Origin of the sequence: Rhizobium lusitanum (assembly GCF_014189535.1) — a bacterium.
In the GTDB taxonomy this organism is placed as follows: domain Bacteria; phylum Pseudomonadota; class Alphaproteobacteria; order Rhizobiales; family Rhizobiaceae; genus Rhizobium; species Rhizobium lusitanum_C.
Genome location: NZ_CP050308.1, coordinates 1,480,042 through 1,536,278, shown reverse-complemented (window position 1 = coordinate 1,536,278; position 56,237 = coordinate 1,480,042). Strand labels below are relative to the sequence as shown.

The 56,237-nt window shown below is 60.1% G+C and carries 55 protein-coding genes, 1 tRNA gene, 1 other RNA gene and 2 pseudogenes (2 of these 59 only partly in view); 44 read left to right on the top strand and 15 right to left on the bottom strand.

All coding sequences use genetic code 11. From position 1 onward, the window contains the following. Positions 1–195, top strand: the 3' portion of a protein-coding gene (locus HB780_RS21175) for a cell division protein ZapA (RefSeq protein ID WP_183696120.1). Its footprint begins 183 nt before the window's first position; the window shows 195 of its 378 coding nt (coding positions 184–378); the start codon falls outside the window, past its left edge; its stop codon occupies positions 193–195. Between the two features lie 72 nt (positions 196–267). After that, a non-coding RNA gene (gene ssrS, locus HB780_RS21170) (6S RNA) lies at positions 268–426 on the top strand. Between the two features lie 78 nt (positions 427–504). Here the strand turns inward: ssrS and HB780_RS21165 are convergent. After that, entirely contained in the window at positions 505–2,304 is a 1,800-nt protein-coding gene (locus HB780_RS21165; protein WP_183696117.1) for a chloride channel protein, read from the bottom strand. 204 nt (positions 2,305–2,508) lie between these two features. Here HB780_RS21165 and HB780_RS21160 point away from each other — a divergent pair, with 204 nt between their 5' ends. Then, a complete protein-coding gene (locus HB780_RS21160) occupies positions 2,509–2,865 on the top strand; it encodes a MarR family winged helix-turn-helix transcriptional regulator (protein ID WP_286203179.1) in 357 nt (118 codons plus the stop codon). A 42-nt stretch (positions 2,866–2,907) separates the two neighbouring features. Here the strand turns inward: HB780_RS21160 and HB780_RS21155 are convergent, their stop codons facing one another. Both HB780_RS21155 and HB780_RS21150 read right to left on the bottom strand, forming a co-directional pair. Continuing rightward, positions 2,908–3,624, bottom strand: a complete 717-nt coding sequence (locus tag HB780_RS21155) for an SDR family oxidoreductase (protein ID WP_183696114.1) — start codon at positions 3,622–3,624, stop codon at positions 2,908–2,910. Between the two features lie 48 nt (positions 3,625–3,672). Next, the gene (locus HB780_RS21150) at positions 3,673–4,491 is read right to left on the bottom strand and encodes an SDR family NAD(P)-dependent oxidoreductase (RefSeq protein ID WP_183696111.1); all 819 of its coding nucleotides are present in this window, start codon (positions 4,489–4,491) and stop codon (positions 3,673–3,675) included. A 101-nt stretch (positions 4,492–4,592) separates the two neighbouring features. Here HB780_RS21150 and HB780_RS21145 point away from each other — a divergent pair, with 101 nt between their 5' ends. The 8 genes from HB780_RS21145 (at position 4,593) to HB780_RS21110 (ending at position 14,043) form a co-directional block, all read left to right on the top strand. After that, a complete protein-coding gene (locus HB780_RS21145; protein WP_183696108.1) occupies positions 4,593–5,462 on the top strand; it encodes a helix-turn-helix transcriptional regulator in 870 nt (289 codons plus the stop codon). Positions 5,463–5,782: 320 nt separating this feature from the next. Continuing rightward, the gene (mprF, locus tag HB780_RS21140; protein WP_183696105.1) at positions 5,783–8,392 is read left to right on the top strand and encodes a bifunctional lysylphosphatidylglycerol flippase/synthetase MprF; all 2,610 of its coding nucleotides are present in this window, start codon (positions 5,783–5,785) and stop codon (positions 8,390–8,392) included. Further along, positions 8,389–9,786 carry a virulence factor gene (locus HB780_RS21135; protein WP_183696102.1) on the top strand — a complete coding sequence of 466 codons (1,398 nt, stop codon included), beginning with the start codon at positions 8,389–8,391 and terminating at the stop codon, positions 9,784–9,786. The genes mprF and HB780_RS21135 overlap by 4 nt, the downstream gene beginning before the upstream one ends. A 257-nt stretch (positions 9,787–10,043) precedes the next feature. Next, the gene (locus HB780_RS21130) at positions 10,044–10,664 is read left to right on the top strand and encodes an HAD-IA family hydrolase (RefSeq protein WP_183697327.1); all 621 of its coding nucleotides are present in this window, start codon (positions 10,044–10,046) and stop codon (positions 10,662–10,664) included. A gap of 103 nt (positions 10,665–10,767) precedes the next feature. Further along, positions 10,768–11,355: a 5-formyltetrahydrofolate cyclo-ligase gene (locus tag HB780_RS21125; RefSeq protein ID WP_183696099.1), complete on the top strand. Its 588-nt coding sequence runs from the start codon at positions 10,768–10,770 to the stop codon at positions 11,353–11,355. A 2-nt stretch (positions 11,356–11,357) separates the two neighbouring features. Further along, a complete protein-coding gene (locus HB780_RS21120) occupies positions 11,358–12,182 on the top strand; it encodes a TIGR00282 family metallophosphoesterase (RefSeq protein WP_183696096.1) in 825 nt (274 codons plus the stop codon). Between the two features lie 127 nt (positions 12,183–12,309). Further along, complete coding sequence (locus HB780_RS21115; RefSeq protein WP_183696093.1) at positions 12,310–13,152, top strand: MBL fold metallo-hydrolase; 843 nt, start codon at positions 12,310–12,312, stop codon at positions 13,150–13,152. Positions 13,153–13,296: 144 nt separating this feature from the next. After that, on the top strand, positions 13,297–14,043 hold the full coding sequence (locus HB780_RS21110; RefSeq protein WP_183696090.1) for a YebC/PmpR family DNA-binding transcriptional regulator: 747 nt from the start codon (positions 13,297–13,299) through the stop codon (positions 14,041–14,043). 125 nt (positions 14,044–14,168) lie between these two features. Here the strand turns inward: HB780_RS21110 and HB780_RS21105 are convergent. Further along, a pseudogene (locus tag HB780_RS21105) lies at positions 14,169–15,166 on the bottom strand (LLM class flavin-dependent oxidoreductase). A gap of 193 nt (positions 15,167–15,359) precedes the next feature. Between HB780_RS21105 and ruvC the strand changes: the two are divergent. The 8 genes and pseudogenes from ruvC to HB780_RS21065 all read left to right on the top strand — a co-directional run bounded on the left by ruvC (position 15,360) and on the right by HB780_RS21065 (position 20,426). Further along, positions 15,360–15,872 (top strand): crossover junction endodeoxyribonuclease RuvC, encoded by a 513-nt coding sequence (ruvC, locus tag HB780_RS21100; protein ID WP_183696085.1) that lies wholly within the window; start codon positions 15,360–15,362, stop codon positions 15,870–15,872. Positions 15,873–15,933: 61 nt separating this feature from the next. Then, positions 15,934–16,185, top strand: a complete 252-nt coding sequence (locus HB780_RS21095; RefSeq protein ID WP_183696083.1) for an AbrB/MazE/SpoVT family DNA-binding domain-containing protein — start codon at positions 15,934–15,936, stop codon at positions 16,183–16,185. Between the two features lie 2 nt (positions 16,186–16,187). Next, positions 16,188–16,600, top strand: a pseudogene (locus HB780_RS21090) (type II toxin-antitoxin system VapC family toxin). Positions 16,601–16,612: 12 nt separating this feature from the next. Continuing rightward, positions 16,613–17,227, top strand: coding sequence for a Holliday junction branch migration protein RuvA (gene ruvA, locus HB780_RS21085; protein ID WP_183696080.1), 615 nt, complete (start codon positions 16,613–16,615; stop codon positions 17,225–17,227). Positions 17,228–17,391: 164 nt separating this feature from the next. Beyond that, positions 17,392–18,435 (top strand): Holliday junction branch migration DNA helicase RuvB, encoded by a 1,044-nt coding sequence (gene ruvB, locus HB780_RS21080; protein WP_183696077.1) that lies wholly within the window; start codon positions 17,392–17,394, stop codon positions 18,433–18,435. After that, positions 18,432–19,352, top strand: a complete 921-nt coding sequence (locus tag HB780_RS21075; RefSeq protein ID WP_183696074.1) for a metallophosphoesterase — start codon at positions 18,432–18,434, stop codon at positions 19,350–19,352. Before ruvB ends, HB780_RS21075 begins: the two co-directional genes overlap by 4 nt. Beyond that, the gene (locus HB780_RS21070) at positions 19,339–19,848 is read left to right on the top strand and encodes an NUDIX hydrolase (RefSeq protein ID WP_183696071.1); all 510 of its coding nucleotides are present in this window, start codon (positions 19,339–19,341) and stop codon (positions 19,846–19,848) included. The genes HB780_RS21075 and HB780_RS21070 overlap by 14 nt, the downstream gene beginning before the upstream one ends. Positions 19,849–19,862: 14 nt before the next feature. Next, complete coding sequence (locus HB780_RS21065; RefSeq protein WP_183696068.1) at positions 19,863–20,426, top strand: DinB family protein; 564 nt, start codon at positions 19,863–19,865, stop codon at positions 20,424–20,426. 46 nt (positions 20,427–20,472) lie between these two features. Here the strand turns inward: HB780_RS21065 and bioB are convergent, their stop codons facing one another. The 5 genes from bioB to HB780_RS21040 form a co-directional block, all read right to left on the bottom strand. Next, entirely contained in the window at positions 20,473–21,459 is a 987-nt protein-coding gene (gene bioB / locus HB780_RS21060; protein WP_183696066.1) for a biotin synthase BioB, read from the bottom strand. Then, positions 21,456–22,031: a biotin transporter BioY gene (locus HB780_RS21055; protein ID WP_183696064.1), complete on the bottom strand. Its 576-nt coding sequence runs from the start codon at positions 22,029–22,031 to the stop codon at positions 21,456–21,458. The genes bioB and HB780_RS21055 overlap by 4 nt, the downstream gene beginning before the upstream one ends. A 343-nt stretch (positions 22,032–22,374) precedes the next feature. Then, positions 22,375–23,295, bottom strand: a complete 921-nt coding sequence (locus tag HB780_RS21050) for an NAD-dependent epimerase/dehydratase family protein (protein ID WP_183696061.1) — start codon at positions 23,293–23,295, stop codon at positions 22,375–22,377. Next, positions 23,292–24,155: a glycosyltransferase gene (locus tag HB780_RS21045; protein ID WP_183697324.1), complete on the bottom strand. Its 864-nt coding sequence runs from the start codon at positions 24,153–24,155 to the stop codon at positions 23,292–23,294. Before HB780_RS21045 ends, HB780_RS21050 begins: the two co-directional genes overlap by 4 nt. After that, complete coding sequence (locus HB780_RS21040) at positions 24,155–25,375, bottom strand: NAD-dependent epimerase/dehydratase family protein (RefSeq protein WP_183696058.1); 1,221 nt, start codon at positions 25,373–25,375, stop codon at positions 24,155–24,157. Before HB780_RS21040 ends, HB780_RS21045 begins: the two co-directional genes overlap by 1 nt. Positions 25,376–25,511: 136 nt before the next feature. Between HB780_RS21040 and ybgC the strand changes: the two genes are divergently transcribed. The 11 genes from ybgC to glmM all read left to right on the top strand — a co-directional run bounded on the left by ybgC (position 25,512) and on the right by glmM (position 37,515). Then, the gene (gene ybgC / locus HB780_RS21035) at positions 25,512–25,961 is read left to right on the top strand and encodes a tol-pal system-associated acyl-CoA thioesterase (RefSeq protein ID WP_183696055.1); all 450 of its coding nucleotides are present in this window, start codon (positions 25,512–25,514) and stop codon (positions 25,959–25,961) included. 417 nt (positions 25,962–26,378) lie between these two features. Then, complete coding sequence (gene tolQ, locus HB780_RS21030; RefSeq protein WP_183696052.1) at positions 26,379–27,101, top strand: protein TolQ; 723 nt, start codon at positions 26,379–26,381, stop codon at positions 27,099–27,101. A 27-nt stretch (positions 27,102–27,128) separates the two neighbouring features. After that, complete coding sequence (tolR, locus tag HB780_RS21025) at positions 27,129–27,587, top strand: protein TolR (protein WP_183696049.1); 459 nt, start codon at positions 27,129–27,131, stop codon at positions 27,585–27,587. A 9-nt stretch (positions 27,588–27,596) separates the two neighbouring features. Continuing rightward, a complete protein-coding gene (locus HB780_RS21020; RefSeq protein ID WP_183696047.1) occupies positions 27,597–28,847 on the top strand; it encodes a hypothetical protein in 1,251 nt (416 codons plus the stop codon). Positions 28,848–28,918: 71 nt separating this feature from the next. Continuing rightward, complete coding sequence (locus HB780_RS21015) at positions 28,919–29,290, top strand: TonB C-terminal domain-containing protein (protein ID WP_183696045.1); 372 nt, start codon at positions 28,919–28,921, stop codon at positions 29,288–29,290. Between the two features lie 20 nt (positions 29,291–29,310). Beyond that, positions 29,311–30,615 (top strand): Tol-Pal system beta propeller repeat protein TolB, encoded by a 1,305-nt coding sequence (gene tolB, locus HB780_RS21010; RefSeq protein WP_183696042.1) that lies wholly within the window; start codon positions 29,311–29,313, stop codon positions 30,613–30,615. A 155-nt stretch (positions 30,616–30,770) separates the two neighbouring features. Continuing rightward, complete coding sequence (gene pal, locus HB780_RS21005; RefSeq protein ID WP_183696039.1) at positions 30,771–31,304, top strand: peptidoglycan-associated lipoprotein Pal; 534 nt, start codon at positions 30,771–30,773, stop codon at positions 31,302–31,304. A 159-nt stretch (positions 31,305–31,463) separates the two neighbouring features. Next, positions 31,464–32,525 carry a tol-pal system protein YbgF gene (gene ybgF / locus HB780_RS21000; protein ID WP_183696036.1) on the top strand — a complete coding sequence of 354 codons (1,062 nt, stop codon included), beginning with the start codon at positions 31,464–31,466 and terminating at the stop codon, positions 32,523–32,525. A gap of 5 nt (positions 32,526–32,530) precedes the next feature. Then, complete coding sequence (gene tilS / locus HB780_RS20995) at positions 32,531–33,853, top strand: tRNA lysidine(34) synthetase TilS (RefSeq protein WP_183696033.1); 1,323 nt, start codon at positions 32,531–32,533, stop codon at positions 33,851–33,853. Between the two features lie 125 nt (positions 33,854–33,978). Further along, positions 33,979–35,922 (top strand): ATP-dependent zinc metalloprotease FtsH, encoded by a 1,944-nt coding sequence (gene ftsH, locus HB780_RS20990; protein WP_183696021.1) that lies wholly within the window; start codon positions 33,979–33,981, stop codon positions 35,920–35,922. Positions 35,923–36,162: 240 nt separating this feature from the next. Beyond that, on the top strand, positions 36,163–37,515 hold the full coding sequence (gene glmM / locus HB780_RS20985) for a phosphoglucosamine mutase (RefSeq protein WP_183696018.1): 1,353 nt from the start codon (positions 36,163–36,165) through the stop codon (positions 37,513–37,515). Between the two features lie 93 nt (positions 37,516–37,608). Here the strand turns inward: glmM and HB780_RS20980 are convergent, their stop codons facing one another. After that, complete coding sequence (locus HB780_RS20980) at positions 37,609–38,199, bottom strand: SH3 domain-containing protein (RefSeq protein ID WP_286203155.1); 591 nt, start codon at positions 38,197–38,199, stop codon at positions 37,609–37,611. A 283-nt stretch (positions 38,200–38,482) separates the two neighbouring features. Here HB780_RS20980 and HB780_RS20975 point away from each other — a divergent pair, with 283 nt between their 5' ends. Then, entirely contained in the window at positions 38,483–39,331 is an 849-nt protein-coding gene (locus tag HB780_RS20975) for an outer membrane protein (RefSeq protein WP_183696016.1), read from the top strand. A gap of 252 nt (positions 39,332–39,583) precedes the next feature. Continuing rightward, positions 39,584–40,411: an outer membrane protein gene (locus tag HB780_RS20970; RefSeq protein WP_183696013.1), complete on the top strand. Its 828-nt coding sequence runs from the start codon at positions 39,584–39,586 to the stop codon at positions 40,409–40,411. An 8-nt stretch (positions 40,412–40,419) separates the two neighbouring features. Here HB780_RS20970 and HB780_RS20965 read toward each other — a convergent pair whose 3' ends face one another. Beyond that, positions 40,420–41,172, bottom strand: coding sequence for a glycosyltransferase family 25 protein (locus tag HB780_RS20965; protein WP_183696010.1), 753 nt, complete (start codon positions 41,170–41,172; stop codon positions 40,420–40,422). A 280-nt stretch (positions 41,173–41,452) separates the two neighbouring features. On the opposite strand from HB780_RS20965, the gene HB780_RS20960 reads away from it, so the two are divergent. The 9 genes from HB780_RS20960 to HB780_RS20920 all read left to right on the top strand — a co-directional run bounded on the left by HB780_RS20960 (position 41,453) and on the right by HB780_RS20920 (position 49,284). After that, positions 41,453–42,631, top strand: a complete 1,179-nt coding sequence (locus HB780_RS20960) for a phosphoserine transaminase (RefSeq protein ID WP_183696007.1) — start codon at positions 41,453–41,455, stop codon at positions 42,629–42,631. 145 nt (positions 42,632–42,776) lie between these two features. Then, entirely contained in the window at positions 42,777–44,372 is a 1,596-nt protein-coding gene (gene serA, locus HB780_RS20955; protein ID WP_183696003.1) for a phosphoglycerate dehydrogenase, read from the top strand. A 171-nt stretch (positions 44,373–44,543) separates the two neighbouring features. Next, positions 44,544–45,197 (top strand): lysophospholipid acyltransferase family protein, encoded by a 654-nt coding sequence (locus HB780_RS20950; protein WP_183696000.1) that lies wholly within the window; start codon positions 44,544–44,546, stop codon positions 45,195–45,197. Continuing rightward, positions 45,194–46,144: a phosphatidate cytidylyltransferase gene (locus tag HB780_RS20945; RefSeq protein ID WP_183695997.1), complete on the top strand. Its 951-nt coding sequence runs from the start codon at positions 45,194–45,196 to the stop codon at positions 46,142–46,144. The genes HB780_RS20950 and HB780_RS20945 overlap by 4 nt, the downstream gene beginning before the upstream one ends. Continuing rightward, the gene (locus HB780_RS20940) at positions 46,141–46,527 is read left to right on the top strand and encodes a hypothetical protein (protein WP_183695994.1); all 387 of its coding nucleotides are present in this window, start codon (positions 46,141–46,143) and stop codon (positions 46,525–46,527) included. The genes HB780_RS20945 and HB780_RS20940 overlap by 4 nt, the downstream gene beginning before the upstream one ends. A gap of 4 nt (positions 46,528–46,531) precedes the next feature. Next, entirely contained in the window at positions 46,532–47,182 is a 651-nt protein-coding gene (locus HB780_RS20935; protein WP_183695991.1) for a CDP-alcohol phosphatidyltransferase family protein, read from the top strand. Positions 47,183–47,372: 190 nt separating this feature from the next. Then, complete coding sequence (gene mnmA, locus HB780_RS20930) at positions 47,373–48,572, top strand: tRNA 2-thiouridine(34) synthase MnmA (protein WP_183695988.1); 1,200 nt, start codon at positions 47,373–47,375, stop codon at positions 48,570–48,572. 164 nt (positions 48,573–48,736) lie between these two features. Beyond that, positions 48,737–48,813 (top strand) — tRNA-Met (locus tag HB780_RS20925). A gap of 291 nt (positions 48,814–49,104) precedes the next feature. Beyond that, positions 49,105–49,284 carry a hypothetical protein gene (locus tag HB780_RS20920; RefSeq protein WP_183695985.1) on the top strand — a complete coding sequence of 60 codons (180 nt, stop codon included), beginning with the start codon at positions 49,105–49,107 and terminating at the stop codon, positions 49,282–49,284. A gap of 138 nt (positions 49,285–49,422) precedes the next feature. On the opposite strand, the gene HB780_RS20915 is transcribed toward HB780_RS20920, so the two are convergent. Beyond that, the gene (locus HB780_RS20915) at positions 49,423–49,848 is read right to left on the bottom strand and encodes a hypothetical protein (RefSeq protein WP_183695982.1); all 426 of its coding nucleotides are present in this window, start codon (positions 49,846–49,848) and stop codon (positions 49,423–49,425) included. Positions 49,849–49,965: 117 nt separating this feature from the next. On the opposite strand from HB780_RS20915, the gene HB780_RS20910 reads away from it, so the two are divergent. The 3 genes from HB780_RS20910 (at position 49,966) to HB780_RS20900 (ending at position 52,840) form a co-directional block, all read left to right on the top strand. Next, the gene (locus tag HB780_RS20910) at positions 49,966–50,265 is read left to right on the top strand and encodes a helix-turn-helix domain-containing protein (RefSeq protein WP_353622964.1); all 300 of its coding nucleotides are present in this window, start codon (positions 49,966–49,968) and stop codon (positions 50,263–50,265) included. A gap of 35 nt (positions 50,266–50,300) precedes the next feature. Further along, positions 50,301–50,447, top strand: a complete 147-nt coding sequence (locus tag HB780_RS20905) for a hypothetical protein (protein ID WP_183695980.1) — start codon at positions 50,301–50,303, stop codon at positions 50,445–50,447. A 1,403-nt stretch (positions 50,448–51,850) separates the two neighbouring features. Beyond that, positions 51,851–52,840, top strand: coding sequence for a GSCFA domain-containing protein (locus tag HB780_RS20900; protein WP_183695977.1), 990 nt, complete (start codon positions 51,851–51,853; stop codon positions 52,838–52,840). On the opposite strand, the gene HB780_RS20895 is transcribed toward HB780_RS20900, so the two are convergent. The 3 genes from HB780_RS20895 to HB780_RS20885 all read right to left on the bottom strand — a co-directional run. Further along, positions 52,833–53,033 (bottom strand): hypothetical protein, encoded by a 201-nt coding sequence (locus HB780_RS20895; RefSeq protein ID WP_183695974.1) that lies wholly within the window; start codon positions 53,031–53,033, stop codon positions 52,833–52,835. The genes HB780_RS20900 and HB780_RS20895 overlap by 8 nt on opposite strands. A gap of 18 nt (positions 53,034–53,051) precedes the next feature. Then, entirely contained in the window at positions 53,052–55,778 is a 2,727-nt protein-coding gene (locus tag HB780_RS20890) for a hypothetical protein (protein WP_183695971.1), read from the bottom strand. 91 nt (positions 55,779–55,869) lie between these two features. Beyond that, on the bottom strand, positions 55,870–56,237 hold the end of the coding sequence (locus HB780_RS20885) for a terminase large subunit (RefSeq protein ID WP_286203154.1). 1,255 nt of this gene lie beyond the right edge of the window; only the last 368 of its 1,623 coding nucleotides appear in the window; the start codon falls outside the window, past its right edge; it ends in the stop codon at positions 55,870–55,872.

Sequence of the window (56,237 nt, the reverse complement as noted above, 5' to 3'; positions counted from 1 at the left end):
GAAGTCTCGGAGCTGACGCGGCGGATCACGGCGCTCGAAGCCGAACTCGAGACCCTGCGCAGCAACCGTGACACCGTGGTTGCGGCCAATACCCGCAACGAGGAGACGCTTGCGACCGTGATCGACGAGGTTGCGACCCGCATTCGCGGCATCACCGAAAAGCTCACGGCCCGTCCGGGCGCCGAGCCGACCTGAGATTTTCGTTTATTTCTCGGACTGGGCACCGCAGCCACTGGTACAAGGTGAGAATTCTCTTTATATAGAGGGTGCGGTCTGCGCTTCCCGACAGGAACAACAATCCCTGGGGCCATACTCGATCCAAAGGGAGCTGTCCCTGGCCAGGCCCGTGGGCTTGGACATATGGCGCCCACCTACGTTTGTAGGCACCCAGGATCGTAAAAATCCATCGGTCGTCGTGGATCGCTCTTTTTTCTCTCCCGACTGAGTAAAGAAAAACAGCGTCGCGGATTTCTTGTTGCCCCGCTGACGCCGCTCCTCCTCCCCTTAACGTTTTGCTCCGAGATATGCGTCGCGCTCGAATTCCGAGCGGTTGGCGGCGCTGCGCAGGCGCAGCAGGTCCTTGCGGGCTATGAGCCCAATCAGGATACCGGTTCGTTCGTCGATTACGGGAACGCGGCCGGTATCGGCCTGGATCATGATGTCGGCGACGCGGCCAACCGTGTCTTCGGGATGGGCAACCGGAATGGAGGTATCCGAGATCAGGTCGTAGAGCGTCTGGCTGGAGAGGTCAGGTTCGTTCTGCCAGCGCAGCGCGTCCGCCCGAGAAATCATGCCTACCAAACGACCGTCGGTCTCGACAACGGGATAGAAACGATGGGCGTCCGTCTTTTCGGTCAATTGCGCCAATGCCTCTGCGGCCGGCATGGCGGCGGGCAGGGTGTCCACCTTGGTGATCATGATATCGGCAACGCGGGTCAGTTCGAACGGGTCGATGCCATATTCGCGGGTGATGTGCTGGCCGCGGCGGGCGATCTTTTCGGTGAGGATCGAACGCTTCAACAGCAACACGGTGACGGCATAGGCTGCAACGGTGGCGGCAAGCAGCGGCACCAGCGCCTGCATGTCGCCGGTGAGTTCGATCGCGAAGAAGGTGCCGGTCAGCGGCGCGCGCATCGTGCCGCCCATCATCGCGGCCATGCCGAGCAGCGCCCAGAAACCGGGATCGCCAGGCAGGGCGAGACCGACAAGCCAGCCGAGCGCACCGCCAAGGATGAGCAGCGGGGCAAGGACGCCGCCCGACGTTCCCGATGACAAGGCCACGAGCCAGATGCCGGCCTTGACCAGGAGGATGGAGAGCACGGTGCCTGCCACGATATGGTCGCTCAGCAGGTCGGAGATGATGTCGTAGCCGACGCCGAGTGCGCGTGGCTCGATCAGCCCGCCGAGACCGACGACGAGGCCGCCAAGCGCCGGCCACCACATCCAATGAATGGGCAGTTTCTCGAAGGCGTCCTCTATGCGGTAGAGCAGCGTTGTCAGCAGGCCGGATTGCAGGCCGGATATGATGCCGAGGCCGGCGGCGAGCGGGATGCCCCACCAGCCCATCTGCATATCGAAATGGGCCGGGAAGAGCGGACCGCTGCCGATCAGGAGGGGTCGCCAGGCGATGGAGACGCAGGACGCGATCACCACCGGAATGAAGCTGCGCGGTTTCCATTCGAACAGCAGCAATTCGACCGCAAGCATGACGGCGGCGATGGGAGAGCCGAAAATCGCGGTCATGCCGGCGGCGGCACCCGCGACCAACAGGGTTTTACGCTCGGCGGCGCTCAGGTGAAAGAATTGCGCGAAGAGGGACCCGATGGCGCCACCGGTCATGATGATCGGCCCTTCGGCGCCGAACGGGCCGCCAGTGCCGATCGAGATGGCGGAAGAGAGCGGTTTTAGGACCGCCACCTTGGGCGACATGCGGCTGCCGCCGATCAGGATCGCCTCGATCGCTTCGGGAATGCCATGGCCACGGATTTTTTCGGAGCCAAAGCGGGCCATCAGGCCAATGACGATGCCGCCGATGATGGGGGCGGCCACCATCCAGGGCGAGCGTGCGACGGTGCCCAATGACAGCGGTTCGACGCTGATCTTGAATAGCCAGACGGCATTGGTGACGAGCGCGATGAGGTTGATCAGCACCCAGGCGGACAAGGCGCCGCCGGTGCCGACGACCAGCGCCATGGCTGCAAGAACCAGGACGCGCTTGTCCGTTGTGAAGTCCCCATTGTCTTTGCGAGAGGCCCCACCCGAAAAATCATGGGTCGGCCGATGATGTGCTTTGATATCCTGCATGGAATGCTTTCTGTGCTAAAGCGCGGCGGCAAGGCGGCTGAAATTGCGTTGCAATGGCAATTATATCGTAATGCGATATAAATCAACGACAGAAAGCAAACTGTGTTTATGGGGACGATGAGCGTGACGGAGAATTTTGGGGAGACGCTGTCGCAGGCGGATTATGAAGCGCTGGCGACACTGCGCTATACGCTCCGGAAATTCATGGATTTCAGCACTTCTGCCGCCCATCAGGAGGGGTTACCGCCCCAACAACATCAGGCGCTGTTGGCGATCAAGGGTAACCCGCATGGCGAGGCAATGACCATCGGCATGCTGGCGGAACGCCTGCTAATCGCGCCGCATACGGCGACAGAGCTGGTCGGTCGGCTGATCGACGCCGGCTATGTCACCCGTCACCCAGATCCAACCGACAAGCGCCGCCAGACGCTGCAACTGACGGAAAAATCCGAGGATGTCCTGCACAGACTTAGTGCCATTCACCTCCAGGAAATCCGGGATATGGCGCCGGAGTTGATCGATATCCTGGCGCATTTGCAGGCGGGTGTCGCAGACAAATGAAGAGGCCATTGCCGATGATGATCGGCAATGGCGTGTTACGGATTATTGGCCGAGGCGGATACCGCCGTCGCAGATCAGGGTGTGGCCGCTGGTGAAACCATTGCCAACCAGGAAGCCAATGGCGTCCGCGATCTCTTCCGGGCGGCCGACGCGCCCGACCGGCGTGCGTCCGGCAAAGCCCGCAAAGGCCGGTGCTTTCTGATCTTCGCCGAGGAAATCCCACCAGGGCGTGTCCACAACGCCGGGCGAGATGCAATTGACCCGTATCGGCTTGAGTTCGGCCGCAAGAACCGGAGCGAGAGCAGCTATCGCTGCGTTGACGGCGGCCAGCCCCGCCGTTCCCGGCATGGCCGCCTGCGCCGAGACGGCGGAGACGAAGGTGATGCTGCCGTCTTTCGAAAGATAGGGGAGGCTAGCCTGAGCGCAGGCGAAATGCGCCATCGTCTTTTGCTCGAAGCCCTTCCTGAGATCGGCTAGATCGACGGTAGCGAAGGGACCACCACCGTTGCCGCCGCCGAGCGCCAGAACCAGATGATCGAGCGGGCCGATCGTTTCGAAGCATCCGGCAAGGCTGGTGAAATCGGCCGCATCCATGGTGATGGTGGCGACATCGCCGTCGAGGCTTTCCGCCGCCGCGCGCAGTTTTGCTGCGTCGCGGCCGGTGATGGTGACCCGATAGCCCTTTTCGAGAAGGTGGGCGGCGGTCGCAAGGCCAATGCCGGACGAGCCGCCGATGATGACGGCGTGTTGGGATGACATGATCTGTCTCCTTGTTGGGTTGATAGCGATGGGATTGTCGGCGTGGGTTCAGCTCAGGCCGATAAGGTCCTGACTGAGCAGGCGCAGGCGTTGACGCGCGGTCTTGTCATAGGCCTGCGCATTGGCGCGGGAAGGGCGCTGTCCGTCGTAGTAAAGGCCGCTGCGTCCTTCGAGATCGGTACTGACGGCCAGATTGAGGATGGCGTCGGCACCCTGGTCGACCGTGCTCATCGGCGCGACGCCGGCCTGGCGAACCATGGTGGTGTTCATGTAGGTCGCGGGATGCAGGCAGTTGGCGGTAACGCCCGAGTTCGCGAGTTCTTCGGCGAGATCGAAGGTGAACATGATCTGCGCCAGCTTGCTCTGGCAATATGCCCGCACGCCGCTATAGCCGCGCGTCAGCATGACATCTGAGAAGTCGATAGGCTGCTGGCCGACCGAGGAAACGTTGACGATGCGGGCGGGACTGCTCGCCTTCAATAGCGGCAACAGGCGGCGCGTCAGTAGGAAACCGGCAAGGTAATTCACCGCGAAGCGCAGTTCATGTCCGTCGCGACTCACCTCGCGCCCCGCGTCGCCGCCGCTCGTGCCGATGCCGGCATTGTTGATCAGAATGTCTAGGCGACCGTAATCGCGTTCGATCGTGTCGGCGAGCGCGCGAACCTCATCCAGCGATGAAAAATCGGCGGGGTAGAAGGCGGCCTTCCCACCCGCCTCATGAATGCCGGCGAGCAGGCTCTCGGCGCGCGCCCGGTCGCGGCCGTGCACCAGTACCTTGCCACCCGCTGCCGCGAGCCTCTCGGCAACCCGGCGGCCGACACCGTCGGTCGAGCCGGTGATCAGGATCGTCTTGTTGCTCATGTCCATCGCAATCGCCTCTATCTCGTCTCTGGAGTGATATTTGGCAGTTTGCGGAAGCGGCAAACAGTTCTGACTTTATCCTAGTATTCATCCTGCTATGATGAGCCATGACCATCGGCCAGAACCAAACCATTCTAGATGCCCGGCGCCGTGAATTCGGGGCTTTCCTGCGCTCCCGCCGGGAGAAGCTGACGCCGGCAGGCGTCGGGCTTCCGGACGGATTTCGCCGGCGAACACCGGGGCTGCGGCGTGAAGAAGTGGCGCTTCTCGCCGGTGTCGGCACCACATGGTACACATGGCTGGAGCAGGGGCGGGACGTCCGCGCCTCAGTGGAGGTGCTGTCGGCGCTGGCCGATGCCCTGCTGCTTGATCCGGCCGAGCGACGGCATCTCTTTACCTTGAGCGACCGGCCATCGACGGAAATCCCGATAGATGGACCGGAGGATGTGCCGGCCGCGCTACGGCGCATGCTGGCCAGCCTCACCGGCCAGCCGGCCTATGTTCTCGGCCGGCGCTGGGATGTGCTTGCCTGGAATTCGGCGGCTGTGGCCCTTTTCGGCGATTACGGCCTGCTTGAGGGCGATGCGCGCAACACAGTCCATCGCGTCTTCACCGATCCCGCTCATCGCCAGCTCCTGGTCGATTGGGAGATCGTGGCGGCGAACTCGCTCGCCATGTTCCGCGCCGATAGCGCTCGCTATGCAGGCAATCCCGATTTCGAGCGGCTGATCGCTACATTGACGCAGGCAAGCCCGGAATTTCGCGCCTGGTGGCCGAGGCAGGATGTATTGCGGCCGTTGGCCGGCCATAAGCGCTTGCGCCATCCCTTGGGCGGGCTGATGAATTTCGAATATACGGCACTTGCCGTCATCGACCGCCCCGACATGAAGCTGGTGGTCTACACGCCGCTCGACGAGGACGGAACCAGCGACAAGCTCAGGGAGTTGCTTGAGCGAGAGACCAGCGCCGGCGCTTAGCCTTAGCCATTTGTCGAGGGGATATAACCCCGTCGTAATGTCCTGATAGTGGACTGTGCTGCTTGTGGGCGCCGCAATTCACTTTTCGGTGTGGATAAGCCCAAATTCCGGGTGAATGACAAATTCCTTTTAATAATAACAGATTCCTTGCTAGAGGAACGCGGCCTGCGCCAAAATTGCCCGAATTCAGAAACATGGGAGCTCTCGAGAAAAAGAGCCCCGTCGACAGAAGTGTAGGCGACAACATAAAGATGAAATATTAGCGTTACTGCACATCCGAGCAAACGGGACCGGCGAAAGCCAATTCAAACAGGTAGAGCATGTCGACCCCAATCGATCTGGAAAAAGCCGATGAGGAACTGAAGGAACGCGGCGGTATAAGCGGGTTCCTGAACAGTAACCGCACGCTGATCGTCGCCATCCTCACCGTTGCCGTCTTCGGCATCGCCGCCTATGCGATCTTCGATCTGACGAACGAAGTCCGCTATGATGATGTCGTGCACGCGCTGGAGACGACCAAAGTCTCGTCCATCCTGCTTGCCCTGCTCTTCACCGGCCTCAGCTTCGCCTCGCTGATCTTCTACGACCAGAATGCGCTGGATTATATCGGCAAACGCCTGCCGTTTCCGCATGTGGCGCTGACGTCCTTCAGCGCCTATGCGGTCGGCAACACGGCAGGTTTCGGTGCGCTGAGCGCCGGCGCCATCCGCTATCGCGCCTATTCGAGGATGGGGTTGTCGCCTGACGACATCACCCGCGTCATCGCCTTCGTCACGCTCGCCTTCGGCCTCGGTCTTGCCGCCGTCGGCGCCATCGCGTTGCTGGTCATTGCCGATGAGATCGGCCCGCTGATCAATGTCAACGGCCTGTGGCTACGACTGATCGCCGGCGCCATTCTCGCAGCGCTCGCCGTCGTGATCTTCATCGGCCGCAATGGCCGCGAGGTGCAGATCGGCCCGATCGCCGTTCGCTTGCCGGATTCGCGTACCTGGTCGCGACAGTTCCTAGTGACCGCCTTCGATATCGCCGCCTCGGCCTCGGTGCTCTATGTGCTGCTGCCGGATACGGCCATCGGCTGGCCGGGCTTCCTCGCCATTTATGCCATCGCCGTCGGTCTCGGCGTACTGAGCCACGTTCCGGCCGGCTTCGGCGTGTTCGAGACGATCATCATCGCCTGGCTCGGCAGCTCGGTGAATGCCGACGCGGTTCTCGGTTCGCTGGTTCTCTATCGCGTCATCTACAACGTCATTCCGCTGGCGATTGCGATCCTGGCTGTGTCCGTGGCCGAACTGCGTCGCTTCGTCGATCATCCCGCTGCCTCCAGCATGCGGCGTATCGGCGGCCGGCTGATGCCGCAGCTGCTGTCGACCTTCGCGCTGTTGCTCGGCATGATGCTGGTGTTTTCGAGCGTGACGCCGACGCCGGACCAAAATCTCGAATTTCTCCGTGATTACCTGGCATTGCCGATCGTCGAGGGAGCGCATTTCCTGTCCAGCCTTCTCGGGCTGGCGATGATCGTTGCCGCCCGCGGTCTTGGTCAGCGTCTCGACGGTGCCTGGTGGGTCTCGATCTTTTCGGCGGTCCTTGCGCTGCTGCTGTCGCTGCTGAAGGCCATCGCCATCGTCGAGGCCGGGTTGCTCGGCTTCCTCATCTTTGGCCTCGTCGTCAGCCGTCAGCTCTTTACCCGGCCGGCATCGTTGATGAAGCAGGCGCTGACGGGGGGCTGGCTGACGGCGATCGCGGTGATCTGCATCGGCGCCATCGTTATCCTGTTTTTCGTTTATCGCGATGTCGAGTACAGCAATCAGCTCTGGTGGGAGTTCGAATTCACCGGCGAGGCGCCGCGCGGGCTTCGTGCCGTGCTGGGTATATCCATCGTCTCGTCGGCGATCGCGATCTTCAGCCTGTTGAGGCCGGCGACGCCGCGACTGGATCCGGTTTCGGAAGATTCCGTTGAGCGCGCTGTCGAGATCGTCCGCAGCCAAGGCATCGCCGACGCCAATCTGGTCCGCATGGGCGACAAGAGCATCATGTTCTCCGAGAAGGGCGATGCCTTCATCATGTACGGCAAGCAGGGCCGCTCGTGGATCGCGCTGTTCGATCCGATCGGCCCCAAGCACGCCCTGCCGGAACTCGTCTGGCGCTTCGTCGAAACCGCCCGTGCGGCGGGCTGCCGCTCGGTGTTCTATCAGATATCGCCGGCGCTTCTGTCCTATTGTGCGGATGCCGGTTTGCGCGCTTTCAAGCTCGGTGAACTGGCGGTGGTCAACCTCACCAATTTCGAGCTGAAGGGCGGCAAATGGGCCAACCTTCGCCAGACCGCGAGCCGGGCTGTGCGCGACGGACTAGAATTTGCCGTTATCGAGCCGCAGCATGTGCCTGAGATCATGGATCAGCTTGCCGAGGTTTCGGAATCATGGCTTGCCGATCATAACGCCAAGGAAAAAGGTTTCTCGCTGGGGGCCTTCGATCCTGACTATGTTGCGTCGCAACCGGTTGGCGTGCTGAAAAAGGATGATAAAATCGTCGCTTTCGCTAATATCCTGATGACGGAGACCAGGGAGGAGGGCTCTGTCGACCTGATGCGCTTTTCGCCCGATGCCCCGAAGGGATCGATGGATTTTCTGTTCGTGCAGATCCTTGAGCATCTGAAGGAGCAGGGTTTCCAGCGCTTCAACCTTGGCATGGCGCCGCTATCGGGCATGTCGAGACGGGAATCCGCGCCGGTTTGGGACAGGGTCGGGGGAACCGTGTTCGAGCACGGCGAGCGCTATTACAATTTCAAAGGGCTTCGTGCCTTCAAATCCAAGTTTCATCCCGACTGGCAGCCACGCTATCTGGCTGTTTCGGGAGGTGTCAGTCCAATGATCGCGTTGATGGATGCCACATTCCTCATCGGGGGCGGACTTAAGGGGGTCGTGAGGAAATGATCTTGAAATACGCAACATCCTTGGCTTCCGCATTGCTGCTGACAGCGGGTCTACTGGCATCCGGCGCGGCAAGGGCGGACGAGGACGCTACCAAATACGATCTCGGCATGATCTCCCCGCCGCATATCCTTCGCCCGCAGGGCAAGGTGACGAGCGAGGTCGTTCTGATCTCCGACGTCGCCGGCTGGGGCGACAAGGAAAAGGGCGTCGCCGACAAGCTCGTCGCCAACGGGACGCTGGTCATCGGCATCGATTATCCGTCCTTCCTGGCGTCGCTCAACAAATACGATGTCAGCCAGAATGACGGCTGCATCTACATGGTCTCGGATCTGGAATCGCTGAGCCAGCAGGTGCAGCGCTCTCTTGCCGACAGCACCTATCAGCTGCCGATCATCGCCGGTGTCGGCGCGGGCGGCGCCATGGCGTTGACGATTGCCGCGCAGACCCCGGATGCCACCGTCGCCGGTACGCTTGCGGTCGATCCGACCTCGGGCATTGCGCTGAAGCAGGAGCTTTGCACGCCCGCCGAAAAGAAGAGCGATGGCGATATGGTGTCCTTCGGTCTGCAGGAAGGCGCGCTGCCGAACCCGATCGTCGCGACATTCACCTCGAATGCTCCCAAGGACGGACGCGACCATGTCGAGGAGATCCAGAAGGATCACCCCGATGTTCAGGTCACCGATTCCGACGATGATGACGCCTATGCCACGCTCAGCACCGGGCTGGCGGATCTGATGAAAACGATCGACAGCGAGAAATCCCCGCTCGGTCTGCCTGTCGACGTCATGGACACCAAGCCCACGGAAGATACGCTGGCGATCGTCTATTCCGGCGATGGCGGCTGGCGCGATATCGACAAGGAAGTCGGCAGCTATCTGCAGGACCAGGGCATACCCGTCGTCGGCGTCGACACGCTGCACTATTTCTGGACGGAGCGTGACCCGCAGCAGACCGCCGACGATCTTGGGCGGATGATCCAATACTACACCAAGCGCTTCAAGGTGAAGCATGTGGTGCTGGTCGGCTATTCCTTCGGCGCCGACGTGCTGCCGGCGAGCTATAACCGTCTGAAGCAGGCCGACAAGGACAAGATCGTGCAGATCTCGCTGCTGTCGCTGTCGCGCAAGGTCGACTACGTGATCTCGGTCATGGGCTGGCTTGGCGCTTCAAGCGAAGGCAAGGGCGGCGATCCCACCAACGACCTCAAGTCGATCAATCCGAAGATGGTGCAGTGCATCTACGGCAAGGACGATGACGAAGATGTCGCCTGCCCGGTCTTGACTGGTACGGGCGCCGAGGTCATTGCCATGGATGGCGGCCACCATTTCGACGACGATTACCAGGCTCTGGCCAACCACATCATCAACGGCCTGAAGAGCAGGCTCGGCGAGTGATGCAACGATTGCGTGGTGGCTTGCTCCGCCGCGCATACTCCACCGGCTATCCAGCCATAGGCGACGCAGCGGCGTTTTCCGCGTCCGCTCGCCAGCATTGATTTGCTTCTTGGCGCCGCTACCGGTAGTTGGAAGAAAGACATCGTGAGCCGATCCCGGCTCGCCCTGACCGATCCCGCCAAACCGAGAGGGACTGCATTTTGTCCGCCGCACCGTCTTCCGTCTTCGATAAAAGCTATTCCGGTTTCCTGTTCGACATGGATGGCACGATCATCAACTCGATCGTGGCCGCCGAACGTGTCTGGGGCGATTGGGCGCGCAGCAAGGGGCTGGATGTAGAGAAATTCATGCCGACCATGCATGGTGCGCGTGGTGTCGACACGATCGGCAAGCTGAATCTCCCCGGCGTCGATCCGATCGCGGAGTCGGCGTTGATCATGGAGGCGGAAATCGCCGATCTGGAGGGTGTGGTGCCGTTGCCTGGCGCCATCGAATTCCTGGCTTCGCTGCCGCCTGACCGCTGGGCAATCGTCACCTCTTCGCCGCTCCGGCTTGCGCATGCCCGGCTTGCCGTCGCCGGTATTCCGGTTCCGCGCTTCATCGTGACTGCCGAAGACGTCAAGGTCGGCAAGCCCGATCCGCAGTGCTACATCCTCGGCGCCGAGCGCCTTGGCCTTCGCACATCCGATTGCCTGGTCTTCGAAGACGTCATGGCCGGCATCAAGGCCGGTGAAGCCGCCGGTGCCGATGTTGTGGTGATTACGGCGACGCATTCGCATCCTGTCGAGACACCACACCCGACGCTGCCGAACTATGAGAATGTTCGGGCGCATATCGAGGGGAACGGCCGGATGTCTGTGGTGCGCAAGGCTTCTTGACGCCTGTCGACCATCATACGATCCATCGTGTCGCTTTCGTGCATTGCATTGGGCCGCCGGCTCATTATGTTTTGCCGACATTGTCCCAATCCGCGAAAGCCTGATGACCCCAAAAGAGCTGAAAGCCCGATATCGCAACGAGCGCCTGGCGGCGCGCGATGCGATTCCGCCGGACGAACGTATCGAAAAGGAGCTGGCGATGCTCGCCCATGCTGGCGACGCGATTGAGGTCGAGCCGGGGACGATCGTGTCCGGCTTCCTGCCGATCCGGTCGGAGGCGGACATAAGGCCGCTGATGGCGCGGTTGCGGGAACGAGGCGCGCGGCTCTGCGTGCCGGTCATCCTCGACAAGCTCACCATTGTCTTTCGCGAACTCGTGCCCGGTGCGCCGCTGATCTCCAGTGGTTTCGGTACGGCGGGGCCGGGGCCTGAGGCTGCGGTTCTGGACCCTGAGGTGATGCTGGTGCCGCTCTCGGCTTTCGATAGCACCGGCCATCGCATCGGCTACGGCGCCGGCCACTACGACCGCGCCATCGACCGTTTGCATCAAAAAGGGTTGAATCCGCACCTGATCGGCATTGCATTCGACTGCCAGGAAGTGGCATCAGTACCGGCTGAGCCGCATGATGTCCGCCTAGGCGCGATTTTGACCGAGAGCGGACTCAATTTTGTTTCCGTGGAGATTGAATAGGAATGCGGCTGCTTTTTTTGGGTGACATGGTCGGAAAGACCGGACGCGTTGCGGTATGGGATCGCCTGCCGGGTCTGGTTTCTGATCTGAAGCTCGACTTCGTCATCGTCAATGGCGAGAACGCCGCCGGCGGCTTCGGCATCACCGAGGATATCTTCCTGGAAACGATCAATGCCGGCGCCGATGTGGTGACCACAGGCAATCACGTCTGGGATCAGAAGGAAGCGGTGGTTTTCTGCGACCGCCATGACCAGTTCCTGCGCCCGGCCAATTATCCAGCCGGCACGCCTGGTCGCGGTTCGAGCATCTATTATGCCCGCAACGGCGCCCGCGTGCTCGTCGCCAACATCATGGGCCGTGTCTTCATGCATCCCGAGCTGGACGATCCCTTCAAGTCGGCGGAAGCTATCCTTGCTGCCTGCCCGTTGAAGGAACAGGCGGATGCGATCATCTTCGATTTTCACGCCGAGGCGACCAGCGAGAAGCAGTGTTTCGGCCATTTCGTCGATGGCCGCGCCAGCTTCGTCGTCGGCACGCATACGCATGTGCCGACCGCCGACGCGCAGATCCTGAACGGCGGCACCGCTTATATGTCGGATGCCGGCATGTGCGGCGATTACGATTCGTCGCTGGGCATGGAGAAGGAAGAGCCACTCAACCGCTTCATCTCGAAAATGCCGAAGGGTCGTTTCGAGGCGGCCTCCGGCCCGGCCACCATCTGCGGTGTCGGCGTGGAGATTTCGGATGCAACGGGGCTTGCTGAAAAGATCGCGCCGCTGAGGCTTGGACCGCGTCTGGCCGAGACCATTCCGGAGTTCTGGCGCTAACGGCTGCCCAATCATTCATCGTCCGGCAGCAATGACGCGATTGTGAGCAATCCTCATCGGATTGCCGCTGGACCTGCCTCAAGCCATGCCGCATCCTCCCCGCTTCCGTGAGGCTTGAGGGGGTGGCATGATCTTGCGATTTCCTGTCTTCGCCGTGGCCTTCCTGCTGACCTTGGCGGGTTGGAGTGTTGCTGACGCCCAGGAAAGACCTTCCCGCCCTCAACCCAGCCAATGCCAGGCGATCGCGCAGTCGCTGCCGAAGGCAACATTCGCTAGTTTTTCCGGTCCCGGTCCGACGCTCGCCAACAATCCCGTCAACGGCGACGTCAGAATCACCTTCCTCGGTCACGCCACCTTCTTCATCGAAACGCCCGGCGGTGTCTCGATCGCGACCGATTTCAGCGGCACCTATCCGCCACCCTACACGCCGACCGCAGTCGCGATGAACAAGGCCCATCCGACGCATTACACGCTGATGCCGGACCCGGCGATCAGGCATGTGCTGCATGGCTGGAGCGATGTGCCCGGCGAGCCGGCAAAGGTCAATGTGACAGTCGGCGACACGCTGATCCGCAACGTGGTGACCGACATCCGCTCATGGTCCGGTGGTATCGAGCCCAACGGCAATTCCATCTTCATCTTCGAAGTGGCCGGCCTTTGCATCGGCCATCTGGGACACCTGCACTTCGAGCTCAACGACAAGCAATATGCCGAGATCGGCCGGCTCGATGTCGTCATGGTGCCGGTCGACGGTGGGCTGACCATGGGCGCGGACAGCATGAGCCGTGTGGTGAAGCGGCTACGCTCCTCGCTTATCCTGCCGATGCATCGCTGGGGGCCGCCGGTCGATCAATTCCTGGCTCTTTTCGGCCCGGAGTTTGACATCGGCTATGCGCCTGGCGCGACGACCACGGTGTCGTTGAAGACCCTGCCGCGCAAGCCGTTGATCTACGTGCTGAAGGGGCTTTGAGCCGATCGGTATAGTGCTTTCACCGGGCATATTTGCGTTCGATCACAGTGGGTGAGCCGTCCTTGCGGGCTTTTTGCTTGAATGAAGGCGGCTTCGCTCTTATAAGGCGGCCCATTCCCAACAAAAGACGTGAACAGGGGTGCCATGGCTGGCCATTCACAGTTTAAAAACATCATGCATCGCAAGGGTCGTCAGGACTCGGTGCGTTCGAAAATGTTCTCCAAGCTGGCGCGTGAAATCACCGTCGCCGCCAAGGGGGGGCTGCCTGATCCTAGCATGAACTCCCGCTTGCGCCTGGCGATCCAGAACGCCAAGGCGCAGTCGCTGCCGAAGGACGTTATCGAGCGCGCCATCAAGAAGGCGTCCGGCAATGACGCGGAAAACTACGAGGAAGTGCGCTACGAAGGCTATGGCCCCGGTGGCACGGCGATCATCGTCGAGGCGCTGACCGACAACCGTAACCGTACGGCCTCCAACGTCCGTTCGACCTTCGCCAAGGCTGGCGGCGCGCTTGGCGAAACCGGCTCCGTCTCCTTCTCCTTCGATCATGTCGGTGAGATCACCTACAAATCCGCAGTCGGCGATGCCGACAAGGTCATGGAAGCAGCGATCGAAGCTGGCGCCGATGATGTCGAGAGCGACGAGGAAGGCCACAGCATCATCTGCGGCTTCGAAGCGATGAACGAAGTTGCCAAGGCACTGGAAGCGACGCTCGGCGAAGCTGAAACCGTCAAAGTGATCTGGCGTGCCCAGAACAATGTGCCGGTCGATGAAGAAAAGGCGCAGTCGCTGATGCGGCTCATCGACAGCCTGGAAGACGACGACGACGTGCAGAACGTCTACTCGAACTTCGAAGTCTCCGAAGAGGTCATGGCCAAGCTTTCGGCTTGATCTACCCTCCCCTTGATGGGGAGGGTCGGACCGAAGGTCCGGGGTGGGGTGATCTTCTGCGGATACCGAGCGTCACCCCCCACCCGTGCGTTCCGCGCGACCTCCCCCAATCAAGGAGGAGGTGGTTACGCTGCCTTCTGGAAGCTCGGCAACGCGGCGAACAGCTCCACCGACTTCAGTCGTGCCTCGATGTCGTGGACTGGCATCGAGATGATGACCTCGTTGGCTTCCGTATCCTTGATGAATTGCGAGAGCTTGGCCTCGGCAGTCGCGGGCGAGCCGACGACGGCGTAGCGCAGCGTGTGCTCGACGTTCAGCTTTTCCATCGGCGTCCAGAAATCGTCCATGTCCTTGCGCGGACGCGGGAAGGGGCGCGGACGTTGCGGCGCAGATTGACGAACTGCTGCTCGGCGGAGGTAAAGTGATATTGCGCTTCCTCGTCCGTATCTGCCATCGAACCCATGACGCCGACCATGACATAGGGTTTGTCGAGGGTTGCCGACGGCGTGAAGCGGTCGCGGTAGATGGCGACAGCGTCGAGCAGCGCTTCCGGAGCGAAATGCGAGGCAAAGGCATAGGGCAGGCCGAGCATGGCAGCGAGATGGGCGCTGTAGTGGCTGGATCCGAGCAGCCAGATCGGGATATTGGCGCCGTTGCCGGGCACGGCGAGGATCGATTGGTTCTCGTCGGCGGGGCTGAAGAGATGTTGCAGCTCGATGATATCGTTCGGGAAGCTCTGGGCGCCGGCGTCGAGATTACGTCGCAGTGCCTGGGCGGTGCGCATATCCGTGCCCGGCGCGCGACCAAGGCCCAGATCGACGCGACCGGGGAACAGGGCTTCCAGCGTACCGAACTGCTCGGCGATCACCAGCGGCGCATGGTTCGGCAGCATGACGCCGCCCGAGCCGATGCGGATGCGCGAGGTCGCGGCTCCGACATGGCCGATTACGACCGCCGTGGCGGCGCTGGCGACACCGGGCATGCCGTGATGCTCGGCCAGCCAGAATCGCGTGTAGCCAAGCTCCTCCGCCTTCTGTGCCATCCTTTTGGAGCCTTCAAAGGATTGGCTGACAGTGCTGCCTTCGGCAACGGGCGAAAGATCGAGGATAGAAAAGGGAACCATGGCAAGAGACCTGCGTGGTGAAAGGGAGGAGTGATGCTTCCCATGTAGGAGTGCGGACGCGTCAATCCAAACCCTATTCGGCATTTTCCTCATCGCGCCTTGAAGACGGTGGAAATGGGCAATCACCAATGGTTTGTTTTTGTTTTGTTCACATTTTGCTGGCACATCTGACCCTCGAAAGATAGGTTGACCCATGCAAAACACGATTCGCATCATCGGCATTGATCCGGGCCTGCGCCGCACGGGCTGGGGCGTCATCGACACGCTTGGCAATTCCTTGCGCTTCGTCGCTTCGGGAACGGTGACCTCGGATGGCGACATGGATCTCGCCTCCCGTCTTTGCCAACTTCACGACGGACTTGCCGATATCGTCCATAGCTACAAGCCGGATGAAGCCGCCGTCGAACAGACCTTCGTCAACAAGGATGCGGTGGCGACGCTGAAGCTCGGCCAGGCGCGCGGCATCGCCATGCTGGTGCCGGCGCGCGCTGGGTTGCCGGTTGCCGAATATGCGCCGAATGCGGTGAAGAAAGCGGTCATCGGTGTCGGCCATGGCGAGAAGCGTCAGATCCACATGATGCTGAAGATCCTGATGCCGAAAGCGGAATTCAAAGGCGATGACGCGGCCGATGCGCTCGCCATCGCTATTTGTCACGCCCATAATCGCGGCGCCAACCGGATGCGACAGGCGGCATTGGCGGGGTAGTTTGTTCTTTACTTGTTCTCATGGTAATGATAATTCTTACCGCGACATCTGGAGAGCAAGAATGCGCGTTACATCCAAAGGGCAGGTGACCATTCCCCGCGATTTGCGCGAGTTGGCCGGCATAGAGATCAACAGCGAAGTCATATTTTCCGTCGAGGACGGAAAGCTGGTTGTTTCGCCCAAGAACGGTAAGCGAGAGATCGAAGATCGGCAGCGGCTCGATCGGTTCATGGCCACTCTCAAACGCCTGGAAGGTACCGGCGATCAGGATATCGATGCCGACGCGTTGATGTCGATGACGCGTGACCGGTAATCATGGTCACGATCGTCGATACGAATGTGCTGGTTGATTTGGCTATACCCGGTTCAGCTTGGCATGGTTGGTCCAGTGGACAGGTTTTTTCTGCTTTCAAGCAGGGGCCGGTCGTTATCAATCCCATCATCTATGCGGAATTCTCGGTGCGTTACAGCAGCATGGATCGCGTGGACGAGCTATTGCCGCAAAGCGAATTTCGCCGGGAGAGCCTGCCCTGGTCGGCAGCATTTGCGCGGCGGCGGCCTTTAGGGTCTACCGTCAGGCTGGTGGCGGGAGAGAGCGCATCCTTCCTGATTTTCTGATTGGCGCGCATGCTGCCGTGCGCGGCTATTCCATACTGACGCGAGATCCTAAGGGTTATCGTTCCTACTTTCCTTTGCTTGACCTCATCACTCCCGAAACCCATCCCTGACGGACATCATTCATGATCGGCAAGCTGAAAGGCACTATCGAAGAGATTGGCGAGGACTACGCGCTCGTGGACGTGCATGGCGTCTGCTACGTCGCCTATTGCTCGGCGCGGACACTGTCGAAGCTCGGCTCGGTCGGCGAGGCCTGTATTCTCTTCATCGAGACCTATGTCCGTGAAGATCAGATCCGGCTTTTCGGCTTCATGGCGGTGCTCGAGCGGGAATGGTTCAACCTTCTGCAGACCGTGCAGGGTGTCGGCGCCAAGGTGGCGTTGGCGCTGCTGTCGACGCTGACGCCGTCGGAACTTGCCAATGCCATTGCGCTGCAGGACCGCATGTCGGTGTCGCGAGCGCCGGGCGTCGGGCCAAAAGTGGCGATGCGGATTGTCACCGAACTGAAAAACAAGGTGCCGGCCTTTGCCGGTGAGGCGACGAATATTGGCCTCAAGCAGGACCTGGGCGAGGGTGTCGCCTCGGCACCCGTATCCGATGCCGTCTCGGCGCTCACCAATCTCGGTTATTCCCGTGAGCAGGCCGCGAATGCCATCGCGGCCGCGATGAAGGTGGCCGGAGACGAGGCCGATAGCGCCAAGCTGATCCGGCTGGGCTTGAGGGAACTGTCGCGGTGATTCTTTGCACCTGTTGCCATTCCTTACTATTGTCTCAAAGTAAGGGGATCGACTCGTGACGCTCTTCCGCAGAACGATGATCACGGAGGGGTAGATCATGGCGCCGTCGTCGTGACCCTCGATACCAAAGCCGCGAAACGCATACCGGGAATGGAACGTCTGACATGAGTGAAGCCGCGCGTCTGATATCGCCGGAAAAGCGGGGCGAAGACCTGGATGTGACGCTCAGGCCGCAATCGCTGGACGAATTCACCGGCCAGGCGGATGCCCGCGCCAATCTCAAGGTCTTCATCGAAGCCGCCAAGGGGCGTGGCGAGGCGCTGGATCATGTGCTGTTCGTCGGCCCACCCGGCCTCGGCAAGACGACGCTGGCGCAGATCATGGCCAAGGAACTCGGCGTCAATTTTCGCTCGACCTCTGGCCCTGTCATTGCCAAGGCCGGCGATCTCGCGGCTCTTCTGACCAACCTTGAAGAGCGCGATGTGCTCTTCATCGATGAAATCCATCGTCTCAGTCCGGCAGTCGAGGAAATCCTCTATCCGGCCATGGAGGATTTCCAGCTCGACCTGATTATCGGCGAAGGCCCGGCCGCGCGCTCAGTCAAGATCGATCTGGCGAAATTCACGCTGGTCGCTGCCACCACCCGTCTCGGCCTGCTGACGACGCCGCTGCGCGATCGTTTCGGTATTCCGGTCCGTTTGAGTTTCTACACGGTCGAGGAGCTGGAGCTGATCGTCAGGCGCGGTGCGCGATTGATGGGGCTTGGTATCACCGAAGAGGGTGCGCGTGAGATTGCCAGGCGCGCTCGCGGCACGCCGCGCATCGCCGGCCGCCTGTTGCGCCGCGTGCGCGATTTTGCCGAGGTCGCCAAGGCCGAGGCGGTGACCCGCGAGATCGCCGATGAGGCGCTGACACGATTACTGGTCGACAATGTCGGCTTCGATCAGCTCGACAAGCGCTATCTCAACATGATCGCCGTCAATTTCGGCGGTGGCCCGGTCGGTATCGAAACCATCGCCGCGGGCCTTTCCGAACCGCGCGACGCGATCGAGGATATTATCGAACCCTATATGATCCAGCAGGGTTTTATCCAGCGCACGCCGCGTGGTCGCGTACTGACGGCGATCGCCTGGAAACATCTTGATATGCAGCCGCCGAAGGACCTGGAAGCGGCGCAGTTCGGGCTGTTCCAGGGAGATGCTGAGTGATCAGCCGTCGCGGTTTCCTGAAGCTTTTCGGCGGGAGCGTCGCCGGGCTGATGGCGCTTGGCGGCTATGCCTTCGGATATGAGCCGGTCGTCCGTCTGAGCGTGACCCGCTATCAGCTGACGCCGCCCGGCTGGACGCCGGGGCTGAAAATGAGGATCGTCGTACTGACCGATTTTCATGCGTGCGAGCCCTGGATGACAGCTGATCGCATCGCTTCCATCTGTACCCATGCCAACGGCCTCGGCGGCGATCTGATCGTCCTGCTCGGAGATTATACGTCGGGAACGGATCTGATCACCGCTCGTGTGGACCATCATATCTGGGCGGCAGAGCTGGCGGGCTTGAACGCGCCGCTCGGGGTGCATGCCATCATCGGCAACCACGACTGGTGGCATGATGCAGCCGCTCAAAAGAGCGGCTACGGCCCGACCTTCAGCCACAAGGCCTTGGCCGATGTTGGAATTCCAGTCTATTCCAATCGCGCGGCTCGCCTGGAAAAAGATGGGCACGGTTTTTGGCTGGCGGGTCTCGAAGACCAGTTAGCTTTGCGCCGGAGCGTCCGCTGGAAGCGCCCGGTGACAAAGGGGCTCGATGATCTCAATGGCACGCTGGCGCAGATCAATGACGACGCGCCTGTCATCCTGCTGGCGCATGAGCCCGATGTTTTCCCGACGGTGCCGTCGCGTGTGTCGTTGACCTTGTCTGGTCATACGCATGGCGGGCAGATCCGGATTCTCGGCTGGTCGCCTTATCTGCCGTCGCGGTATGGCGATAGATATCTGTATGGCCATATCATTGAAGGGCAGCGTCATCTTATCGTCTCCGGCGGCCTCGGCTGTTCCGTAGCGCCGGTTCGTTTTGGCGTGCCGCCGGAAATCGTCGTGATCGATCTGGGTGAGGGCAATGCCGAAACGTAAGCTCATCAGGCTGAACGCCGGTCAATCCCGGTTTCAGATGCGCATTGCTGGCCTTGGCTTTCGCGATGGATATGTGCTCGTCCATCGCGCCGAGCATGAGCCGTTCTGGACCTTTCCGGGTGGCCGTGCCGAGATTGGCGAGACGTCGGAGGAGACGTTGCGGCGGGAGATGGTCGAGGAGCTGGGCGTCGAGGTAACGGTCGGGCGACTGCTCTGGATGGTGGAGAATTTCTTCCATTATGAGCAGCGCGATTGGCACGAACTGGGGCTCTATTATCTGATGGATATCCCGCAAAGTTTCCCGTTCCACCCTGAGGAGATCGTCCACCGCATCGAAGATGGCGGCAACCATCTCGAATTCAAATGGGTGCGGGCGACGAAAGAGGCGCTGGTCGCACTCGATATTCCTCCCTATTTCATTGCAGACGAGATCGAGAACCTGCCGTTGGCGCCGCGTCATCTGGTCTGGCGGGATGGCGATCTGGACAAAGCCTAGAGGGGGAGTGCCGAATGTCCGCTTTCGATCCGACCCGCGTCTTCCGCAAGCTGGCCTATAACAATGCCTTGGCGAACGCCCGGCTGTATCGGGCCTGCGCGGCGCTTCAGCCCGGCGAATTCGAGGCGAAACGTGTCAGTTTCTTTCCCTCGATCAAGGCGACGCTCAATCATATCCTGATCGTCGACTGGTTTTACGTCGATGCGCTGGAAGGCGGCACGCTCGGCATGAAGGCTTTCGAGGTCGACGATCCGTTCGACACGCTCGAAGCTCTGTCGGTCGAGCAGGGTAGCGTCGACCGGCGGCTTGTCACTGTTTGCGAGACACTCGATCCCGATGCGCTGGCAAGGGTGATCGACCTTCATCGCGGCAATCGCATCCAGCGGGAGCGTGCCGAGGACGTGCTCAGCCATCTTTTCCAGCACCGGACCCATCATCGTGGCCAGGTGCATGCCATGCTAGCCGGCAGCAGCGTCGCCCCGCCGCAACTGGATGAATTCATCGTTGCCGATGATGCCAGGTTTCGCGGCGAGGAATTGGCAGAGCTTGGCTGGGACGAAGCGACGCTGATGCGCTAGTCGCCTTGCCGTCGATAAGTTCTTCTTCTTGGTTACTTCCCTTTGCTCACGCCGCGGAAGCGGAAACGTGGCCGCATTCCAGCTCCCCGATTGCGGCGAAGAGTTCGGCGTCTTCGCCAATGCCGGCATTGGGCGTCGTCAGCAGCGTATCGCCATAGAAGACCGAGTTGGCGCCTGCGACAAGACACAGGATCTGTGCTTCGCGATTGAGGTTCGACCGGCCGGCTGAAAGCCGTACCATCGAGGCCGGCATGACGAGGCGGGCCGTGGCTACCATACGCACGAGCTCCAGCGGATCTATCGCCGGCCGCTTTGCCAGAGGCGTGCCCTCGACGGGAACAAGCGCGTTGATCGGCACGCTTTCAGGGTGCGGCTCCATTCTCGCAAGGATATGCAGCATCGAGGCACGGTCGCGGATCGTCTCGCCCATGCCGATAATGCCGCCACAACACAGGTCGATGCCGAAGGAGCGCACCGTTGCCAGCGTATCCAGGCGGTCCTGATAGGTGCGCGTCGTGATGATCTGCCCGTAGAATTCCGGGCTGGTGTCGAGATTGTGGTTGTAGGCGGTGAGGCCGGCGGCGGCGAGCCGTTCGGCCTGGTGGGGTTTCAGCATGCCGAGCGTGACGCAAGCTTCCATGCCGAGTGCGCGGACGCCCTCGACCATCGAGAGGACGGCATCGAACTCGCGGCCGTCGCGGACCTGGCGCCAGGCCGCGCCCATGCAGAAGCGTTCGACTCCTGCCGCCTTGGCGGTCGCCGCCATTGCCACCACGCTTTCAGGATCCATCAGCCTGTCGCGGGTCAGATCGACCTCGCGATGATGCGCCGATTGTGGGCAATAGGCGCAATCTTCCGGGCAGCCGCCGGTCTTGATGGACAGCAGGCTGGCCTTCTGAACCTTGTTTGGGTCGTGATGCATGCGGTGCACGGCATTGGCCCGACCGACCAGCTCCAGCAAAGGCAGATTATGGAGGACGACAATTTCGTCGATACCCCAGTCATGCCGGATCGTCCCGTCCGCCGCCATCATGAGCGTTTACCCCGAAACTGCGTGAACACTGCCGGCAACATCGCTCCACCCGCTGCGACAAGACCGATTTTTGCGAGGTCGCCAAGCAGGAACGGAATGACGCCGACGCTCAGCAGGCGGTCAAGTGGCACGAAGGCTGCGAGCCATGCCGCGCCGAGCGCATAGACGGTCACGAGCCCCGCAAGCATTGCGCCCATGCGTCCGAGGGCGCCTTTGCCAAGCGCCAGCGTGCCGACCAGCCAGGAAGCCACGAGATAACCGGCAAGATAGCCGCCTGTCGGTCCGGCCATATAGGCAAGCCCGATGCCGCGCTCCGGCGAGCCGGAGAAGACGGGCAGCCCTGCGGCTCCGGCTGCGAGATAGGTCAGGAAAATTGCAACGGCGATGCGCGGCCCAAAGGCGACTGCGAAGGCCATGACCGCAAGCGTATGCAGGGTCATGGGCACGGGCCAGAACGGAATCTGTGTCTTGGCGGCAATCGTCATCAGCGCCGCGCCGGCAATGATTGTCAGCGCGGTTCGCACGGGAGATGTAAGTCGGCTTTCGATGGGGCGGGCGGTGGGGTGGGTCATGCTGTCGCTCCTCTGCATAAATTATAGATAATATTGCGATTCTATCGCTAAAATAATCTACAAAATCGAGACGATGGCAATAGCAGGTCAGGAAAAATCTATATTGAGGCGGAAAATGGCAAGTGGCGCACTGAGATTCGAAGGTGCTCTGTTGTTTCGATGGGCCTCTACTCGAGGCGCCCAAACAGCTATTTTGCTCCGAATGTGCTGCAAAATCTCCGAAATCGGGTGAAAATCACGACCAGATGGCAAGAGCGTTTGCCGATCCCCGTGACGTTCAACTGTTATTGCTTTTTTATAGATAACTTTTCCAGAGCTTCACGCTGGCCTTGGCGCGCTGATCTCACAAGCCGGAGGCGCTGAAAGAAGCATGCTGCTGCGGAGCGGTTTTCGCCAGGTTCTCTATGGCTTCTTTCAGCAGAGCTGCGCCGCCGCCGCGCCAGCCGAGTGCACGGATTTTCGATGTGTCCATCTCACTAACGACACCCCGCGGAGCCGGGGCGGGCAGGGCATGCGGACAGCCAGTTGTCCTTTGCAGATGCCCGAGAATCTCATGCGTGTCGGTCAGGACGTCGGAGAGATTGAAAGCCCGGCCATCGACGCGGCTGGTCTCGGTCTCCAGCAGCAGGCGGACGGCGCGGCCGAGATCGCGGCCATGGACTTCGGTTCCGGCGCGGGAGGCAACGGGCTTCCCGGCAAGATAATCGGCGAAGAGCTCATCCCATTTGTTTGGACGGAGGTCGCCATAGACGCCGGTGGCTCTGAGGCTTGCCGTCGCAAAGCCCGGGGCGGCGAGCGAGAAGAGTGCATGCTCGGCATCGCGCTTTACTTCGCCATAAAGCGTGTTCGGCGCCGGTTCGTTTGCCTCCGTCAGCACCTCGCCGGCCGGCCGGTCGCCATAGACGGCGCGTGATGACAGAAAGATGCAGCGGCGGATGCCGGCCTGCTTTGCTGTCTCGAACAGCTTGACGGTGCCGTCCAGATTGAGCCGGCGAAAACCTTCGGCGTCATTACCCTCACCGCCGCGATATTTGCCGGGGACATGGCTGAAAGCCGCATGAACGAAGAAATAGGCGTCGTCGAACGCATCGCTTTGATTTTCAGCTGGATCAAGGCTCAGCGGTACGAAGGTGACGGGCTGTGCAAAGAGACCGGGTTGTGGTGGCTGGCGACCACCGACGGCAACGTGGTATCCGGCGGAAAGCAGTTCTTCGACGATATAGCGGCCGACAAGACCTGTTCCGCCCGATACCAGGACTTTCATGCGGCCACTTCCGGATTGGCAAAGGTGGCGATGTCGGGCACGTCGCGACCGGCATGGAACTCGTGCCACAGATCGATCAGTGGTTTCAGTCTGTCGGCCTTCGGGTGGTTCTCTTCCCAAGGCTTCTCATATTGGTAATGCAGGATCGAAATGCTGCTCCAGTCCCAAAGCGCGGGCATGGTGAACCACACATATTGCAGCATGTTCATGAAGACCGGCAGGCCATGCCAGTCCGGAAAGAAGGTCTCGAGAAAGGTCTGGTCGGTGCGCCGCCAGAAGATATCGGGGCTGTCGAGCAGCGTCAGCATGTCCTTGAAGGTTGCGAGCGAAGGCTTGGCGACGAAGACGCCGGAGTTCATCCGGTGAAAATCGGCCAGACTCTCATAGACATTCGGCGCGGCGGAGAATTCCGGATAGTCGAAGAGCTTGTCGACATTCTTCAGCACCAGCGCATCCGCGTCGATGAAGACGCAGGTGTCGTAGTCGATGAGCTGCCAGAGCCGAAGCTTGCAGAAATTATCGAGCGGCGAGTGGAAGGACGGCTTGCGACCCTTGGTGAAGGGCGCATTGGCGTGGAGATTGCCGCGTGCGTGGCGCTCGTTGAATTCGTCGGAAAGAGGTAGATGGTCCGCCTCCACCAGCCGGCACCCGAGTTCTTCCAGCGGCACCAGGTCGCTTTCACCGACGCCGGCTGTGTGCAGTATGACTATGTCCGCCCTGGTGCCGGTGCGCGTAATCGAGCGCGCCAGTGCCAGCGCACCCATGGCGTAATCGGCGTTGGTGACGAGCGTGACGAAGGCTTGCCGCGACCGTGATCTGGCGCGCGGCCGCACCCCCTGCAGCTGTTCGCTTCCGAACATCATGAGACGGACTTCAATCGCTTGCCTTCGGGATCGTGATTGACCGTCGTCGCGAGGTCCTTGGTCCAGGCGGAAACGGCCGGGACGCGCGAGCGGTCGACGCGATAGGCGTATTTCCGGGCGACATCGACGATCTCGCTGAGCAGTCCCGCCTGCAAGGTGGTCGGCGCCAGGCCGAGATCGAGGAACTTGTCGTTCTTGACGATCAGGTCGTTTTCCGGCGCTTCCTTGCGCGGGTTGGGCAGGCGGACGATCTCCGCGCCGCTCATCTTGGCGATCATCTCGGCGAGATCGCGGACGCGATGCGTCTCCGTCATCTGGTTGAAGATTTCGACGCGGGCATTGCGCGGCGGCGGGTTCTTCAGCGCCAGCTCGATGCAGCGCACCGAATCCTGGATATGGATGAAGGCGCGGGTCTGGCCGCCGGTGCCGTGCACCGTCAGCGGATAGCCGATCGCAGCCTGGATGAGGAAGCGGTTCAGTACGGTGCCGTAGTCACCGTCATAGTCGAAGCGGTTGATCAATTGTTCGTGACGGCGTGTCTGTTCCGTATGCGTGCCCCAGACGATGCCCTGATGCAGGTCGGTGATCCGAAGCCCGTCGTTCTTGGCGTAGAACTGGAAGAGAAGCTGATCCAGGCACTTGGTCATATGGTAGATCGAGCCCGGATTGGCTGGATAGAGGATTTCCTGGCTGACGGAGCGGCCATCAGCCGTTTCGATGCCGACCGGCAGGTAGCCTTCCGGAATGGCGGCGCCGACGGTCGAATAGCCGTAAACGCCCATGGTGCCCAAATGGACGAGATGGGCGTCGAGGTTGAGCTCGACCAGCGCATTCAGCAGATTGTGCGTGGCGCTGACATTGTTGTTGACCGTATAATTCTTGTGACGGTCGCTCTTCATCGAATAGGGGGCGGCGCGCTGCTCGGCGAAGTGCACGATGGCATCCGGGCGATGTTCGGCCAGCCACTTCTTCAAAAGTTCATAGTCCTTGGCAAGGTCGATGAGGTTGAAGTGGATGCGGCGGCCGGTCTCGGCGTGCCAGATGCGGGTGCGCTCCTGGATCGAATCCATCGGGGTCAGTGATTGCACGCCAAGCTCGGTGTCGATCCAGCGGCGGGAGAGGTTGTCGAGAATATGGACCTCATGACCGGCATCGGAGAGATGCAGCGAGGTGGGCCAACCAATAAAACCGTCGCCGCCCATTACCGCTATTTTCATGAGATCGTTCCTTCTGCATCGTTCGCTATCCGGCACCATCCCGGATAGTCAGAATCTGTGACAATTGTTCAAAGCTTGCTTGATGGCAGAACTTCGGCCAAAGAGAGCCCGATAATTTTTTGGAGAAGCGGCAACGATGAACAGCCCCTTTCTGATTGCCGGGGAACTGGAAGCCGGTAGCCACCGGCTGGTGCAGCGAGTCTATTACGAGGATACGGATTTTTCCGGCCTCGTCTATCACGCGCGCTATCTACATTTCCTCGAACGCGGCCGCACGGACTATCTGCGCTGCCTCGGCGTGGAGCAGCGCGAGCTTCTCAATGCCGACGAAGAAGGGCTTGTTTTCGTCGTCCATCGCATGGAGATCGACTTCAAGGGGCCGGCGCGGATGGACGATATTCTGACGATCCACACCACGGCCGAGAAGGCTGGCGGCGCCAAGATGGTGCTTTCGCAGGAAATTCGGCGCGATGATACGCTGCTGATCGTCGCCAAGGTCATCATTGCCGTGATCAATGCCAAGGGGCGGCCGCGACGGCTACCGGAGACGTTGGCAGCGCAGATGCTGGTGGCGGCTGCGGTCTAGTGTCGCATTAGCGTTTGCTTGCGGATTTTTGAGGCGTTATGCGGGTCAATGTTGCGGTGCCCAAAAGCCTTCTTGCTTAAACATGAGTTTTGTGTGAAGGAATTGCCGCGCGCAAGATCTGTTTGCGTCTGCCGCCGGCATCGCCCGGTCAGTTCTTTCCAGGAGCTAGAATAGCCTTCACTGTTAAATCTTTCATGTTTCGACGCTAACATTCTTTTAACCATAATAGTGTCTTACTGATCGCGTCAGAGTTTGTGCGGTGCACGCCTTCCTTTGACCAAATTTGACGGCAAGAAGGCAGTATAGCTTGGAAGGCTTGACCAGGGCGTTCAGCGGCGGCTGCCAAACAATTCTTGTGAGATCACTTTTAGCCGCCCGGTCTAGCACCGGGCGTTTGGATTCGGGGATTTTGGATCAATGGAACAAGTAGCATTGGCCGCGGCCACCACACCGGACATCACGCTCTGGTCACTCTTCATGCAGGCGGGCCTGGTGGTCAAGCTTGTCATGTTGGGTCTGCTCGCAGCGTCCGTATGGACCTGGGCGATCGTCATCGACAAATATCTGAGCTTTGCCCGGGCACGTCGGCAGTTCGATCATTTCGAACAGGTCTTCTGGTCTGGCCAGTCGCTCGAGGAACTCTACCGCACGCTTTCGGAGCGCACCAATACCGGCCTCAGCGCCATCTTCGTCGCCGCCATGCGCGAATGGAAGAAGTCGTTCGAGCGCGGCGCACGGTCGCCGATCGGCCTGCAGATGCGTATCGACCGCGCCATGGACGTGACGCTGGCGCGTGAATCGGAACATCTGGGCGCCCGCCTCGGATCGCTGGCGACCATCGGCTCGGCCGGTCCGTTTATCGGTCTGTTCGGTACGGTCGTCGGTATCATGACCTCGTTCCAGGCGATCGCCGGTTCGAAGTCGACCAATCTCGCGGTCGTCGCTCCGGGTATCGCCGAAGCTTTGCTCGCAACCGCCATCGGTCTTGTCGCCGCTATTCCTGCGGTTATCGCCTACAACAAGTTTTCTGCCGATGCCGGCAAGCTGTCGGGGCGCATGGAAGGCTTCGCGGACGAATTCTCCGCCATCCTGTCGCGCCAGATCGACGAGAAGCTGCAGCCTCGCCAGGCTGCGCAGTAAAGCACAGACGGAACCGGAGTAACTCACATGGGAATGTCTGTTGGAGGCAATGGTGGCGGCGGTGGCCGCCGGGGCAGCCGTCGTGGCGGCGGCCGGGGCGGCCCGATCTCCGAAATCAACGTGACGCCGCTCGTCGACGTTATGCTCGTGCTTTTGATCATCTTCATGGTGGCGGCACCGATGATGACGTCGGGCGTACCGATCGACCTGCCGCAAACGCAGGCTGGCGCGCTCAACGCCCAGACCCAGCCGATCACCATCTCGATCAAGGCCGACGGCCAGGTCTTTATCGGAGAATCGGAGATTCAGGCGACCGACATCGCGGCCAAGCTGCAAGCGATCGCCACGACCGGCTACAGTGAACGCATCTTCGTGAAGGGCGACTCGAAAGCGCCCTACGGCGTCATCGCCGATGTTATGTCACGCATTCAGGAGGCCGGTTACAAGAACATCGGCCTGGTCACGCAGCAGGCAACGGATCACTGACGGATCGACATGAAGCGCAGTCTCGTCACATCGGCGGTTTTTCATATCCTGGTGCTGGTCGGCGCCATGCTGACGCTTAGCGCGCCGGCTCCGCTGGAGACGCCGGAAAGTACGGCGATGGATGTCGACATCGTGACGGCAGAGCAGCTCCAGCAGGGTGAGAAGAAGGCGCCGGTGACGGATCACGTCTCCCGCAAGCAGACCACGAAGCAGGATCAGGTCGCCAACGCTCAGAATACTGGCGAGAACAACGTCGATATCAAAAACCCGGTCGTGCCGACGCAACGGCCGGAGAGCGACACGGCGGCTCTGGCACCGAAGAAGGTGGATACGCCCGTTCCGCAGGACGATCCGCGGCCGAATGATGCCAAGACGATCGAGCAGAAGGACACCGAAGCCGCGCCGAAGGAAGTGGCTGCCGTTCCGCAGCAGAAGCCGGAGGTGACGCCCACTCCGACACCGAAGATCGACCCGACGCCGAAGGCCGATGCAACGCCGACACCGCCGCCGACCGAACAGCCGACGCAGCAGGCTGAAATCCAGTTACCGAACAATGTTCCTGTACCGGATATAAAGCCGCAGCCGACGCCACCGAAGACCGCCGAGCAAAAGCCTGAAGTCAAGCCGGTGCCCAAGCCGGATGTGAAGGTGGCCGACGCCAAACCGACGGACAAGACGACGACTCAGAGTACCAGCAAGACCACGTCGGCTGATGATGGTAAAAAGGACAGCGATAAGAAGCGCGAGTCCGCCAAGAGCGCCAAGTCGGGCGCCAGTGATTTCGACGCCGATGATATCTCGGCGATGCTGAACAATACCTCGTCGAAGGGCGGCGCGAAGCGCTCGTCTCAGCAGGCTTCCGCCGGCGCCGATACCCAGGTCGCCTCGCGCGGCGGCATGAAATCGCTCGGCGGCGGCAAGCTCAGCCAGAGCCAGAAGGACGGTTTACGCGATCTGATCGGTAAGAACTGGAATGTCATCCCCGGCATGGAAGGGGCGAGCGATGTCACGATCAAGGTTCATGTTCGTCTCGACAAGTCAGGACAGATTATCGGCGCACCAGAAGTTTCCGTCAGCGGCGGCCCGGCTACGACGCAGCAAGCGCTAAGGGGCGCGGCCGAGCGTGCGGTGCTGAAAAGCCGCGACGATCTGCAAAAGGAAGTGAACGCCGGAGGATTGTTGCCGCCGGAAAAATATGATGGCGCGGACGGCTGGAACGAGCTGGTGCTCAACTTCGATCCGAGAGACTTGGGGTTGTGATGCGGGAAGTGCGGCTTTTGACGAACCACTGTCCCCGTATCGGTTTGCCCCTGCTTGTGGCACTGGGGATTATGCTGGCAGGTTCCGCGTCGATGCTTCCTGCAAATGCCGCTTCTGGCTCGCTTCAGCTTGAGCGTGGAGCGGCGGACGGTATTCGCCAGAAGGTCATGGAAAACTGGAATGTCATGCCTGGTCTACCTGGCATGAAGGACGTTCACATTCAGATCCGTTTGAGGCTTGATCGTAACGGGCAGATCGTGGGCGAGCCGCATGCCACCGCACGCGGTGGTCCAAAGAAGACCCAAATTGCTATGGCGGCAAGCGCTATGCGCGCCGTCCTCAGGGCGGCACCCTTCGGGAATTTGCCGCAGACTCAATTCGACAATGCAACTAGCTCGGTCGAAGTCATTATCAACTTCGAAACCGGCAACATGGCGCTTTAATGCTGAAAGGCTTGGCACATATGATCAGAAACTCCCTCGTCCGTCTCCTGCTGGTACTGGCAGGCTTGACGGCAGCGCTCGCCACCCCGGCATACGCCGTGGTCGAGCTCAACATCAACAAGGGCAATGTCCAGCCCATGCCGATCGCCATTACCGATCTGCTATCGAATGATGGTCTCGGGGCGCAGATTTCGGGCGTGATTGCCGCCGACCTGCAGCGGTCTGGCCTGTTCGCGCCGGTCAACAAGCAGGCCTTCATCGAGAAGATCACCAACCCGGACTCGACGCCGCGCTTCCCGGACTGGACGGCGATCAATGCCCAGGCATTGGTGACCGGCCGCGTGACGCAGGACGGGGGCCGCCTTCGCGCGGAGTTTCGTCTGTGGGATACTTTTGGCAACAGCCAGATGCTCGGCCAGCAATTCTATGCCCAGCCGGACAACTGGCGCCGTGTCGCCCATATCATCGCCGATGCGATCTATGAGAAGATAACCGGCGAGAAGGGCTATTTCGATACCCGCGTCGTCTTCGTTGCTGAAAGCGGTCCGAAGACTGCCCGCAAGACGCAGCTCGCCATCATGGATCAGGACGGCGCCAATGTCCGCATGCTGACCAATGGCAGCGACCTGGTGCTGACGCCACGCTTCTCGCCAAGCCGGCAGGAAGTGACCTACATGTCTTTCGCCAACCAGCAGCCGCGTGTCTATCTGCTGCAGTTGCAGACGGGCCAGCGCGAAATCGTCGGCAACTTCCCCGGCATGACCTTCTCGCCGCGCTTCTCGCCGGATGGCCAGCGGGTGATCATGAGCCTGCAGCAGGAAGGCAATGCCAACATCTATACGATGGATCTGCGTTCGCGCACCACGACGCGCCTGACTTCGACGGCGGCCATTGATACTTCGCCGTCCTATTCGCCGGACGGCACCCAGGTCGCCTTCGAAAGCGACCGCGGCGGCAAGCAGCAGATCTACGTGATGAATGCCGATGGTTCCAATCAGCGCCGTATCTCGTTTGGTGACGGATCTTATTCGACGCCGGTCTGGTCGCCGCGCGGCGATCTCATCGCCTTCACCAAGCAGTCGGGCGGGAGCTTCTCGATCGGCGTGATGAAGACGGACGGCTCGGGCGAACGCCTGTTGACCACTGGCTTCCACAATGAAGGCCCGACATGGGCGCCGAATGGCCGCGTTGTCATGTTCTTCCGCGAACCAGCCGGCTCCAGCGGCCCGCAGCTCTATTCGATCGATCTGACCGGTTACAACGAGCAGAAGATCCCGACTCCGGGCTTCGCTTCCGATCCGGCCTGGTCGCCGCTTCTCGAATAGGGAAGGCGCGCGCCACGTTATCGCCGCAAAGTCCTGTGACTTGACCAGTTAAGGACAATTTTAAGACAGTATTAACCATACTTGTTGAAATCGGATTAACCGCATCCGGTTACAGTCTGGCAACCCTGATAGAGATGTTTAAGGAGAGACCGGCCATGAGCCGCATCGCTACCCCGGCCCTTGGCCACATGCAGACCCTTGCACGCAACCCGATCATGATCGCGCTTTTCGTCGGCCTTTCGCTGGCTGGCTGCGCCTCCAAGAAGGGCCTGCCGAACGATGCCAACGGCCTCGGCCTCAACGGCGCCGGCAATGCCACCCCGGGCTCGGCGCAGGACTTCACGGTCAACGTCGGCGACCGCATCTTCTTCGACACCGACAGCACGTCGATCCGTTCTGACGCTTCCCAGACGCTCGATCGCCAGGCTCAGTGGCTCGCCCGTTATCCGAATTACGCAATCACCGTCGAAGGCCATGCCGACGAACGCGGTACGCGCGAATATAACCTGGCGCTCGGCGCACGTCGTGCTGCCGCTACCAAGGACTATCTCGCTTCGCGTGGCGTTCCGGCTCAGCGCATGAAGACGATCTCCTACGGCAAGGAACGCCCGGTCGCGACCTGCGACGATATTTCCTGCTGGTCGCAGAACCGTCGTGCTGTCACCGTGCTCAACGGCGCTGGTTCCTGATAGCCGAAATTCCGCTCAAAACGTGCAAAGGCGGCCCCCGTGGTCGCCTTTACTTTTTTGACCACACTTTGGCCGAACTCCGTTGCTTTTTGAGAGTAATTGTAAAAATCTCCTGTGTTGTGCCCAAGGCGCGAAGAATCAATGGAACAGGATAGATCCATGAGAAAACTTGTTGTGGCGAGCTTGCTTTGCCTCGCTGCTGTTGTCGGTAGTGAGCGTGATGCCTCGGCCCTTTCGCTTTTCGGACTGCACCTAGGCGGTCGTGGCGCTTCCGAGCAGGCTGCCCCAAGCAATGCCGCTCGTCAGAGCCAGGTCGAACAAGCGCCTGTCATCAACGTCCAGAGCAGCAATGCGGAAGTCCGCTTGCAGCAACTCGAGGACCAGATGCGCCAGTTGAACGGCCGCGTCGAGGAAATGAGCTATCAGTTGCTGCAGATGCAGGAGCAGATGCGCAAGACGCAGGAAGACAATGAGTTTCGATTCCAGCAGCTTGAAAAGCGCGGCGGTGGTAGCGGCAGCAACAGCAGCGGCGGTTCAAGCAATCCCCCTGCTGGCGGCGCGACGACTGGCGGCTCGATGAAGAAGAGCGAGGCCGATGTTCCGGCCCAGGCGCCGGCTGGCGGTCAGCAGGATGACATCGCCGGCGTCATTGGCGATTCCGGTAGCGATATGCCGGCCACGGCTCAACAGGGCAGTGGTTCCGGCAAGCCGCCGACCCAGCTCGGCTCTATCCAGATGGATCAGAACGGCAAGCAGGTCGGTGCGACGGCGTCGCGTGCCAATAACGGCTCCGGTGCACCGCCGAGCGCAGGTTCGGGGACGCAGACGGCTTCGCTCGGTAGCGAGAACGATGAATACAAGGCTGCCTATGGCCACGTCCTGTCCGGCGACTACAGTGTCGCCGAACAGGAGTTCCGTCAGTATATCGACAGCTACCCGAGCAGCGGCCGTTCGGCGGATGCCAACTTCTGGCTTGGCGAAGCGCTCTATTCGCAGGGCAAGTTCAATGATGCCGCCAAGACTTTCCTGAATGCGCATCAGAAATACGGCACCTCCGAGAAGGCGCCGGAAATACTGCTGAAGCTCGGCATGTCGCTTGCTGCCCTTGATAACAAGGATACCGCCTGCGCGACGCTGCGCGAAGTGACCAAGCGTTATCCGAAGGCTTCGAAGGCCGTTTCCAATAAGGTGGCCAGCGAACAAAAGCGTCTTGCCTGCTGATCCCCATGTCTCTTGACGCTGTGACCGGCGCTGCCAAAGCGCAAATGCCCGAAGCCGCAGCGGCTGATTTCATTCATTCCCTTTTCAAGCCCGCACATATTCTGGTCGCTATTTCCGGCGGCAGTGATTCCACCGGCCTCCTGGCCGCTCTTGCAGAGCATCTGAAATCCCTTCCGAATTCCGGCGTAACCCTGTCCGCGGCGACGATCGATCATGGCCTGCGCGCAGAAGCCGCCGATGAAGCGCGCGAGGTCGCCGCTTTGTGTGCCTCGCTCGGAATTCCGCATGTCATTCGTCGATGGCAGGGGGAGAAGCCGAAGAACGGTATCATGGCCGCCGCCCGCGAAGCGCGCTATGGACTGCTTGCCGATATCGCAGCCGAAATCTCGGCCAATGTCATCGTCACCGCCCACACAATCGACGATCAGCGCGAGACGCTGGCCATGCGTACGGCGCGCCTGAACGAAGGCGAGGTCGGGGCGGGTACGGGCATTGCCGACGCGGTGCTTTTCGACCGGCGCATCTGGATTGTCAGGCCGCTTCTTGGCTGCCGTCGCGCAGATATCCGCGCCTATCTCGACGGACGCGGCATGCCCTGGCTGGATGACCCAAGCAACGAGGATGTCCGGTATGAACGCGTGCGCACGCGTAAACATCTGTCGCTGGAGCCCGCGCTGTTGTCCTTGCCGGACGCAAGTACTGCCCGCGCGGCGCTCTCGGCCGACGCTGCTGCGTGGCTGGAGGCGTATGTTGCGGTTCATGCGGGCGCCCTCTGCGCCATCAGCCGAGCAGCGCTCGCCGCCGATGAGGCGGTGATCGCCTATGCAATCCCCTATCTCGCCGCCGTCTTCGGTGGAGAGCCCTATGGGCCTGGTCGCGAACGGATGCGCCGCATCCTGGATTTCATCGCCGAGGGTAGGCCGGGTCGGCGCACTGCGGGCGGCGTCGTCTTTGACCTGCGCCGGGACGGACTTTATCTCATGCGCGAGAGCCGTGATATCCGGCCGCTGGTGCTTGCCGCCGGAGCCGATGGTATCTGGGATGGCCGCTTCCGGATCGTCAATCACGAAGCTGCCGCCATTCGTGTTGAGGCTGCGGGGGCAACGGGCGCGATGGAGTTTCCTGAAGGGTTGCCGAAAGGCGCCGTGCAGCGCGCGCGCGCGGTTTTGCCTAAAGCAGTCGTGGGTGACGAGGGCGCTGCCGCGTCAGTCACGACTGCGCCTTATCTGGCGCCCTTCGACCGCTTTTTGACACGATTCAATCTCACATTCGCCAATCGGTTAGCGGCTTGCCTCGACCGCGAACCCTATGTGCCGCCGCCGCTTTGAGACTTATTGACGGAATAACGCATCTGTCGGTGTGGTTTGCCTTGGCAACGGCTTGGCGCAACCCTATGTTAGGGATCAAGTAATGCCGCCGTCCAACGGTGGAAGTTTCAGTGCTGGGGAGTTCGATGAACCCTAATTTTCGTAATTTCGCTCTATGGGCAATCATAGCTTTGCTGTTGATTGCCCTGTTTAGTATGTTCCAGAACGCGCCGGCACAAACAGGCTCCAGGGAAATTCCATATTCGCAATTCCTCCGGGAAGTTGACTCCGGCCGCGTCCGCGACGTCACCGTCACCGGCAATCGCGTCGCCGGCAGCTATGTCGAGAATGGCACACCCTTCCAGACCTATGCTCCGGTCGTGGATGACAGCCTGCTTGATCGTCTGCAAACAAAGAACGTCAACATTGTCGGCCGTCCGGAATCGGATGGGTCCTCGAGCTTCCTGAGCTATCTCGGCACTTTGCTGCCGATGCTTCTGATCCTCGGTGTCTGGCTGTTCTTCATGCGGCAGATGCAGGGTGGCTCGCGCGGCGCGATGGGCTTCGGCAAGTCCAAGGCAAAGCTTCTGACCGAAGCGCATGGCCGCGTGACCTTCGATGATGTCGCCGGTGTCGATGAAGCCAAGCAGGACTTGGAAGAAATCGTCGAATTCCTGCGCGATCCGCAGAAGTTCCAGCGTCTTGGTGGCCGTATTCCACGCGGCGTTCTTCTGGTTGGCCCTCCCGGCACCGGTAAGACGCTTCTGGCGCGCGCCATTGCCGGCGAAGCCAATGTGCCGTTCTTCACCATTTCCGGTTCCGACTTCGTGGAAATGTTCGTCGGTGTCGGCGCAAGCCGCGTCCGCGACATGTTCGAGCAGGCGAAGAAGAATGCGCCCTGCATCATCTTCATCGACGAAATCGACGCCGTCGGCCGCCATCGTGGCGCCGGTCTTGGCGGCGGTAACGACGAGCGCGAGCAGACGCTGAACCAGTTGCTGGTTGAGATGGACGGTTTCGAGGCCAATGAGGGCATCATCCTCATCGCCGCCACCAACCGCCCTGACGTTCTCGACCCGGCGCTCCTGCGTCCAGGCCGCTTCGACCGCCAGGTCGTTGTGCCGAACCCCGATATCGTCGGCCGCGAGCGCATCCTCAAGGTGCATGCCCGCAACGTTCCGCTGGCTCCGAACGTCGATCTGAAGACGCTTGCCCGCGGTACGCCCGGCTTCTCTGGTGCCGATCTGATGAACCTCGTCAACGAAGCCGCCCTGATGGCCGCCCGTCGCAACAAGCGCGTGGTCACCATGCAGGAATTCGAAGACGCCAAGGACAAGATCATGATGGGCGCCGAGCGCCGCTCTTCGGCGATGACCGAGGCGGAAAAGAAGCTCACCGCTTATCACGAAGCTGGTCATGCGATCACGGCGCTGCATGTTGCGCTTGCCGATCCGTTGCACAAGGCGACCATCATTCCGCGCGGTCGTGCGCTCGGCATGGTCATGCAGCTCCCCGAAGGCGACCGCTACTCGATGAGCTACAAGTGGATGGTGTCGCGCCTCTGCATCATGATGGGCGGCCGCGTCGCGGAAGAGCTGACCTTCGGCAAGGAGAACATCACCTCCGGCGCGTCCTCGGATATCGAACAGGCTACCAAGCTTGCCCGTGCCATGGTCACGCAGTGGGGCTTCTCCGACGAACTCGGCCTGGTTGCCTATGGCGAGAACCAGCAGGAAGTCTTCCTCGGCCACTCCGTTTCGCAGTCGAAGAACGTCTCGGAAGCGACCGCACAGACGATTGACACCGAGGTGCGCCGCCTGATCGATCAGGCCTATCGTCAGGCCAAGGATATCCTTACCGAACAGCATGACGGGTTTGTGGCGATCGCCGAAGGCCTGCTCGAATACGAAACGCTGAGCGGCGAAGAGATCAAGGCGCTTATTCGCGGTGAAAAGCCTGCCCGCGATCTCGGTGACGACACGCCGCCGAGCCGTGGTTCGGCAGTGCCGAAAACCGGCGCAAAGAAGGACGGCTCGCTGGGCGCCAAGGGCGAAGAGCCCGAGGGCGGTTTCGAACCGCAGCCGCACTAAGCAATAGAGGCGATTGAGCCTAAACGAAGAGGCCAGCTCCCCTGCAAACGGGAACTGGCCTTTTTTAATGCTTTTTAACGGTAACGCGGTGTAATAGGCATTCTCGGTAATTTAAGTGCCGAGTTTTGCAATCTGTGGCATGAGCCTCAAGCATCGATGTTCGCGCCGCCCATGGACTTCACGGGAGCTGGACGGGATGCCGCGGTCCCACAGTGGGACGCCGCAATCACGGGAGTGCATATGAAACGTCGCTATTTCGGAACGGACGGAATCCGCGGTCAATCCAACATCTATCCGATGACGCCGGATCTTGCCATGCGCGTGGGTATCGCTGCTGGCACGATCTTCCATCGGGGTAGCCATCGCCATCGCGTGGTCATCGGCAAGGACACGCGTCTGTCCGGCTATATGCTGGAAAACGCAATGGTGGCGGGCTTTACCGCCGCCGGCGTCGATGCCTTCGTTCTCGGCCCGATCCCGACACCCGCCGTCGCCATGCTGACGCGATCGCTGCGCGCCGATATCGGCGTGATGATCTCCGCCTCGCATAATCCTTACGAAGACAACGGCATCAAGCTTTTCGGCCCCGACGGCTACAAGCTGTCCGATGAGCTCGAAATGAAGATCGAGGATCTGCTCGAAAAAGACATGACGGCGCACCTCGCCAAGTCGGAGAATATCGGTCGCGCCAAGCGCGTCGATGGCGTGCATGACCGTTATATCGAACATGCCAAGCGCACGCTGCCGCGCGATGTGACGCTGCAGGGCCTGCGTATCGCCATCGATTGCGCCAACGGCGCCGCATACAAGGTCGCACCGGCGGTGTTGTGGGAACTCGGTGCGGAGGTCGTCACCATCGGCAATGAGCCGAACGGCACCAACATCAATCTCAACTGCGGCTCCACTAGCCCGGTCGCATTGCAAAAGAAGGTGGACGAGGTACGGGCCGACATTGGTATCGCGCTCGACGGTGACGCCGACCGTGTGATCATCGTCGATGAGACCGGCACCATTATCGACGGCGACCAGCTGATGGCCGCCATTGCCGAGAGCTGGGCTGAGAGCCAGTTGTTGCGCGGCAACGGCATCGTCGCCACCGTCATGTCCAATCTCGGCCTTGAGCGTTTCCTGGAAGACCGCGGCATGGCACTTGCCCGTACTGCTGTCGGCGACCGTCATGTCGTCGAGCACATGCGCCAGCACAATTATAATGTCGGCGGTGAGCAGTCCGGCCATATCGTGCTCTCCGACTATGGCACCACCGGTGATGGTCTCGTGGCGGCGTTGCAGATCCTGGCTGTGGTCCAGCGCACCGGCAAGCCGGTCAGCGAAGTCTGCCGGCGTTTCGAGCCGGTGCCACAGCTGCTGCGCAATGTTCGCATTTCCGGTGGCAAGCCGCTGGAGGACAATCAGGTACGCAAGGCAATCGCCGATGCGGAGAACGAGCTTGCCCGCAATGGCCGTCTGGTCATCCGCCCCTCAGGTACCGAGCCGTTGATCCGCGTCATGGCGGAAGGCGACGATCGTGGCCAGATCGAGCGGATCGTCGGCGGACTGATCGACGTGATCTCGAACGTTCGCAACGCTGCCTGATTAGGGCGATCGGTTATTGCCAAGTATTGGATCTGTTGGCCGCCCTATCACGGGCGGCCATTTCGTTTCCAGAACCTGCCTTTAGTGCATGGACTATTGGAACATTTCGCCGGGATAAGCGCCCCAAAGCATATTTTGCCTGACGTAACCGCGCATGGAATGCTCGCGGACTGAAACGCTGCACCATGCGCCGGTGCAGGAGTGCAATGAAAGCAGCACGCGAGGTTGCAGTTCGGCGGTGAGGGAGGCCGTTGTTTCCGGTTTGCTGCGCAGCATCGCATTCGTCGTCAGCCACGGCGCGACCACTGCTGTCCGCAGTCCCGAAAGAAGCGCGCTGTGCATCCATCCGGTAGTGCCGGTGTCGTCGCGCACCTGTCGCCAGTGGCCGTATTCGTCGATGATCTCCAGCGGCAGCCCGGTTTTCATATAGATCCATTTGGTGGCGTAGATCGTCGACGGGCCGATGCGCATGCGCGCCTTATGCGCTTTCAGCGATACGTAGCGGGGGATTGGCAGCCCGGTCTCCCGTCCCTTGTTCCGAGCCGTGGCCGCGACGGGCTGGATCGGCATCGGCGTGGCAAGCGTGGCTGAGGACAGGAAAACAAGTGCGAGGCACAGGCCGGCATATAGCTTGCGAAAGTAAGTCAACGACTTGCTCCATGTTTTAGGCCCCGGTGGCATCATGGTAGCGGCTCGGTTCTTGCCAATTGGTTTAGAAATCGGTGAAGGATGACCTCGATGGCCATCGGGGCTTGCGGCATGACGACCCGGCTGACCAAGATATCCTACTGTTGCGACACTATAATTATGAATTACTAATGTATAAAATAAAGTATATCCGGCAATCAAACAGAGTAAATATTCGTAGTTAATCGGGTTTTAACTCTTATCAACCATTATCCACGTCATGTCTTTTCGATTGGCAAGCGTTTGTCGTGCCAATGGCAATAACTTTGGAGCCAAAGCCATGATGAAATCTCTAATTGGGGCCGTTGCCGCCCTGCTGGTTGGCACGTCTGCCTTTTCCGCAGATCTCTACACGCCTGAGCCGGCGCAGCAGACACCCGAAGTGGCCGTCAGCCAATCCAGTGGTTGGTATCTGCGCGGCGATGTCGGCTACGCCTTCACCAAGCTGCGTGGCTCGAATTACTTCCAGGGTTCCAACTCCAGCCTGGTGGATTTCGACAGTGCCAAGCTCAGCGGCAATATGACGCTCGGCGGCGGTGTCGGCTACCAGGTCAACAACTACCTGCGCACGGACGTGACGCTGGACTATCTCTTCAAGTCCAATTTCAAGGGCTCGACGACCGGCGATTGCGGTGGCTGCGGTCCTGGCTTCACTGCCGTGCCGGCAACCTCGCGTGATCGCGCGTCTCTCACGGCTTATAGCTTGCTTGCCAATGCCTATGTTGATCTTGGCACATACAGCATCTTCACGCCTTACGTCGGCGGCGGTCTCGGCGGTACTTACGTCAAATGGAGCAACCTGAAGAATACTTCCTGCTCCGACGCCAATCCGGACTCCTGCGACGGCAGCGTCTCGCATAATGGCCGTGGCAGCTGGCGCTTCACTTACGCGCTGATGGCCGGCACCTCCATCGACCTCTCGTGCAACCTCAAGGCTGACGTCGGATATCGCTATCGTCATATCGAAGGCGGCAATATGTTCGGCTATGCGGAAAACGGCGGTCCCGGCTACGACAAGGGTATCAACCTGCATGAAGCCCGCATTGGCGCCCGCTATACTTTCGGCGGCTGCCAGACCGCCAGCTACATGCCGCCGGCCGATATCCCGGTCCAGCCGGTCTACAAGTAAGCATCCTTACTTCCAAGTCATTGAAAAAGCCGCTCGGTTCCTCCGGGCGGCTTTTGCTTTTTTACCCCCACCGTTAAGCAATTCCGCTGCGTCTTAAACCTTCGTTAACCATGAATTCCCTATGGTTAACGAAATAACAATGGCAGCGGTTCGGCCCCGGCTTCTCCTCGTGGGGAGCCAGAATGTGGGAACGACAAGAGCCGGCCGGGCTCGGAATGCGGGCGCCTGCCCGATGATGGAAGGCGAGGGGTAATGATCCGTTTCGACGCTTTGGCGCTGGCTACGATGATGGCGAGCGCATTTGCGGGCACTGCCTTTGCGAGTGATCTGCCGCCGGAAATCAAGATGCCGGAAGTGAGCGTCAAGGACGCCCGGGGCTGGTATGTGCGCGGCGATTTCGGCTACGCCGTCAACGCCAGTCACGGCGATACGACCTTCCGCACCTATGATGCTACCAGTGGTGACTACAGCTCCGGCCGATTCGATTCGGATCGCTTCAGCGGCGATTTCTCCGGCGGACTGGGTGTCGGCTACCAATTCAACGACCTGCTCCGCGCCGACCTCACCGGCGATTACTTCAGCGGGGACTACGATGGCCGGGTTTCGAGCGCAACGTCCTGCTCGGGCGGGGCAGGCGGCACGGGTTGCTCCACCAAGGCTCGCTCCTCCTTCAAGGCAGGTAGCCTGATGGTGAACGGCTATGTCGATCTCGGCACGCTTGCCGGCTTTACGCCGTATGTCGGCGCCGGGCTCGGCGCGACCAGGATTTCCTGGAGCAGCGTCAATGCGGTTGGCTCCTGCGTCGATGGCGTCTCCGCCTGCGGTAGCAGTTCGGTCAGCACCCGCTATCCCGGTGACAGCGACTGGCGCTTAACCTATGCCTTGATGGCCGGCGTTGCCTATGAGGTGGCGCCGAATGTGAAGTTGGATCTTGGCTATCGTTTCTCGCATGTCGCCGGCGGCGACATGTTCGGCTATTCCGCCGCTGATTCGGCGGCAGGGGCCGGCGGCACGATGGGCCGCGACGGCGCCTTGTCACGCCATGAAATCCGCGTCGGTTTGCGAATCACCACCTGGTAAGACGCTTTTTACGGCGCCCTAAGCACGTATGCGATACGACGGAAGAAATCCAAAGTGCGGAAAAGATGTGCCGGAATACGCCGCAAGGCGGTGGATTTCGCGGCGCGATAGTCGCGGCGCCAGCCGATCATCGTGGTTCTCTGCAATGGGCTGAAACCGACGATGTTGACGCGCGTGGTGAAGATGGACGTCCGCATGTCCCAGCCGCGCTCGACGGCGACATCCCAGGGCAGGGACATGATGGCGAGCGATTTGACGATCTTTTCCGCGCCGGTGCGTGTCACGAGATAGCAGGCCGTCGATCCCTGCGGGCCGAAGAGGCAGCGGCCGATCACGTCTCCCCTGTGGCTGCGGGCCGTGGCACGGAAACCACCCCAACGATGATTGACCAGCTTGATGACCTCGGCATTCGGGGCCGCCTCTTGCGCCGCCACGGTGCGGGCCAGGAGGTCGCCGTCCAGTGCTATGTCGTCTTCGATGATGATGGCGGATTGACTGCCTCCCGCCAGAAACTGTCGCAGTGCCAGAAGATGACTGCGGTAGCAGCCATACTCACCGGGCAGGATGACCCTGCCATGCCGGCGCTGGAATCGCTCGTGATCGACATCGACCCACTGCTCCTGCGGCAACAGAGCGCCGTCGACGCCGTTAACGCGCTCGATCCTGATGCCGTGTTCATCGCTCTGCCGTTGAATCTCCGCCAATCTGTCCGTCGCCCGATCAATGTTGATGAGGTAGACGGGCAGAGGCTGCGTGGGCATGCGAGGACTTTCGGACAATGCGGCTTGATGTGTTAGGGACATTTGTTCTTCATCGGTCGGCGCAAATCCATGAAACGCCATAACATATGGTGGCGTGTCCGCAAAGAAGCGAGCTTTTGTGTGGCTAATTCAATGTGCTCCTCAGCACGTTCCTGCACGAATTCGTGAAGCGCTGTCCACACGTATATTTTGCCTATTGCGCTCAAACTCGACTTCCAATATATCCGGCGGCGGGACACTCCTCCCCAACGAGGAGCTTTCTATCTGAGAGGATAGCATCATGACTAAGCTCGCCAAGCCGGACATCCGTCCGAACAATACCCATTTTTCTTCTGGCCCCTGCTCTAAGCGCCCCGGTTGGTCGCTCGATGCTCTTTCCGACGCGCCTCTCGGCCGTTCGCACCGTGCGAAAGTCGGCAAGGCCAAGCTGAAGCAGGCCATTGATCTTACCCGTGACATTCTGGACGTGCCTACGGACTACCGCATCGGCATCGTTCCCGCTTCCGATACCGGCGCCGTCGAAATGGCGCTCTGGTCGCTGCTCGGAGAGCGCGGCGTCGACATGCTCGCCTGGGAAAGCTTCGGCGCCGGCTGGGTCACCGATGTCGTCAAGCAGCTGAAGCTCAAGGACGTCCGCAAGCTCGAAGCCGGTTACGGCGAGCTGCCCGATCTTTCCGCTGTCGATTTCGACCGCGACGTGGTCTTCACCTGGAACGGCACCACATCCGGCGTCCGCGTCCCGAACGCCGATTTCATCCCCGCTGACCGCAAGGGCCTGACGATCTGCGACGCCACCTCGGCGGCTTTCGCTCAGGACCTCGACTTCGCCAAGCTCGATGTCGTCACCTTCTCCTGGCAGAAGGTTCTGGGCGGCGAGGGCGCGCATGGCGTCATCATCCTTTCGCCGCGTGCCGTCGAGCGTCTGACAACCTATCAGCCCGCCTGGCCACTGCCGAAAATCTTCCGCATGACCAGCGGTGGCAAGCTCATCGAAGGCATCTTCACCGGCGAGACGATCAATACGCCGTCGATGCTCTGCGTTGAGGACTATATCGACGCGCTTCTCTGGGCCAAGGGCCTCGGTGGTCTCAAGGCTTTGATCGGTCGCGCTGACGCAAACGCCAAGGTCATCCATGACTTTGTCGCCGCCAACGACTGGATCGCCAATCTCTCCGCCAAGGTCGAGACGCAGTCCAACACTTCCGTCTGCCTGAAGATCGTCGACAAGGATGTCTCCGCTCTCGATGATGACGGTCAGGCGAATTTCGCCAAGGGTCTGGTCGCACTTCTGGAAAAGGAAGGCGTCGCCTATGACGTCGGCCATTATCGCGACGCACCGTCGGGCCTGCGCATTTGGGCTGGTGCCACGATCGAAGCCGCCGACATGCAGAAGCTGATGCCCTGGCTCTCCTGGGCTTTCGAAACGCAGAAGGCAACGCTCTCCCAGGCTGCTGCCTGAGATTTAAGCGTATCCGGCTCCGCCAAAAGGGCGGAGCCCAGCATTCCAGACTCTCTGTTTGCTTTCACGCAATTCCGAACGGAAAGCGTTTCGCATTTTTCCTGGAATTGCCCATCATCGCTGACCCTTTTTCAGGAGGCCTCCCATGGCACCTCGCGTTCTCGTATCCGACGAATTGTCGGAAACCGCCGTCCAGATCTTCCGCGATCGCGGCGTCGAAGTCGATTTCCAGCCGCAGCTTGGCAAAGACAAGGACAGGCTGCTGGAGATCATCGGCAATTATGATGGTCTCGCCATCCGTTCCGCCACCAAGGTGACCGAGAAGATCATCGAAGCGGCGAAGAACCTCAAGGTCGTCGGTCGCGCCGGTATCGGCGTCGACAATGTCGATATCCCGGCCGCCTCGCGCCGCGGTATCATCGTCATGAACACGCCCTTCGGCAATTCGATCACCACGGCCGAACACGCCATCGCGCTGATGTTCGCCGTTGCCCGCCAGCTTCCGTCTGCCGACGCCTCGACCCAGGCCGGCAAGTGGGAGAAGTCGAAGTTCATGGGTGTCGAAATCACCGGCAAGACGCTCGGCGTCATCGGCGCCGGCAATATCGGCTCGATCGTGATTGCCCGCGCCATCGGCCTGAAGATGCACGTCGTTGCCTATGACCCGTTCCTCTCCAAGGAGCGTGCCGAGGAAATGGGCGTCACCAAGGTCGAACTCGACGAGCTTTTCGCCCGTGCCGACTTCATCACGCTGCATGTGCCGCTGACGGACAAGACCCGCAACATCATCGACGCCGATGCGCTTGCCAAGATCAAGCCGGGCGTGCGCATCATCAACTGCGCTCGTGGCGGTCTGGTGGATGAGGCAGCGCTTGCCGCCGCCATCAAGTCCGGCCATGTCGCCGGTGCTGCCTTCGACGTCTTCGAGGTCGAGCCCGCCAAGGAAAGCCCGCTGTTCGGCCTGCCGAATGTCGTCTGCACGCCGCATCTCGGCGCGTCGACCACGGAAGCGCAGGAGAATGTCGCTTTGCAGGTGGCCGAGCAGATGTCGGATTATCTCGTCAGGGGCGCGGTGTCCAACGCCATCAACATGCCCTCGATCACCGCAGAGGAAGCGCCGCTCCTGAAGCCGTTCATCAAGCTCGCCGACGTTCTCGGTGCCTTTGTCGGCCAGGTGACGGACGATCCGATCAAGGAAATCGAGATCCTCTATGACGGCGTCACCGCCGGCATGAACACCAAGGCGCTGACGAGCGCGTTGCTGGCTGGTCTCATCCGTAACCAGGTTGCCGACGTCAACATGGTTTCGGCGCCGATCATGATCAAGGAAAAGGGCATCGTGCTTGCCGAAGTCAAGCGCGACAAGACCGGCGTCTATGACGGTTACATCAAGCTGACGGTCACTACCGACAGCATGAGCCGCTCGGTCGCCGGCACCGTCTTCTCCGACGGCAAGCCGCGCTTCATCCAGATCAAGGGCATCAATCTCGATGCCGATGTCGGCAACCACATGGTCTACATAGCCAATACCGACGTTCCCGGCATGATCGGCTTCATCGGCACGACGCTTGGCGCGGCTAATGTCAACATCGCCAACTTCCAGCTGGGCCGTGACAATCAGGGCGGCGACGCCATCGCGCTGCTCTATGTCGACGGTCCGATCAACGACGAGGTTCTGGGCAAGCTGACCGCTCACCAGGCGATCCGCCAGGCCAAGCCGCTGGTGTTCAACGTCGACTAAATTGCTCCTCCCAAGAGCTATCCGAAGAGCCCGGTGTAACGTTAGTTGCGCCGGGCTTTTCTTTACCTTCTGCGGCTGTGGATAAGTCTGCTCACCAGGCTATCGGGTCCGTTCAAACACGCCTATCTCTTTGTCATGGGGGCGTTACAGAAGAGCATTTTGGGGGAAACGATGGGCAGGCCGATAGAGTGGCTTGCGAAACCGGCATCTGTTGCGATCGTACTGTTCGCGCGGGCCGTTACTGCTGTCAGGGCGATCTGGCCCGAGAGCGGTGTTCCGTCAGAGCGATGCGTCTATTTCGCCAATCATTCCAGCCATGGCGATTTCATCCTGATCTGGACCGTGTTGCCGCCGCGGCTGCGTCAGCGCACGCGGCCGGTCGCCGGTGCCGACTACTGGCTGAAGTCGAAATTGAACAGTTTCATCGGCCGCGACGTCTTCAATGCCGTTTTGATCGAGCGTGATCGCGAGGCGCGAACGGAAGATCCGATCGAGCAGATGGCTGCGGCGATCGACGCCGGCTCTTCGCTGATCCTTTTCCCCGAGGGCACGCGAAACCTGACGGATGCGCCATTACAGCCGTTCAAGAGCGGGCTTTATCATCTGGCGATGGCGCGTCCCGATATCGATCTCATTCCCGTCTGGATCAACAATCTCAACCGCGTCATGCCCAAGGGTGAGTTCGTGCCCATTCCGCTGATCTGCACGGTGACTTTCGGCGAGGCGTTGCGGATCGGCGCTGACGAAGAGAAGGCGGACTTTCTGGCGCGTGCGCAAGCGGCGCTTTTGGCTTTGTCGCCCAAGCAAGTGGGGCACGGTGAATGAGTGCGGCAAGCTCTGATCTGATCCATCTGGTTCTCGGCATTTTCGGCGTGCTGATCGTCGCGTCCGTCATCGGTTATGTATTGCAGCAGCGGCTGTCGCCGGATGGATCGAATGCGGCGATCGAAAACCTCAATGCCCGCATCAAGGCCTGGTGGGTGATGGTCATCCTGATCGGTGTCGCCTTTCTGGCGGGCCGCGCCGGCGTCATCCTGCTCTTTGCCTTCTGCTCCTTTGCGGCGCTGCGCGAATTCATCACGCTGATCAGCACCCGGCGCGCCGACCATTGGGCGCTCGCCGCTGCTTTCTTTATCGCTCTGCCGGTGCAATATTATCTGCTCTGGGCTGAGCAATACGGCATCTACGCGATCTTCATCCCGGTCTACGCCTTCCTGCTGATGCCGATCATCGCGGTCTTGCGCGGCGATACCGAGCGCTTCCTGATCCGCATCGCCGAAGTGCAATGGGCGCTGATGATCTGCGTTTTCTGCGCCTCGCATGTGCCGGCATTGCTGACCCTGCATATTCCCGGCTACGAAGGTCGCAACGTCCTTTTGATCGCCTTCCTCGTCATCGTCGTGCAGCTCAGCGATGTGCTGCAATATGTCTGGGGCAAGCTGTTCGGGCGCACGAAGATTGCGCCGAAGCTGTCGCCATCTAAAACGGTGGAAGGCTTTGTCGGCGGTGTCGCCAGCGCGACGCTGATTGGCGCGGCGCTGTGGTGGATCACGCCGTTCACGCCGCTGCAAGCCGGGCTGCTTGCCTTCATCATTACGATCATGGGCTTCTTCGGCGGCCTGGTGATGTCGGCGATCAAGCGCGATCGTGGCGTCAAGGATTGGGGGCACCTGATCGAAGGTCATGGCGGGTTGATCGACCGTCTGGATTCCGTCGTCTTCTCCGCGCCGATCTTCTTTCATCTAGTCCGCTACTGGTGGGTGGTGTCATGATCGGGCGGGTGAGGGCGCTTGCCGGCAGCAGCGTCGTGCATCTGCTTTTCGCTTTCCTCGCCATGGGCGGCTGGGCCGTTTTCGCCAACCGGATGCATCCAATGCCACGGCCCGTAATCGCGGGTCTGGTTCAGGGCATTCTGTCGGCCTGCCTGACGCTGTTCCTCAAATCGGTGATCGACGCGCTGTCGAAACGGTTTCGTGGTCTTGCCGCCCTTTGGGCGCCACCGTTGATCGCCTGCCTTGGCTCCTCCGGCATATTGGTGACGATCCATGCGCTCAGCGGTACGCCGGAGATAGTGAAGACCATCGCAGTGCCGCTGCTGGTGTCGACCAGCTATGCGACGCTCTACAATTATTCGATTTCCGGCGGGAGGCGTTAGGGTCATGGCGGGCGAAGGGACAGGCGACAGGCGGCCGTTGGCCAGCCGCAATACACGCTGGGCGCAGGGATTGGCACGACGGATGACCGCGCTGTCGGTGACGCCGAACCAGATATCGCAGGCAAGCATGGTCATGGCGGCACTGGCCGGCGGTTCCTTCTGGCTGTCGGGGCAAGAGGATAGCGAATTGCGCATCCTGTTCCTGATCCTTGCGGCGCTCTTCTGCCAGCTTCGGCTGTTGTGCAATCTGCTTGACGGCATGGTCGCCGTCGAGGGCGGCAAGGGTGAGCCGGATGGGCCGTTCTGGAATGAATTCCCGGACCGCATCGCCGATATCCTGATCTTCGCCGGTGTGGGCTATGGCATTGCCACTCCCGGCCTTGGCTGGGCTGCTGCCGCCTTTGCCGTTCTCACCGCCTATGTCCGCGAACTCGGCCGCGCCACCGGCAACCCCAGCGATTTCGGCGGGCCGATGGCCAAGCAGCATCGCATGGCGACGATCACAGCCGCAGCACTGCTCTCCATTCTCGAAGTGCTCTGGAACGGCGGAACCTGGGTGCTGACCGTCGCACTCTGGATCGTCGCTGTCGGGGCGGCAGTGACGGCACTGCGGCGCGGGCTCAACCTCATTCGGCAGCTGAAAGCGAAGCACTGAGCGTCGCTCTCGGCCTCCCTGATTCGCCGCCTCTTGCGCCCGGCGGCAATCCTTTCTATATCCCTGATCAATTGAGGCTGGGCGGTTAAAGCCGCCCTGTGCCCGCAGACGATAAAAATCCGCCGCTTTTGCATGGCAACCGGTGGATAGAAGACAGCACCGAAGATCGACTGAGATTGGCGGCAAGACCGTGAACACACTGGATTTTGACAAGAAGCCGGAAGACACCCGCGTCGTCGTCGCCATGTCGGGCGGCGTCGATAGCTCTGTCGTCGCCGGCATTTTGAAGCGCCAGGGCTATGATGTGCTCGGCATCACGCTGCAGCTCTACGATCACGGCGCCGCCGTGCACCGCGCCGGCTCCTGCTGCGCCGGCCAGGATATCGACGATGCCCGCCGGGTCTGCGAGACGATCGGCATTCCGCATTATGTACTCGACTACGAGAAGCGTTTCCGCGAGACGGTGATCAATCCCTTCGCCGAAAGCTATGTCGCCGGCGAGACGCCGATCCCTTGCGTCTCCTGCAACCAGACCGTCAAGTTCGCCGATCTGCTGGCGACCGCCAAGGAGCTAGGCGCCGATGCGCTGGCAACCGGCCATTACATCCGTTCGCGCCCGAACCCGTCTGCGGATCATCCCGGCCGCCGCGCGCTCTATCGCCCTGCTGATGCCGACCGCGATCAGAGCTATTTCCTGTTCGCGACGACCCAGGAACAGATTGATTATCTGCGCTTTCCGCTCGGCGGCATGCCGAAGGCGGAGACCCGCGCGTTGGCCGAAGAGATGGGCCTCGTTGTCGCCAAAAAGGCTGACAGCCAGGACATCTGTTTCGTGCCGCAGGGAAAATATTCCGACGTCATCGCCAAGCTGAAGCCGAATGCGGCGCTGGCCGGCGAGATCGTCCATCTCGACGGCCGCGTGCTCGGTCGGCATGAAGGCATCCTGCATTATACGATCGGCCAGCGTCGCGGCATCGGCGTTGCCACCGGCGACCCGCTTTACGTCGTCTACCTCGACGCCCGCTCGCGCCGCGTCATCGTCGGCCCGAAGGAGGCGCTGGAAACGCACCGCGTCTATCTGCGCGACGTCAACTGGCTCGGCGATGAGCCGCTGCTGGTGGCTGCGTCCGGCGAAGGCTTTGCCTGTTACGTCAAGGTCCGCTCCACCCGGCCGCCGGAGCCCGCCGTGCTGCGCGCCGACAGAAGCGGTATCTATGTCGACCTGACGGTCGGCGAAGCCGGCGTCGCGCCCGGACAGGCCTGTGCGCTCTACTCCGCCCCCGGCGACGACGCCCGCGTCTATGGCGGCGGCTTCATCGAACGTTCCGAACGCGAACCGATGGCTGAGGCGTCGCTGAAGGCATTGCTGGCGAGCCCGGTCGCGGCCTGAAGGCAGGCGGTGGCCGGGGCAGGGGAAAGCGTTGTTTTTTCCAAATCATCCGCTTGACACAAAGCCGAACTGCATCTTATAAGCCGCTCAACCGACGAGCCAACGTTCTTCGAACGGCGGTTTTGTTTGGCCATTGTGCATAGCTAATGATTATGCGCAGACGTAGCGGAGTAGCTCAGTTGGTCAGAGCAGAGGAATCATAATCCTTGTGTCGGGGGTTCAAATCCCTCCTCCGCTACCATTTAACTTCTTGAAAACACTGTATATTTTAAAACCGAGCGCATGTTTCAACGTGTTGCGTGTTGCGGCAGAAAACAGCGCATTTCCAGCATTTTCAACGTGTTGCAATTTAGTACTTGCAACACGGATGCAACACGGAAAAACCCGCCGGCTGGTGAGACCGACGGGCAGGCCTGTGGTGGCTTGGTAATGGGAAGCCGCTGTGGAATGCGGCGAACAGTGCGGGTCGTCGCACCGAGTCGGGAACTAATGGCCACGGAATGGGTTCAGCCTTGGAATAAGGAGAACCGCTATGCCAAATTCTTCGAACGAACCGAGCCTCACGCCTTCCGCTGATAGCCCCGGACAGAAGGCCGAAAAGGCCCGCGCTGGAAAAAGCGTCGCCGCTATTATCGGCGCAATCGCTGTCGTATTTCTCATCATCTTTGTCGGCATTATCGGCCACGCGCTGATTTTCGGGTTGAGCCAGTGAATCTGTCAGCACGATCGCCTGAACGGCCAGCATTCGCGCCGGCCTTTGGTGACTTGGAGCCCATGACACGATTCGAACGTGCATGATCCGGTTACGGCTCACGGGGTAGAAACCCGCGCCGGTACATGGGCAAAACTTCTAAATTGGCGACTGCCGCCATTCGCCGAACGGTCGGCTGTCAAATTGACTGTCTGAATAGAATCCGAAGCCGGCCGCATCGCGGGTGATGCCGCCCGTGTTCTCGACGAAGCGAATCTGGCTGATCAGGATGCGCTCGACGAGGTTCGCCAGGGCGGAGCCCTCGCTATCCATCGCACAGATATAGGTGCCGGCGAGCTGGTCAAGTTTTGCCCTCGCGACGCATAGTTGGTAGAGCGCGCCGATGGGCGTCCCCGCCTCATAAAATGACGCCTCGGTTTCGAGGGCGTTGATTCTCGCATCGAAGATGTCGCGATCGTCGCCGCGGTGTTCGTGGTCGGCAAGTGTGCGGCTGGCGATAAGGCTTGCGGCAAGGGTGGCCAGGGTATCGGCTGTTATCGTGGCGTTAACTACGTCCTTAACCATTATCTAGCGCTCCGTTGCGTCCGTTCTGTTTTCGTGACAATGTACCGATACCAGCATACTTTCGGTGCGTCAATACGAAATCGGTACATTGTCATGATGAATGCAGTTCAAAGCAAAATGGCCAGAGCTGCCGTCGGCTGGGGCGTGAGAGAATTGGCAAAAGAAGCTGGCGTCGCCGTCGATACAATATCCAGGCTTGAACGCGGCGAAGAGATCATGCCGCGAACGCTCTCCGCCATCCAAGGTGCCCTGGAAACCGCCGGCGTCGTCTTTCTTGACGGCACCTACTCGGGCTCTGGCGGCCCGGGCGTGCGTCTTGCTTCGCCTGCAGACTCCCCTATAGACACCGACGAGTCCGAGACAATCCAATATCCGGAATTCCTATCTGGCGACGGTGGCCCTGGAAGCGGCGGTTAGGCAACATGACCAATAAAGTTACCGCAGAATCGGCAATGACCGAAGAACAAGCCGACGCGAAGCGGTCGACCGTTGACGCCATACAGGCCGTCCTCGATAATGACGTCATTTTCCTCTCCGATGGCGAAACGACGTTGATGAGCAAGAGCGTCTGGCAGAAGTCGAGAAGCAGACGCAGCTAGAATATCAAGAGGAGGAGCGTCGGCAAAACGCTCCGCGGCAGGGACTTCATCCTCGCGAAGTAAAGGCGCTGCAGTATATGGTTGACCACCCTGAGTGCGCCACGATTGAATCTATTCGTGGCGCAGGCGAGCACACGATTGGTGTTCTAGCTAAGGCTGGATTGGTTCGATGCGCTGGAAAGGATGCACATAGAGCTCAACAATGGAGGGTTACTAAAGAGGGCAAGGCGGAGCTGCGACGTGAGGAGGCGTGGAGAAACTGGGTAATGGAGTAGTTATCGACCCGAATTGACTTCCCTCCCGCTCTCCACGCATAGTTGTGGGAACAACGGGAGGGAATGATGTCGCGGACAAGAGTGATAGTTCACAACTATGAAGGCGAAGGAGTTTTGACGCTCAATGGCGTTGAACACCCCGTGATCTACAAACTTAGATATGAAGCAGACGCCAATACGCACTCGACGATCGGATACCTAAGCGGCCTCCCGTATAGCGCCATCGAACCCCACCCTCAAGATGATCGTATTCCGCTAACGCTTCACACCGGTCAAACGGTCGGCATCGCCATTTTTGGTGGCGATCCATGCCGAATTCGTGTCAATACGCCTATGCCGGGTCTCGGCTAAGCACGGCAACAACGGCGCCGTCTCGACTGCGGACGAAGTTTTGTCCCGCACGAGACCGTAGCCACTGGGTTCCATCCGTTAAAGCAAGCGGCTCCATCGGTATTTCCTCGGCCTCCACCCATCCGTGAGTGGCGGCTAGGCGAGAAAACTCGGCGCTGCCGACCACGGGTACACTATCTAGTCTTGTCATTCTTCCTGAGCCTTTCATTAGCACATCGGCTCTGCACATGGCCAAATCCGCCAGCGATCTTTGAAAGCTGTACACCGAGGACACCTTTATCGTCGGGGATACAGGAATCTGCATCCGTGCCTGTTAACCGCCGAGAAGAACTTCGCGTGGTTCATTGGATGATCCTTTGGAAAGAAAAGGCCCGCGTGAGCGAGCGGGTAGCAGAGTGCGCGATACAGATTTCATCCGCCGAACGACGAGTTAGCCGTTGTATCCATTGAGATCGACAGCTTCGAGGCTGCGATTTAGGAAGTGAACCGATCGCTTGTTGATCCAGAAACCATGCTCGTCGCATGCCCGGATGATGAGACCCCCGACCTCGTAGGGATGGAATTAATGGAGAACCCGGACAAGCGGTATTCCATAACCCAATTCAGAAATTTCCGAATTGTAAGAGCAAGCGAGATCAACTGAAGGAAGCCTTGATCGCCGTTTTTTCATCACGATCTGGAAAAGTTCGGAAAAATTTATCGACCAATGCGAGCGTATAGACAAAACTAAATCAACCCCCCATAAGAGGACGCTCGTGTCCTGTTGGGGGAAAACTGATGCCTATTTTCGACATTGCTTTTGACGACGCTCAAAGAAACCTACGATCAAACCTGTTTTCACGCTGGTACTCGAAGAACGATCCGAAGCCGGAAAATGCCGTAGAGCGCATGAAGGCCGGAACGATCAAGCCGCTGGTCAATGCCAATCATCAGCTCAAGCAAGACGACAAGATCTTCACCATCGGATCGTGCTTCGCCCGAAATGTCGAGAAAGCACTGCACGATACCGGCTTCAACGTGACGTCGCTTGCCGACGAAACGGATCTGGCGATCAAGGGGAAATCGGATTACCTCAACCGCTACAACACCTTTTCCATCCTGCACGAGCTGGAGAATGCGGCGGGACTGATCGATCTCCCGGATGAACTGGCCTTCTCAAAGACCAGCAACGGGAAATACGTCGACTTCTACTCCCACCCGATCCTCGAGCCGACGAGCCTGGAATTCGTCAAGGCTGCGCGGCAATGGCTGACATCATACTTCGCCCGAGCTTTCGAAGCTGACGTTGTCACGATCACCCTCGGCCTGATCGAATGCTGGTACGATCGCGAGGCCGGCCGCTATATCAATTTCGCGCCGATCTTCGGCAGTTCCGATCAGAGAACGCAGCTCATCACTGACAGTGATCGTTTCAATTTCCGGGTTCTCTCCTATGAGGAGAACATGCAGAACCTCGACGAGATCTACGATCTGCTGGTCGAGAAAAACCCGAATGTGAAGATCATCGTCACGGTTTCACCGGTCAGGATGAGCGCGACATTTACGCAGCGCGATGTTGTCGTCGCAAACACGCTCTCGAAGTCCATGCTACGGACGTGCGCGGAAAGCTGGCAGCGCCGACATCCGGACAGGATAGACTATTTCCCGAGCTATGAAGTGGCGACCCTGTCGGATCCCCGGAAGGTCTGGGGTCCGGATGGCATCCATGTCTATCGCGTTTTTGTTGACGAGATCATGGCGCACTTTAAGGAAGTCTACGTCAAGTAGAGGTGCTGGATTGCGCCTCGATAGCAGCGACGCCGGCTTGCAGCTTGGCAAGGGCATCAGTCATGATGCCATAGGCCGCAAGTTCGTCTCCCTTGCTGATAAACTCCGCCATACCGGGATAGGCGAGGATAGCTTTTGCGGCATCGAGCAACTGTTCTTCCGGCGCGATTTCTGTTGTCTGTTCGGTCGTCATTAACATACTCCTTTGATATCAAGTTCCTGCGAAGTCAGCCTCGCCTTTCCACACGACAAGCGCAATCGCTACCAGCGGTGCAGGGAAGGTTACAGTAAGGTTCGTGGCATCGGCGGTGACCCTTGGATTAGCCGCCTCAGCCGTATTGCCCTTGGCATCCCACCACGCCGGTATTTTATAAAGCCCGTGCGGTATTGTTACTGAGGTCGCGCCCGCCGCTACGGATACTTGTCCGCGTGCAGCTGTTGTCAGGCCCACGACATTGTTTGCTCTGCTAGGCTGCCCGCTCATGACAGCAGAGCTCCCAGAGGCTGTTACTTGCCCCCCAAATAGGCGGACGCCGCTACTGGCTACCAATTTAAGCAGGTAATCCACGTTGGCCGAAGAAAACTCAAAGCCGAAGAAGTTAATTCGACCCGTAGTATTGATCTCGCATAGCGCCGTAGCCGCAACAGCGTTGACATTGCCGTTGTAGGCACCACCGCCGAAGAAATTAATTCCTGCAGCCCCCGTGCCGATAAGCATGGTCTGCAACTTACTCGCGTCAGAACTGAAGCGTAGGAAGTCAACTCTCTGAGTTGAACCGGTCGTGATTAGGGCGATACCATCCGCATAAGATTCATAGCCGATCTTACATTTTCGAACGTTGTTCAGCACGAGACCAGCTGTGACCGATGTGCGGCTGTTCAGACTGTGGATCACAATCCCCTGTCCGGCTACGGTTCCAACGTCCGTGATAACAACATTGTTTGTGCCACCAACGGCAAAGATATGCTCGATCTCAATATTCTGCGGTGCCCTAGCCACGGCCGTGCCTGTAGTTACTGTGCTCGGTATAATTCTGAGCAGGTCTGGCGACCCTACCCCCTTCTCAGATCCAAGCTTGAGCTTGCCGCCCCAGAAAGATATTACGCCGCGGAGCTCCATGCCGCTGTTTCCGCGCCAGCCGGATTCAATGTCAAAGAAGGTGACGTCCGATGTGTTCTCGATCACCGGGCCGTAGAGGTCCCACATGCCGAAGACACGGGTGATTGTGCCGAACGCATTGGTGCCGCTGTCGATAAAGAACGCCTGCCCGACACCCTGGGCCATACGTGTAGCTTCGACATCCGTAATGGCCGCCGTCGAATTGAAGTAAATTTTGCCGATATCAACCCACTGCGTCTTAAAGCCATCGGGTCCGATATTGGCGATATCGCTAGTGATGCGCAAAAGGCGCCCTTGATAGTTGCTTCCTTCGATGTTTTCGAGACGCGATGCGTATACGTTAACGAAGGCAAACGCTTCGTCGCCACCAACAGGGTTAGCCACCGAATAGTCTGCCGTCTGACCGCCGCCGCTTACCTTGCAAGTGAACTTGCCGCCACGGGCGTTTCGGATGGTGAGTGCTCTGCCGATGCCTGCATCCGGCTTGATGGACCCTTCAAACGTCAGGCTGCCGACGGAAGGAAGTCCGCTGAAATCGCGAAGAATTCCCGAGGCCATGCGATAACTGCGATTGCCTGGATAAATGAGGGCCAGATTGGAAGCGCTCGCAAACCAGTTGAGCGACACCAGCATGGCCGCAGAGTCATCCGTGATGCCATCTCCTTTCACCCCGAACACCAGCGCCGATAGACGCGAGCCTACAAGTCCCCAACGCTTGCTGCCGCTGTTGGAGGGGTGTTCTCCCGGCTGTACAGCCTCGATAGCTGCCATACGCCGGCATTGAACCGCGCCGCCGTCTCCAGCCTCATAATAACCGAGTAGTTCCACGACATCAGCAGATTCGGGGACGTTGGCGGCCGCCAGATCTGCAACGGTCTTGAACCGTACCGCGTCAGGTGCGGTAACCTGGCTTTCCAGCGTATCCAAGCGGGAATCCGCGTCGATAGCCTCCTGCGCGGCAATGCGAGCCTCAAGAGCGTCGACATCCGGAGCATAGGTCATCGCATGAGTGATATCCTCCCAGCGGATGATCTCGATGTCGGTGACCGGGCTCGTGCCATAGGTCTGAACATACGGACGAACGTAGCGCGCATCAGCCGGCGAGACGATGTCGATGCCTGTGCCGGCTGCGCGCGAGACTGTCGCTGACACCAGCGTGCGGCCAGAACCTACGTTCAGCATAGTGATGTTCTGAATAACGGTCTGAGGCGTGCCGCTATGGTTCGCGCCTTGATCATACCATGCGAGAGCACAACGCACGGCGTCGTTGGATGGATCGGAGGAGTTCGAGCGGCGCTGCACGACGAACTCGACAAGATATGTCTTGGCAGGCTCGAGCGAATAGAGCGTCCGCGTGCCGACGACGGCGGCGCCAGATAGCCGGAGAACGCGGCCGTTCTCGTCATACTTCTGCTCGCCGGTAGCGAGTGGCGCGAGCAAATATGGAACACCACCGGCCAGCGTATCAACGAAATGCTGCGGCATATCGCCGGGGCGAGCGTTGATGATATCCCCAGCCGTACCGACCAGAGCATTCGTGGCGTTTGAAACTGGTTTGTCGGCATCAGAGGTGTTGTCGACGTTGCCAAGGCCAAGCTGTGCTTTGGTCACATGGTGGGGATTGTTGTCGTTGGCTGCGTGGGCCGACAATTCGGCGTCGAGTGCAGCAATATCGGCACTATAGTCGTATCCGCCGCCGCTGCCGCTGCCGATCTGACTTTCAAGCCAAAGAAAGTATTCCCGAATGTCCGATTTAGGCGGCTGGTATGGCGCGCCGGGAGGGCCATCGCGCCAAATCTGTAATGCGCTTAACGCCATTGTTTTCTCCATGCGAAAGCGCCCCGGCAGCTAGCCAGGGCGAAAGTTGAAATTGGGGGATGGAAGACGATGCAGGCCGATAGGCGCTGGTTCAGACGACAAAAAGCGACAAATCTGAAACATCCGCATCCTCATACGAGGATCGTCCGGACGTGCCTTGGATGGCACGACCGGCGCTTATGATTGCTGCGACAGCAGGGTCGATTTTGTCGATAGATCGCTCTTTGACGGGCCGGCGGTTGCCGCTCGCGTCGGTGTAGAGAACAACGTTGCCGATTGCCCATCGAAGCAAGGGATTGCCACCATGGACGAACTTGCGATCAAACATGGTGGCCTCGAAGTCGATAACGGGCCGCGCAAACGTCGAGATGTTCTGCGGAAACTCGGCGACTGGAAGGCCGTCGTCTTCCAACGACTTCATGATGTCCTGCGCATGCCATCGGTCGAATGCGATTTCTT

Excerpts from the sequence above, each read along its gene's own strand:
- ybgF (WP_183696036.1), top strand. The coding sequence starts at position 31,464 with ATGAGAAAACTTGTTGTGGCGAGCTTGCTTTGCCTCGCTGCTGTTGTC.
- HB780_RS21065 (WP_183696068.1), top strand. The coding sequence starts at position 19,863 with ATGTCCGCTTTCGATCCGACCCGCGTCTTCCGCAAGCTGGCCTATAAC.
- HB780_RS21160 (WP_286203179.1), top strand. The coding sequence starts at position 2,509 with ATGGATTTCAGCACTTCTGCCGCCCATCAGGAGGGGTTACCGCCCCAA.
- ruvC (WP_183696085.1), top strand. The coding sequence starts at position 15,360 with ATGCAAAACACGATTCGCATCATCGGCATTGATCCGGGCCTGCGCCGC.
- tolQ (WP_183696052.1), top strand. The coding sequence starts at position 26,379 with ATGGAACAAGTAGCATTGGCCGCGGCCACCACACCGGACATCACGCTC.
- HB780_RS21135 (WP_183696102.1), top strand. The coding sequence starts at position 8,389 with ATGATCTTGAAATACGCAACATCCTTGGCTTCCGCATTGCTGCTGACA.
- mprF (WP_183696105.1), top strand. The coding sequence starts at position 5,783 with ATGTCGACCCCAATCGATCTGGAAAAAGCCGATGAGGAACTGAAGGAA.
- HB780_RS21145 (WP_183696108.1), top strand. The coding sequence starts at position 4,593 with ATGACCATCGGCCAGAACCAAACCATTCTAGATGCCCGGCGCCGTGAA.
- HB780_RS21110 (WP_183696090.1), top strand. The coding sequence starts at position 13,297 with ATGGCTGGCCATTCACAGTTTAAAAACATCATGCATCGCAAGGGTCGT.
- HB780_RS20895 (WP_183695974.1), bottom strand. The coding sequence starts at position 53,033 with ATGACGACCGAACAGACAACAGAAATCGCGCCGGAAGAACAGTTGCTC.
- HB780_RS20945 (WP_183695997.1), top strand. The coding sequence starts at position 45,194 with ATGAGTGCGGCAAGCTCTGATCTGATCCATCTGGTTCTCGGCATTTTC.
- HB780_RS20890 (WP_183695971.1), bottom strand. The coding sequence starts at position 55,778 with ATGGCGTTAAGCGCATTACAGATTTGGCGCGATGGCCCTCCCGGCGCG.
- HB780_RS20905 (WP_183695980.1), top strand. The coding sequence starts at position 50,301 with ATGACCGAAGAACAAGCCGACGCGAAGCGGTCGACCGTTGACGCCATA.
- HB780_RS20910 (WP_353622964.1), top strand. The coding sequence starts at position 49,966 with ATGGCCAGAGCTGCCGTCGGCTGGGGCGTGAGAGAATTGGCAAAAGAA.
- HB780_RS21095 (WP_183696083.1), top strand. The coding sequence starts at position 15,934 with ATGCGCGTTACATCCAAAGGGCAGGTGACCATTCCCCGCGATTTGCGC.
- tilS (WP_183696033.1), top strand. The coding sequence starts at position 32,531 with ATGTCTCTTGACGCTGTGACCGGCGCTGCCAAAGCGCAAATGCCCGAA.
- tolB (WP_183696042.1), top strand. The coding sequence starts at position 29,311 with ATGATCAGAAACTCCCTCGTCCGTCTCCTGCTGGTACTGGCAGGCTTG.
- ruvB (WP_183696077.1), top strand. The coding sequence starts at position 17,392 with ATGAGTGAAGCCGCGCGTCTGATATCGCCGGAAAAGCGGGGCGAAGAC.
- HB780_RS20975 (WP_183696016.1), top strand. The coding sequence starts at position 38,483 with ATGATGAAATCTCTAATTGGGGCCGTTGCCGCCCTGCTGGTTGGCACG.
- tolR (WP_183696049.1), top strand. The coding sequence starts at position 27,129 with ATGGGAATGTCTGTTGGAGGCAATGGTGGCGGCGGTGGCCGCCGGGGC.
- HB780_RS20950 (WP_183696000.1), top strand. The coding sequence starts at position 44,544 with ATGGGCAGGCCGATAGAGTGGCTTGCGAAACCGGCATCTGTTGCGATC.
- HB780_RS21115 (WP_183696093.1), top strand. The coding sequence starts at position 12,310 with ATGATCTTGCGATTTCCTGTCTTCGCCGTGGCCTTCCTGCTGACCTTG.
- HB780_RS21045 (WP_183697324.1), bottom strand. The coding sequence starts at position 24,155 with ATGTTCGGAAGCGAACAGCTGCAGGGGGTGCGGCCGCGCGCCAGATCA.
- HB780_RS21150 (WP_183696111.1), bottom strand. The coding sequence starts at position 4,491 with ATGGACATGAGCAACAAGACGATCCTGATCACCGGCTCGACCGACGGT.
- pal (WP_183696039.1), top strand. The coding sequence starts at position 30,771 with ATGAGCCGCATCGCTACCCCGGCCCTTGGCCACATGCAGACCCTTGCA.
- HB780_RS20980 (WP_286203155.1), bottom strand. The coding sequence starts at position 38,199 with ATGATGCCACCGGGGCCTAAAACATGGAGCAAGTCGTTGACTTACTTT.
- HB780_RS21120 (WP_183696096.1), top strand. The coding sequence starts at position 11,358 with ATGCGGCTGCTTTTTTTGGGTGACATGGTCGGAAAGACCGGACGCGTT.
- glmM (WP_183696018.1), top strand. The coding sequence starts at position 36,163 with ATGAAACGTCGCTATTTCGGAACGGACGGAATCCGCGGTCAATCCAAC.
- ftsH (WP_183696021.1), top strand. The coding sequence starts at position 33,979 with ATGAACCCTAATTTTCGTAATTTCGCTCTATGGGCAATCATAGCTTTG.
- HB780_RS21130 (WP_183697327.1), top strand. The coding sequence starts at position 10,044 with ATGGATGGCACGATCATCAACTCGATCGTGGCCGCCGAACGTGTCTGG.
- serA (WP_183696003.1), top strand. The coding sequence starts at position 42,777 with ATGGCACCTCGCGTTCTCGTATCCGACGAATTGTCGGAAACCGCCGTC.
- HB780_RS21165 (WP_183696117.1), bottom strand. The coding sequence starts at position 2,304 with ATGCAGGATATCAAAGCACATCATCGGCCGACCCATGATTTTTCGGGT.
- HB780_RS21020 (WP_183696047.1), top strand. The coding sequence starts at position 27,597 with ATGAAGCGCAGTCTCGTCACATCGGCGGTTTTTCATATCCTGGTGCTG.
- HB780_RS21055 (WP_183696064.1), bottom strand. The coding sequence starts at position 22,031 with ATGACCCACCCCACCGCCCGCCCCATCGAAAGCCGACTTACATCTCCC.
- HB780_RS20915 (WP_183695982.1), bottom strand. The coding sequence starts at position 49,848 with ATGGTTAAGGACGTAGTTAACGCCACGATAACAGCCGATACCCTGGCC.
- HB780_RS20900 (WP_183695977.1), top strand. The coding sequence starts at position 51,851 with ATGCCTATTTTCGACATTGCTTTTGACGACGCTCAAAGAAACCTACGA.
- bioB (WP_183696066.1), bottom strand. The coding sequence starts at position 21,459 with ATGATGGCGGCGGACGGGACGATCCGGCATGACTGGGGTATCGACGAA.
- ybgC (WP_183696055.1), top strand. The coding sequence starts at position 25,512 with ATGAACAGCCCCTTTCTGATTGCCGGGGAACTGGAAGCCGGTAGCCAC.
- HB780_RS20920 (WP_183695985.1), top strand. The coding sequence starts at position 49,105 with ATGCCAAATTCTTCGAACGAACCGAGCCTCACGCCTTCCGCTGATAGC.
- HB780_RS20935 (WP_183695991.1), top strand. The coding sequence starts at position 46,532 with ATGGCGGGCGAAGGGACAGGCGACAGGCGGCCGTTGGCCAGCCGCAAT.
- HB780_RS20940 (WP_183695994.1), top strand. The coding sequence starts at position 46,141 with ATGATCGGGCGGGTGAGGGCGCTTGCCGGCAGCAGCGTCGTGCATCTG.
- HB780_RS21050 (WP_183696061.1), bottom strand. The coding sequence starts at position 23,295 with ATGAAAGTCCTGGTATCGGGCGGAACAGGTCTTGTCGGCCGCTATATC.
- HB780_RS21040 (WP_183696058.1), bottom strand. The coding sequence starts at position 25,375 with ATGAAAATAGCGGTAATGGGCGGCGACGGTTTTATTGGTTGGCCCACC.
- HB780_RS21155 (WP_183696114.1), bottom strand. The coding sequence starts at position 3,624 with ATGTCATCCCAACACGCCGTCATCATCGGCGGCTCGTCCGGCATTGGC.
- ruvA (WP_183696080.1), top strand. The coding sequence starts at position 16,613 with ATGATCGGCAAGCTGAAAGGCACTATCGAAGAGATTGGCGAGGACTAC.
- HB780_RS20960 (WP_183696007.1), top strand. The coding sequence starts at position 41,453 with ATGACTAAGCTCGCCAAGCCGGACATCCGTCCGAACAATACCCATTTT.
- HB780_RS20970 (WP_183696013.1), top strand. The coding sequence starts at position 39,584 with ATGATCCGTTTCGACGCTTTGGCGCTGGCTACGATGATGGCGAGCGCA.
- HB780_RS21070 (WP_183696071.1), top strand. The coding sequence starts at position 19,339 with ATGCCGAAACGTAAGCTCATCAGGCTGAACGCCGGTCAATCCCGGTTT.
- HB780_RS21125 (WP_183696099.1), top strand. The coding sequence starts at position 10,768 with ATGACCCCAAAAGAGCTGAAAGCCCGATATCGCAACGAGCGCCTGGCG.
- HB780_RS21015 (WP_183696045.1), top strand. The coding sequence starts at position 28,919 with ATGCTGGCAGGTTCCGCGTCGATGCTTCCTGCAAATGCCGCTTCTGGC.
- HB780_RS20965 (WP_183696010.1), bottom strand. The coding sequence starts at position 41,172 with ATGCCCACGCAGCCTCTGCCCGTCTACCTCATCAACATTGATCGGGCG.